The sequence below is a fragment of the Thermocatellispora tengchongensis genome (assembly GCF_014202315.1).
In the GTDB taxonomy this organism is placed as follows: Bacteria; Actinomycetota; Actinomycetes; order Streptosporangiales; family Streptosporangiaceae; genus Thermocatellispora; species Thermocatellispora tengchongensis.
Window position 1 is genome coordinate 56111 of sequence record NZ_JACHGN010000015.1, and the last position, 57671, is coordinate 113781.

The 57671-nt window shown below is 70.8% G+C and carries 42 protein-coding genes and 3 pseudogenes (1 of these 45 cut by a window edge); 22 read left to right on the forward strand and 23 right to left on the reverse strand.

Annotation, left to right across the window (positions count from 1 at the left end):
- Positions 1–373: 373 nt before the first annotated feature.
- Positions 374–808, reverse strand: coding sequence for a CBS domain-containing protein (locus HNP84_RS31255; RefSeq protein ID WP_185053543.1), 435 nt, complete (start codon positions 806–808; stop codon positions 374–376).
- Between the two features lie 306 nt (positions 809–1114).
- Here HNP84_RS31255 and HNP84_RS56310 point away from each other — a divergent pair, with 306 nt between their 5' ends.
- The 4 genes from HNP84_RS56310 to HNP84_RS31275 all read left to right on the forward strand — a co-directional run bounded on the left by HNP84_RS56310 (position 1115) and on the right by HNP84_RS31275 (position 6792).
- On the forward strand, positions 1115–2326 hold the full coding sequence (locus HNP84_RS56310) for a cytochrome P450 (protein ID WP_185053544.1): 1212 nt from the start codon (positions 1115–1117) through the stop codon (positions 2324–2326).
- A 44-nt stretch (positions 2327–2370) separates the two neighbouring features.
- On the forward strand, positions 2371–4059 hold the full coding sequence (locus HNP84_RS31265; RefSeq protein WP_185053545.1) for a cytochrome P450: 1689 nt from the start codon (positions 2371–2373) through the stop codon (positions 4057–4059).
- 325 nt (positions 4060–4384) lie between these two features.
- A complete protein-coding gene (locus tag HNP84_RS31270; RefSeq protein ID WP_185053546.1) occupies positions 4385–6103 on the forward strand; it encodes a glycosyl hydrolase family 18 protein in 1719 nt (572 codons plus the stop codon).
- A 233-nt stretch (positions 6104–6336) separates the two neighbouring features.
- Entirely contained in the window at positions 6337–6792 is a 456-nt protein-coding gene (locus HNP84_RS31275) for a GNAT family N-acetyltransferase (protein ID WP_185053547.1), read from the forward strand.
- Between the two features lie 24 nt (positions 6793–6816).
- On the opposite strand, the gene HNP84_RS31280 is transcribed toward HNP84_RS31275, so the two are convergent.
- From HNP84_RS31280 to HNP84_RS31295, 4 genes are all read right to left on the reverse strand, one after another.
- A complete protein-coding gene (locus HNP84_RS31280) occupies positions 6817–8511 on the reverse strand; it encodes an alpha/beta fold hydrolase (RefSeq protein ID WP_185053548.1) in 1695 nt (564 codons plus the stop codon).
- 70 nt (positions 8512–8581) lie between these two features.
- Positions 8582–9139, reverse strand: a complete 558-nt coding sequence (locus HNP84_RS31285; protein ID WP_185053549.1) for a TetR/AcrR family transcriptional regulator — start codon at positions 9137–9139, stop codon at positions 8582–8584.
- 49 nt (positions 9140–9188) lie between these two features.
- The gene (locus HNP84_RS56315) at positions 9189–9293 is read right to left on the reverse strand and encodes a zinc-binding dehydrogenase (RefSeq protein WP_221337024.1); all 105 of its coding nucleotides are present in this window, start codon (positions 9291–9293) and stop codon (positions 9189–9191) included.
- A 187-nt stretch (positions 9294–9480) separates the two neighbouring features.
- Positions 9481–9876 (reverse strand): VOC family protein, encoded by a 396-nt coding sequence (locus HNP84_RS31295; RefSeq protein ID WP_221336981.1) that lies wholly within the window; start codon positions 9874–9876, stop codon positions 9481–9483.
- 148 nt (positions 9877–10024) lie between these two features.
- Between HNP84_RS31295 and HNP84_RS31300 the strand changes: the two genes are divergently transcribed.
- The 3 genes from HNP84_RS31300 to HNP84_RS31310 all read left to right on the forward strand — a co-directional run bounded on the left by HNP84_RS31300 (position 10025) and on the right by HNP84_RS31310 (position 13695).
- Complete coding sequence (locus tag HNP84_RS31300) at positions 10025–11932, forward strand: protein kinase domain-containing protein (RefSeq protein ID WP_185053550.1); 1908 nt, start codon at positions 10025–10027, stop codon at positions 11930–11932.
- Positions 11933–12096: 164 nt separating this feature from the next.
- Positions 12097–12474: a hypothetical protein gene (locus HNP84_RS31305; protein WP_185053551.1), complete on the forward strand. Its 378-nt coding sequence runs from the start codon at positions 12097–12099 to the stop codon at positions 12472–12474.
- A 36-nt stretch (positions 12475–12510) separates the two neighbouring features.
- The gene (locus HNP84_RS31310; RefSeq protein ID WP_185053552.1) at positions 12511–13695 is read left to right on the forward strand and encodes a serine hydrolase domain-containing protein; all 1185 of its coding nucleotides are present in this window, start codon (positions 12511–12513) and stop codon (positions 13693–13695) included.
- A 27-nt stretch (positions 13696–13722) separates the two neighbouring features.
- On the opposite strand, the gene HNP84_RS31315 is transcribed toward HNP84_RS31310, so the two are convergent.
- Both HNP84_RS31315 and HNP84_RS31320 read right to left on the reverse strand, forming a co-directional pair.
- The gene (locus HNP84_RS31315; protein ID WP_185053553.1) at positions 13723–14127 is read right to left on the reverse strand and encodes a VOC family protein; all 405 of its coding nucleotides are present in this window, start codon (positions 14125–14127) and stop codon (positions 13723–13725) included.
- Between the two features lie 137 nt (positions 14128–14264).
- On the reverse strand, positions 14265–15890 hold the full coding sequence (locus HNP84_RS31320) for an outer membrane protein assembly factor BamB family protein (RefSeq protein ID WP_246518971.1): 1626 nt from the start codon (positions 15888–15890) through the stop codon (positions 14265–14267).
- Here HNP84_RS31320 and HNP84_RS31325 point away from each other — a divergent pair.
- The gene (locus HNP84_RS31325; protein ID WP_185053555.1) at positions 15889–18000 is read left to right on the forward strand and encodes a tetratricopeptide repeat protein; all 2112 of its coding nucleotides are present in this window, start codon (positions 15889–15891) and stop codon (positions 17998–18000) included. The two genes, HNP84_RS31320 and HNP84_RS31325, sit on opposite strands and share 2 nt — an antisense overlap.
- 28 nt (positions 18001–18028) lie before the next feature.
- On the opposite strand, the gene HNP84_RS31330 is transcribed toward HNP84_RS31325, so the two are convergent.
- Together HNP84_RS31330 and HNP84_RS31335 are read right to left on the reverse strand one after the other, a co-directional pair.
- Positions 18029–20446: a CaiB/BaiF CoA transferase family protein gene (locus tag HNP84_RS31330; RefSeq protein WP_185053556.1), complete on the reverse strand. Its 2418-nt coding sequence runs from the start codon at positions 20444–20446 to the stop codon at positions 18029–18031.
- A 145-nt stretch (positions 20447–20591) separates the two neighbouring features.
- Entirely contained in the window at positions 20592–20936 is a 345-nt protein-coding gene (locus HNP84_RS31335) for a hypothetical protein (RefSeq protein ID WP_185053557.1), read from the reverse strand.
- Between the two features lie 389 nt (positions 20937–21325).
- Between HNP84_RS31335 and HNP84_RS31340 the strand changes: the two genes are divergently transcribed.
- Positions 21326–22690 carry an amino acid permease gene (locus HNP84_RS31340; protein ID WP_312926153.1) on the forward strand — a complete coding sequence of 455 codons (1365 nt, stop codon included), beginning with the start codon at positions 21326–21328 and terminating at the stop codon, positions 22688–22690.
- 14 nt (positions 22691–22704) lie between these two features.
- On the opposite strand, the gene HNP84_RS31345 is transcribed toward HNP84_RS31340, so the two are convergent.
- Together HNP84_RS31345 and HNP84_RS31350 are read right to left on the reverse strand one after the other, a co-directional pair.
- Positions 22705–23016, reverse strand: coding sequence for a hypothetical protein (locus tag HNP84_RS31345; RefSeq protein WP_185053558.1), 312 nt, complete (start codon positions 23014–23016; stop codon positions 22705–22707).
- A gap of 81 nt (positions 23017–23097) precedes the next feature.
- Positions 23098–23736, reverse strand: a complete 639-nt coding sequence (locus tag HNP84_RS31350; protein ID WP_185053559.1) for a TetR/AcrR family transcriptional regulator — start codon at positions 23734–23736, stop codon at positions 23098–23100.
- A 678-nt stretch (positions 23737–24414) separates the two neighbouring features.
- Between HNP84_RS31350 and HNP84_RS31355 the strand changes: the two genes are divergently transcribed.
- On the forward strand, positions 24415–26856 hold the full coding sequence (locus HNP84_RS31355; RefSeq protein ID WP_185053560.1) for a hypothetical protein: 2442 nt from the start codon (positions 24415–24417) through the stop codon (positions 26854–26856).
- Between the two features lie 186 nt (positions 26857–27042).
- On the forward strand, positions 27043–28338 hold the full coding sequence (locus HNP84_RS31360; protein WP_185053561.1) for a hypothetical protein: 1296 nt from the start codon (positions 27043–27045) through the stop codon (positions 28336–28338).
- A 237-nt stretch (positions 28339–28575) separates the two neighbouring features.
- On the opposite strand, the gene HNP84_RS31365 is transcribed toward HNP84_RS31360, so the two are convergent.
- The 4 genes and pseudogenes from HNP84_RS31365 to HNP84_RS31375 form a co-directional block, all read right to left on the reverse strand.
- Positions 28576–29235 (reverse strand): NAD-dependent epimerase/dehydratase family protein, encoded by a 660-nt coding sequence (locus tag HNP84_RS31365; protein ID WP_221336983.1) that lies wholly within the window; start codon positions 29233–29235, stop codon positions 28576–28578.
- A gap of 85 nt (positions 29236–29320) precedes the next feature.
- Positions 29321–29551: pseudogene (locus HNP84_RS56830) on the reverse strand (NmrA family NAD(P)-binding protein); the annotation flags it as partial.
- Complete coding sequence (locus HNP84_RS31370; RefSeq protein ID WP_185053562.1) at positions 29548–29724, reverse strand: hypothetical protein; 177 nt, start codon at positions 29722–29724, stop codon at positions 29548–29550. The gene HNP84_RS31370 and the pseudogene HNP84_RS56830, both read right to left, overlap by 4 nt.
- Positions 29725–29938: 214 nt before the next feature.
- Positions 29939–30694: a GbsR/MarR family transcriptional regulator gene (locus HNP84_RS31375; protein ID WP_185053563.1), complete on the reverse strand. Its 756-nt coding sequence runs from the start codon at positions 30692–30694 to the stop codon at positions 29939–29941.
- A gap of 223 nt (positions 30695–30917) precedes the next feature.
- Here HNP84_RS31375 and HNP84_RS31380 point away from each other — a divergent pair.
- From HNP84_RS31380 to HNP84_RS31390, 3 genes and pseudogenes are all read left to right on the forward strand, one after another.
- Positions 30918–31583: pseudogene (locus HNP84_RS31380) on the forward strand (DUF4097 family beta strand repeat-containing protein); the annotation flags it as partial.
- A 153-nt stretch (positions 31584–31736) separates the two neighbouring features.
- Positions 31737–32768 (forward strand): annotated as a pseudogene (locus tag HNP84_RS31385) (serine hydrolase domain-containing protein); the annotation flags it as partial.
- Positions 32769–32802: 34 nt separating this feature from the next.
- A complete protein-coding gene (locus HNP84_RS31390) occupies positions 32803–33378 on the forward strand; it encodes an MOSC domain-containing protein (RefSeq protein ID WP_185053564.1) in 576 nt (191 codons plus the stop codon).
- A 68-nt stretch (positions 33379–33446) separates the two neighbouring features.
- Here HNP84_RS31390 and HNP84_RS31395 read toward each other — a convergent pair whose 3' ends face one another.
- Positions 33447–34748, reverse strand: a complete 1302-nt coding sequence (locus HNP84_RS31395) for a hypothetical protein (RefSeq protein ID WP_185053565.1) — start codon at positions 34746–34748, stop codon at positions 33447–33449.
- 347 nt (positions 34749–35095) lie between these two features.
- Here HNP84_RS31395 and HNP84_RS31400 point away from each other — a divergent pair, with 347 nt between their 5' ends.
- Positions 35096–36001, forward strand: coding sequence for an aldo/keto reductase (locus HNP84_RS31400; protein WP_185053566.1), 906 nt, complete (start codon positions 35096–35098; stop codon positions 35999–36001).
- Positions 36002–36164: 163 nt separating this feature from the next.
- On the forward strand, positions 36165–37043 hold the full coding sequence (locus HNP84_RS31405) for a helix-turn-helix transcriptional regulator (RefSeq protein ID WP_185053567.1): 879 nt from the start codon (positions 36165–36167) through the stop codon (positions 37041–37043).
- Here the strand turns inward: HNP84_RS31405 and HNP84_RS53725 are convergent, their stop codons facing one another.
- From HNP84_RS53725 to HNP84_RS31420, 3 genes are all read right to left on the reverse strand, one after another.
- On the reverse strand, positions 37044–38276 hold the full coding sequence (locus tag HNP84_RS53725) for a CE1 family esterase (RefSeq protein ID WP_185053568.1): 1233 nt from the start codon (positions 38274–38276) through the stop codon (positions 37044–37046).
- A gap of 20 nt (positions 38277–38296) precedes the next feature.
- The gene (locus HNP84_RS31415) at positions 38297–40087 is read right to left on the reverse strand and encodes a family 43 glycosylhydrolase (protein ID WP_312926159.1); all 1791 of its coding nucleotides are present in this window, start codon (positions 40085–40087) and stop codon (positions 38297–38299) included.
- Positions 40088–40248: 161 nt separating this feature from the next.
- On the reverse strand, positions 40249–41580 hold the full coding sequence (locus tag HNP84_RS31420; protein ID WP_185053570.1) for an extracellular catalytic domain type 1 short-chain-length polyhydroxyalkanoate depolymerase: 1332 nt from the start codon (positions 41578–41580) through the stop codon (positions 40249–40251).
- A 712-nt stretch (positions 41581–42292) separates the two neighbouring features.
- Between HNP84_RS31420 and HNP84_RS31425 the strand changes: the two genes are divergently transcribed.
- The 6 genes from HNP84_RS31425 (at position 42293) to HNP84_RS31450 (ending at position 53832) form a co-directional block, all read left to right on the forward strand.
- Positions 42293–43792, forward strand: a complete 1500-nt coding sequence (locus tag HNP84_RS31425; protein ID WP_185053571.1) for an endo-1,4-beta-xylanase — start codon at positions 42293–42295, stop codon at positions 43790–43792.
- A gap of 1062 nt (positions 43793–44854) precedes the next feature.
- Complete coding sequence (locus tag HNP84_RS31430) at positions 44855–47581, forward strand: beta-L-arabinofuranosidase domain-containing protein (RefSeq protein ID WP_185053572.1); 2727 nt, start codon at positions 44855–44857, stop codon at positions 47579–47581.
- A gap of 5 nt (positions 47582–47586) precedes the next feature.
- Positions 47587–49596, forward strand: a complete 2010-nt coding sequence (locus HNP84_RS31435; protein WP_221336984.1) for an RICIN domain-containing protein — start codon at positions 47587–47589, stop codon at positions 49594–49596.
- A 35-nt stretch (positions 49597–49631) separates the two neighbouring features.
- A complete protein-coding gene (locus HNP84_RS31440) occupies positions 49632–51068 on the forward strand; it encodes a glycoside hydrolase family 10 protein (RefSeq protein WP_185053573.1) in 1437 nt (478 codons plus the stop codon).
- Positions 51069–51159: 91 nt separating this feature from the next.
- Positions 51160–52545, forward strand: coding sequence for a non-reducing end alpha-L-arabinofuranosidase family hydrolase (locus tag HNP84_RS31445; RefSeq protein ID WP_221337027.1), 1386 nt, complete (start codon positions 51160–51162; stop codon positions 52543–52545).
- 264 nt (positions 52546–52809) lie between these two features.
- On the forward strand, positions 52810–53832 hold the full coding sequence (locus HNP84_RS31450; protein WP_185053575.1) for a LacI family DNA-binding transcriptional regulator: 1023 nt from the start codon (positions 52810–52812) through the stop codon (positions 53830–53832).
- 257 nt (positions 53833–54089) lie between these two features.
- On the opposite strand, the gene HNP84_RS31455 is transcribed toward HNP84_RS31450, so the two are convergent.
- The 4 genes from HNP84_RS31455 to HNP84_RS31470 all read right to left on the reverse strand — a co-directional run.
- A complete protein-coding gene (locus tag HNP84_RS31455) occupies positions 54090–54962 on the reverse strand; it encodes a carbohydrate ABC transporter permease (protein ID WP_185053576.1) in 873 nt (290 codons plus the stop codon).
- Positions 54962–55903 (reverse strand): carbohydrate ABC transporter permease, encoded by a 942-nt coding sequence (locus HNP84_RS31460; protein ID WP_185053577.1) that lies wholly within the window; start codon positions 55901–55903, stop codon positions 54962–54964. Before HNP84_RS31460 ends, HNP84_RS31455 begins: the two co-directional genes overlap by 1 nt.
- 77 nt (positions 55904–55980) lie before the next feature.
- On the reverse strand, positions 55981–57342 hold the full coding sequence (locus HNP84_RS31465) for an ABC transporter substrate-binding protein (RefSeq protein WP_185053578.1): 1362 nt from the start codon (positions 57340–57342) through the stop codon (positions 55981–55983).
- A 199-nt stretch (positions 57343–57541) separates the two neighbouring features.
- A protein-coding gene (locus tag HNP84_RS31470; RefSeq protein WP_185053579.1) for an alpha/beta hydrolase crosses the window boundary here: on the reverse strand, positions 57542–57671 show its 3' end. 2057 nt of this gene lie beyond the right edge of the window; 130 of the gene's 2187 nt are visible here — the last part of the coding sequence; the start codon falls outside the window, past its right edge; the stop codon is at positions 57542–57544.

The following is a 57671-nucleotide window of genomic DNA, read 5'->3' on the forward strand; positions in this document are numbered from 1 at the left end:
ATCACGGGGACCTATCGTCTGCGGATCGCCACTCATAGCACCCTTGTCTTGATATTTCAGACAACGTTCTGATATACATGACAATAGGAGACCGCTAGGCGCCCGCACAAGGGGTGACCGCCGATCGACTCTTCGCGCCCGCTCGGCCACGGCGACGAGACGTACCGGGAGGTGTGCCGGAATCCCGGCGGCGGGCCGCTCCCCGGCAGCCCGGGTTCTCCGCCCCGTCGGGCCACCCGGATCGCACGGCGGCCCGCACGCACGCGGCCGGCGCCGGATGCGTACCGGCAGCGACAGGTCCGCGGCGCACGGCCGCGGACCCGCATGAATCACGCCGAGACGGGCCGCTCGGGTGGCGGCCCGTGACCGGCGCTCAGGCCGGTGCGTAGACCCGGTGGACGAACTCGGCGAGCTTGTCGTCGGGCAGTTCCTTGGCCAGGTCGGCTTCGCTGACCATGCCGACGATCCGATGATTGTCGATCACGGGCAGGCGCTTGATCTGGTGCTGCTCCATCTTCTGCAGCGCCTCCTCGACACTGCTGTGGGCGTCCACCCACACCAGTCCCTTGGCCAGTTCGCCGGCCGTGGTCCGATCGAGATCCTTGCCCTCGGCGCAGCACTTGATCACGATGTCCCGGTCGGTGATGATGCCCTTGAGCCGGTCGTCGTCTCCGCAGATCGGCAGCGCGCCGACCGACAGGTCGCGCATCATCTGCGACGCCAGGCGCAGGGTGTCATGCTCGCCGATGCACACCGCCCCCTGGTGCATCACGTCCTGAACCGCCTTGCCGATTCCCGATGTGTCCATGATCGGCCTCCCCCGGCATCGATGAACGGTGTCTCACTGCCGCCCCTACCCAACGGACGCCGGATCAGCGGGGCACGGCCATTCGGACATCAACGCAGGTCGAATCAGGCGAATGAGCCCGGCACGGCCGTGACCGGGAACGCCGGGGAGAGCCGCGCTTCCCTCGGCTATCCGTCCGGCCGCCCGTGGGCAATACCCGGCCGGTCTTTCCTATCGCCGGATTCGACCTTTCGATGCGCCCGGCCGAGCCCGCGAATCCCGGATATAACAAACGAGGCAAGTCGGGCCGAGGAGAGGACCTTGGACGTGTCGGCTGAACCACAGGTCGTGTTCGACGCCTTCCACCCCGCTCACCGATCCAATCCCTACCCCCGTTACGCGGCCGTCCGCGAATACACCGCGCTGTATCCGCTGAAACCCGGTATCCACCTGGCCACGCGGTACGCCGAGGTCTCCGCCGTGCTCGCGGACCCGGAGTGGGGACATGGCTACGAGGACGGAATCAACCCGTTCCGGCCCGGAGTGGCCGCCGACGACGTGCCGGGCGGGATCGTGCGGATGGACCCGCCCCAGCACACGCGGGTGCGCGCCCTGGTCAACCGGCCCTTCACCCCGCGCAACACCGAAAAGCTCCGCTCCCGGGTCGAACGCCGGGTCAACGAGCTGCTGGACCAGGCCCTGGAGGCCGGTGAGGTCGACCTGATGGAGGCGTTCGCCCGGCCGGTCCCGTTCACCATCATCGCCGAGATGCTCGGCATTCCGCCCGAGGACTACCGCCAGGTCATGAAATGGTCGCTGGCGCTCGTTCACGGCACCGATCCCGACATTCTCCAGACGCCGGAACAACTGGCGCAGCGCGACAAGGCCAATGCCGAATTCGAGGCGTATTTCGCGGACCAGATCGAGCGGCGGCGGGAAACGCGGCGGGACGACATGTTCAGCGATATGGCCGAGGCGCTGGAATCCGGTGCCGCGACCGGGGCCGAGCTGCGCGGGCTCTGCGTCGCGCTGCTGATCGGAGGGTACGAGACCGCCGCCGACCTGATCGGCAAAGGCGTCGTGGCGCTGCTCCGCGACCCGGCCCAGATGACGCTGTGGCGGGAACGCCCGGAACTGGCCCCGTCCGGCACCGAGGAACTGCTCCGCTACGAGCCGCCCATCCAGCTCACGCACCGCGTGGCGCTCAGGGACAAGGAGCTGGCCGGGCACACCTTCGCCCGCGGCGACGGCGTGGTGATCGTCATGGCCGCCGCCAACCGCGACCCGGCCGTGTACGCCGACCCCGACCGCCTCGACATCACCCGGTTCGCCGGGACCGCGCCCCCGCCGCGCCCGCTCTCGTTCGGCGGCGGCGTCCACTTCTGCCTCGGCGCCCACCTCGGCAAGCTCGAAGTGCGACTGGCGGTGGACGCGCTGCTGCGCCGCGCACCGGCGCTGGCCCTGGCCGGCGAACCCGTCTGGCGCGACACCGTCGCCATCCACAGCCTCGACACCCTCCCGGTCCGCCTGCGGGCGTGAGCGGACCTCCCTGCGATCAGCCTTGCGACGAGAGTGAGGACGCGATGAGCGTGGACCAGACCGAGACGTCACGGCAGCGCCGGCTGCGCGAGCTGAGGTCCCTCGTGGAGCACGGGATCGACGCGGGCATCGGCGTCGGCCACTCGCTGGGCGTCCTGCTCGACACCCTGGAGGAGGGCCGCACCGTCTGGACGCTCACGCCCTCCCCGGCGGCGGCGGGCACGCCACGCACCGTGCACGGCGGAGTGATCGCCACGCTCCTGGACACCGCGATGGGCAGCGCCGTGTACACGGCGATCCCGGACGGGGCGCTCTACACGACGCTGGAGCTGAAGGTGAACTTCTTCCGCCCGGTCCCGCTCGACGGCGGCCCGCTCACCTGTGCCGCCACGGTCGTCCACCAGGGCGAGCGCACCGCGACCGCGGAAGGGCGCGTCACCGACGCCGGTGGTGAGCTCATCGCGCACGGCACGACGACCTGCATGGTGTTCCCGCCCACCGGTACGCCCGGCGCGGAGCCCGCCGCTCCGCCCAACCCGGGCGTCGCCCTCGACGCGTTCGACCCCGCGCACTGGCCGGACCCGTACCCCCGGTACGCCGCGGCGCGCGAGGCGGCGCCGCTGATCGCGACCCCGCTGGGCGTCCACCTGGTGACCCGCTACGACGACTGCGCGGCGATCTTGCAGGACAACGACTGGAGCCACGCCCACGAGGCCGAGCTGTTCCACCCCGGCGTCGAGCACGCCGACCTGCCGACCTCGTTCCTGTGGATGGACCCGCCCGACCACACCCGCCTGCGGGGGCTGGTCAGCAAGGCGTTCACCCCCCGTACGGTGGCCGCCCTGCGGCCCCGCATCGAGCAGCTCGTCAAGGAGCTGTTCGACGCGATCGTCGAGGCGGGCGAGGTCGATGTGATCACCGCGCTGGCCTACCCGCTGCCGCTGACCGTCATCGCCGAACTGCTCGGCGCGCCCGCCGAGGACCACCCCGACCTCCAGCGCTGGTCCCGGGCGCTGGCCCGCGGGTTCGACCCCGACCCGCTGCTGCTGCCGCGGGAGCGGGACGAGCGCACCCAGGCCGCGCGGGAGTTCGTGTCCTACTTCCGGGACCTGATCGCGAAGCGGCGGGCGCGGCCGGCCGGCGACCTGATCAGCGCGCTGGCCGCGGTCGAGGAGCGGGGCGACGTGCTTACCGAGGACGAGATGCTCGCCACCTGCGTCACGCTGCTGGTCGCCGGGCACGAGACCAGCGTCAACCTCGTCGCGAACGGCATCCTGGCGCTGATCCGCAACCCCGGCCAGTACGCGCTGCTGCTCGACGACCCGCGGCTCGCCGCCCCCGCCGTGGAGGAGATGCTGCGGTACGACTCGCCGGTGCACATGACCACCCGGCTGGCCCACAAGGAGACGCGGATCGCCGGCCACACCTTCCGGCCGGGCGACGGCGTGGTGCTGCTGTTCGGCTCGGCCAACCGCGACCCGGCGGCGTTCCCCGACCCCGACCGGTTCGACATCACCCGGTACGCCGGCTCCGCCCCCGTGAAGCGCCACCTCAGCTTCAGCCTGGGCATCCACTACTGCCTCGGGGCGCCCCTGGCCCGGCTCGAAATGGAGATCGTGCTGCAGGAGCTGATCCGGCGCCGGCTCACCATGACGATGACCACCGAGAACCTGCCCTACCGCCGCAACCTCGTCCTGCGCGGCATCGACACCTTCCCCGTGCGCTTCGCGTAGCCCCGGGCTCGGGCGCGGCCGCGACGGCTTCCCGCCGGCGCGGCCGCGCCGTTTCGCGCGCCAGTCCTCCCGCCGCATTGACGCCTCGTGACTTCCTGGGTACCGTCATACCTACTTTTAATAAACCTTCCTAATAATTAGGTGTCAACGCCCAGGTGGGAAGGGGTGAGTCCATGCCGCGCGCACCACCGACGGCGGTGGATGACGTGCCGTTGGGGGGCCATGAGTGAGCGGGGACCGCGCGGGCCCGGCTCACCACCACATCACCGATGTCCACACGTAACAGCCCATCTCGCATCGGCATATGGGACGTGGAGCAGCACACATGAAACTCAGGACAGTCACCCGACTACTGGCCGCGGCAGGAGCCCTGCTCCTCCCGCTGGGAACCGCGGTCGCCCTGGCGCCGGCCGCCTCGGCCGTACCCGGCGCCGCCGTGGCGGCCGTGTCGGCGGCCCCCGCCTGGCAGCCCTCGACCGCCTACACCGTGGGCACCGTGGTGAGCTACAACGGCGTCGAGTACGAGTGCCGTCAGAGCCACACCTCGCTCCCGGGCTGGGAGCCCCCGAACGTGCCCGCCCTGTGGAAGCCGGTCGGCTCCGGAGGCGGCGGCGGGGACGACACCAGCGCGCCCACCGTGCCGGGGAACCTGCGCAGCACCGCGGCCACGTCCAGCAGCGTGAGCCTGGCCTGGAACGCCTCGACGGACAACGTGGGCGTCACGGGCTACGAGGTCTACCGCGGCGGCACGCTGGTCACGACCACCGGCGGGACCGCGACGACCTACACCGACACCGGCCTGGCCGCCTCGACGACGTACACCTACACCGTCCGGGCCCGCGACGCCGCGGGCAACCGATCGGCCGCCAGTAACCAGATCAGCGTCACCACGTCGAACTCGGGTGGCGGCGGCGGGGACCCGGGCTCCGGCGACAAGCTGCTCGGGTACTTCGTGCAGTGGGGCGTCTACCAGCGCAACTACCACGTCAAGAACATCGACACCAGCGGCTCGGCGGCCAAGCTGACCCACATCAACTACGCCTTCGGCAACGTGCAGAACGGGCAGTGCACGCTCGGCGACACCCACGCCGACTACGACCGCTTCTACACGGCCGCCGAGAGCGTGGACGGCGTGGCCGACACCTGGGACAACGGGGCGCTGCGCGGCAACTTCAACCAGTTGCGCAAGCTCAAGGCCAAGTACCCCCACCTGAAGGTGCTGTTCTCCTTCGGCGGCTGGACCTGGTCGGGCGGCTTCGGGCAGGCGGCGGCCAACCCGGCGGCCTTCGCCGAGTCCTGCTACCGGCTGGTCGAGGACCCGCGCTGGGCCGACGTCTTCGACGGCATCGACATCGACTGGGAGTACCCCAACGCCTGCGGCCTGACCTGCGACAGCAGCGGCCCGGCGGCGTTCCGTGACCTGATGGCGGCGCTGCGGGCCCGCTTCGGCCAGAACTACCTGGTCACCGCCGCGATCACCGCGGACGGCACCTCGGGCGGCAAGATCGACGCGGCCGACTACGCGGGCGCCGCGCAGTACGTCGACTGGTACAACGTGATGACCTACGACTTCTTCGGCGCCTGGGCGGCGCAGGGCCCGACGGCGCCGCACTCCCCGCTCACCTCCTACGCCGGCATCCCGAACGCCGGGTTCTACTCCGACAACGCGATCCAGAAGCTGAAGAGCAAGGGCGTCCCGGCGAGCAAGCTGCTGCTCGGCATCGGCTTCTACGGCCGCGGCTGGACGGGCGTCACGCAGGCCGCGCCCGGCGGCACGGCCACCGGCCCCGCGCCCGGAACGTACGAGCAGGGCATCGAGGACTACAAGGTGCTCAAGACCCGCTGCCCGGCGAACGGCACCGTGGCGGGCACCGCGTACGCGCACTGCGGCAACCAGTGGTGGAGCTACGACACCCCCGCCACCATCGGCGGGAAGATGAGCTACGCCGAGGACCAGGGCCTGGGCGGCTCGTTCTTCTGGGAGCTCAGCGGCGACACCGCCAACGGCGAGCTGATCACGGCCATGAGGAACGGCCTCGGCTAGCCGGTGACCCGGCCGGGTTCCCCCGTCCCCGCGTGGGTACCGGGGAACCCGGCCCCCACGCACGAGATCGCGGAGAGGCGCGCGGTACTGGCGGATTCGGCACGCCCCGGTTACGGTGCTCCCATGCCGGGTTGACGCTAGAGGATCGGCGGCCCCACGTGGCCGCGCGCTCCGCCTTCCGCCGTTTCGGAACACCCGACCAGGAATCCGCAACGGAACGGAAGGCGACGCACATGGAGATCAGACGGATTCACGAGCACGAGGGCGAGACGGTCGGCGGTCTGTGGGACCGCATGTGCCGCGAGATCGAGGACGGCGGACCGCTTTCGGAGCAGGGGCTGAGGAACCTCTCGCGCCTGCTCGCCATGTCCGCATGGCACCGCGACGCGTTCTGCCTGGTGGCCGTGGACGACGACGAGATCATCGGGTTCGTCAACGGCTGCACCACCGCCGAGAACGGGCTGCTGCCCGGCCTCGGCGGCCAGATCGACTCCCTGTACGTCGTGCCCGGCAGGCGCGGCGGCGGGGTGAGCCGCGCCCTGGCGCGGGCCGCCGTCGCGTGGCTGCGGGAGCACGGGGCAGGCACGATCCGCTACCTGTCGTGCGCCGGCGCCCACGACGACCACCGGTTCTGGCAGGGCCTGGGCTTCGAGCCCGACATGGTGTGCCTGTCGCTGTACCGGGACTGACGACCGGGGACCCGGGTCAGCGGGTCAGCAGGTCAGCGGGTCAGCGGCGGCAGGTGCCCGGCCGAGGACCCGCGCCACCTGGGCCGGATGGGTGAGCTGCGGATAGTGCCCGGCACCGGCGATCTCGGTGACGGGGTGCGCGACGCCGAGGGTGAGCGGGTCGGCCGATCCCACGACGATCTCGACCGGCACGCTCACCCGGTCCAGCAGCGCCCGTGACCGCTCGCGCCCGGCGAGATCCGCGCGCAGCGCCGTGACCACCCGCCGTGCCACACCGGGACGGCGCAGGTCCGCCGCGGCGCCGGCCACCTCCGGCGTCTCCGGAAGGCCGAGCGTCGCGGCCAGGCGGGCCGCGGACATGCGGCGCAGCATCGGCACGGCCAGGCCGGAGCGGGCGAGCCGCGAGGCGGGGCGCTGCAGGAACGACGGCGAGATGAGCACCAGCCCGCTGACGCGCTCCGGATGCGCGGCGGCGAAGCGGAGCGCGGGCCCGCAGGCCAGCGAGTGCGCGACGAGCACGGGCCGGGTCCGCACCGGGCTCAGCAGGCCGGCCAGCCACACGTCCACCGGCCGGGCGGACGGGGCCGAACGTCCCAGGCCGGGCAGGTCGGGGGCCAGGACCGGGCCGGGGAGGCGGGCGGCGAGCGGTGTCCAGAGGCCGGCGTTCATCGGCAGCCCGTGCAGCAGCACATGCGCGGGCGTGCGCGCCTCACCGGTCACCCAGGTACGGCTGCCCGCCACGTCGCGGAAGCCGTACGGGGTCGGCCCCGGCGACGCGGCGCCGAAGCGGGTGGCCACCAGGTGGTCGGCCCACGCGCGCAGGGCGTCGGCGGCAGGGGGCATCTCCAGCCCGGCGGCCGCGGCGAGGGCGCGGGCGGAGGCCGTCGGGTACCTGTCGGCCGAGAGGAACGACAATGTCTCGGGCTCGGCGCCGGTGATCGCGCGCGGCAGCCGGCGCAGGAGGGCGGCGGGCACGGTACGGCGCGGCGCCCGCACGCCCATGTGCTCCGCGACCGTCCTGATCAGCTCGGGCAGGAGAGGGGTGTCGTCGTCGAGCACCCAGTGGTGCTCGCCCGGGGGCGCTGCGGGGATCTCCGCCAGGAACCGCGCCAGGTAGTCGATCGTGACGATCGGCACGAAGGTGCCGGGACCTCCGGGAACCGCCGGGAGCCGTCCCTGCCACAGGTCCCGGACCAGGGCGGCCAGGCCGATGTACTGGCCCGGCCCGATAACGGTGCTGGGGTTGGCGATGCTCAGCGGGACGCCCAGCTCGCCGGCGCGGGCGCGGACGGCCCGATCGCCCTCCAGCTTCGACGCCTCGTACGCGCCCAGCCGGGCGTAGTCGGGATCGCCCGCGGACGCGCTCACCCGGTATCCGCCGACGTGCACGAGCCGCCGCAGCCCGGGCAGCGTGGCGGCCCATTCGAGCACGTTGCGCGCCCCGGTCACGTTGACCGCCCGCGCCTCGGGCACGCTCAGGCCGAAGGCGTACCGCGCCGCGGCGTTGTAGACGTCGCGCGCGCCGGGCAGCCCGGTGAGCGGCCGGGTGATGTCGGCGGAGACGACGACCAGCCCGGCGGTGTCCACGCCCTGCGCGGCCAGCCAGGGGGTGAGGGTGTCCCGGCGTACGGCCGCCGCCACCCGCTGCCCCCGCCGGAGCAGCTCGGCGACCAGGGCGCGGCCGATGAAACCGGTCGCGCCGAAGACGATGGCGTCCATGAGGCTCCTCACTAGATCGGTCTACATATTTTTGGGCCGAGAAAAGAGCCCGCCCCGGGGGCGGGCCCGGTCAGCGCAGCAGGGCGCCGATCTGGCGGGCGACGCGGCTCAGCGGCTCCCGGCTGCGGTGCGCCCTGGCCAGCAGGAGCGCCCCTTCCACCAGGGCCAGGATCGTGACCGCGAGGTCGGCGGCGTCGGGACGGCCGGCCAGCCGGGCGCGCAGGGCGTCCTCCCACCCGGCGTAGACCTCCGAGCACGCCTCCTGCAGCGGATCGCTGACGGCGGCCATCTCCAGCGCCACCGTGGCCACGGGGCACCCCTTGCGCCAGCCCGACTCCTCCAGCCGGTCGCCGAGGTACCCCAGCACCGCCTCGACGAACTGGAGCGCCGACAGCCCGGAGCCGGCCAGGTCCTCGATGGCGGCGCCGACCTCCCGCCCGGCCCGCCGGACGGACTCGCCGACCAGTTGGTCCTTGCCCTCGGGAAAGTGGAAGTACAGCGAGCCACGGGGCGCGCCGCTGGCCGCGATCACCTGGTTGAGCCCCGCGCCGTAGTATCCCCCGGTCTCGATCAGCTCCTGCGTCGCGCGCAGCAGCCGGTCGCGCGTCTCGGCGCCCTTCTGTCCCATGCCATCAAAATAGACCGATCTATATATTCTCTCAAGCCCCGGCGAGCCCTCAGGGCCTGAGGACGATCTTGCCCCGGGTGTGCCGCCGCTCCAGCTCCCGGTACGCCTCGCGCACCTGAGCCGGCGGGTAGACCGCCGCGATCGGGATCTCCAGTCCTCAGCGACCTCGGCGACCTGCCGGCCCGGAACCGGATGGCCGAAGCCCTCGTCGCGCGCCTGCACTGGAGCTGCTGAACGTCCTCGGCCCGGACCACTCCCACCACACCCCGTCGGCCGCCGCCCGCACCGCGTCCTCAAGCCCTCGGCGGTAGCCGGCGGCGGGCGGGAGATCGGGGACGAGATCAGGGGAGGTTGAGCTGCCAGGAGACGCCGAACCTGTCGTTGATCCAGCCGAACCGTCTGCTGAAACCGTAGTCGCCGAGCGGCATCAGCTCCCCGCCCTTCTCCGACAGCGCCGCGTACAGGCGCTCGATCTCCTCCTCCGAGTCACACTGCACGTACAACGACGTGGACGGGGTGAATGTGAAGGCGTGCGGCACGCTGCTGTCCATGGCCATGTACTCCTTGCCGGCCAGGGTGAAGGTGGCGTGCTGCACGCTGCCCTCGGCCCCGGGGCCCTCCGGGCCGTAGCGGGCGATGAAGAGGATCTCCGCGTCGTCGAACAGCGAGGTGTAGAACGTCATCGCCTCCTCGGCGGCTCCTTGGAACATGAGGCAGGTGGTGATCTTCTGGGCCATGGACATCTCCTTCGGCGACTCGCGCGCTCGCATCGCGCGGCACAACAATTTCAGCATGTCCTTATATAAGTCAACATGGATGCATCTCAATGGCGGGTCGCGGCCCGGGGCGAATCCCCTATCGTCGTAGCGACACGACGGAGGTGACATGCCCGAGCCACACCCCTTACGGCCGGGTGAGCCCGAGCGGCTGGGCGAGTATCGGGTGCTCGGCCGGCTGGGCGAGGGCGGGCAGGGGAAGGTCTACCTGGCCGAGGCGCCCGGCGGCGGGCAGGTCGCGATCAAGGTGCTGCACGCGGCGAGCTCGGCGGACGAGACCGCCCACCGCAGGTTCGTCCGCGAGGTCGAGGCGGCGCGCCGGGTGGCCGCGTTCTCCACCGCCCGGGTGCTCGCCGTCAGCATGGTGGGCGACCGTCCGTACATCGTCAGCGAGTACGTCGAGGGCGTCTCGCTGGAGGCGCGCGTACGCGAGCGCGGCGTCCTCGGCGAGGACGAGCTGGTCCGCCTGGCACTGGGCACGGCGGGCGCGCTGGCGGCGATCCACCGCGCCGGCATCGTGCACCGCGATTTCAAGCCCAGCAACGTCCTGCTCGGCCCCGACGGCCCGCGCGTGATCGACTTCGGCATCGCCCGCGCGCTCGACTCGTTCACGGTCACGAGCAGCGGCGTCGTGGGCACCCCCGCCTACATGTCGCCGGAGCAGATCGCCAACGAGCCCGCCGGGGCGGCGGCCGACGTGTTCAGTTGGGCGATGACCATGGTCTTCGCCGCCACGGGCCGCCCGCCGTTCGCCGGCACAGGCGTGCCGGCCGTCCTGCACGCCATCCTCACCTCGGCCCCCGACCTCACCGGCGCGCCCGAGAGCCTGCGCCCCCTCCTCGAACGCTGCCTGGCCAAGGACCCGGCCGAGCGCCCATCCGCGGCCGACATCATGCTCCACCTGGTCGGCCACGAGTCCGCCACGCCGGGGACCACGCTCACGATCCGCCCGCAGCGCGGGAAGCGGCCGGTCGTCGTGGCCGCGCTGGCCGCCGCGTCCGCCGTCGCGATCGGCGCCGCCGTGTGGCTGTGGCCCACCGGGGGCGGGCGACCGGCCGCCGAGACGGAGCAGCCGCCGGCCGCGGCCGTCAGGCTGGGCAAGGTGGGCTTCGCCATGGACGTCGGCGGCCGCAACGACGGCTGGTTCAACGCCTCGGCGCTGCCCGGCATCGCCCGCGCCCAGGACGAGTTCGGCGCCTCGGTGAGCGAGGTGGAGGCGGTCGAGGGCGAGGAGGAGAAGGCGAAGGCGGAGCGGCTGCGCACCCTGGCGCGCAGTGGCCACGACCCGGTCATCGCGGTCGGCTATTCGTACTCCCCCGCCGTCGAGACCGTGGCGGCGGAGTTCCCCAAGGTCCGCTTCGCCATCGTGGAGAGCTGGGAGGACCTGGGGCCGAACGTCACCAACCTGGTCTTCGCCGAGCAGGAGCTCGGATACCTCGCGGGCGCGGCGGCGGCCCTGGCGTCGAGGAAGAAGAGCGTGGGGTTCATCGGCGCGGTCAAGGGCGAGCCCATCATCGACCGCGCCGCCGCGGGGTTCGCCGCCGGCGCCAGGGCGGCCGTCCCCGGCATCCGGGTCGCCACCGAGTACGTGTCCGCGGCGCCCGACTACAGCGGGTACGACGACCAGGGCAAGGCCCGGCGCATCGCGGCCCGCCTGTTCCAGGCCGGCGGCGACGTCGTCTTCCAGGACGCGGGCAGCTCGAACCCGGGGATCACCCGGGCCGCCGGCGCGGCGGGCGCCCTGGTCGTCGGCGCCGACGGCGACGAGTCCCAGGGCGCCGGCGAGGATCTGCGCGGCGTCTTCATCACCTCGGTCGTCAAGCGGGTCGACGTCATCGTCTTCGACTACCTCAGGTCCGCCGCGAGGGGCGCCGTCCCGGCCGGCGCGAGGGTGTACGGCGTGAAGGACGGCGCCTTCGACTTCGCCCCGGGCACCGCCCTGGCCGCCATCAGGCCGAGGCTGGAGGAGATCAAGCGGCGGATCGCGGCCGGCGAGGTCACGGTCCCCGGCACATAGCAGGGCGCATCAATCGTCGTCTCTGCCGTTGACGAAGTTAGGTGCACTCCCCTATCGTCGTCTACGCAAGAGACAATGTTCACCGCATCTCGGGGCGCACCCCGGGCGTGGTAGTAATGAGATCCGCAGAGGAGGAACGGGACGACAAGAGGGTGCTTGCTGCCATGACCGAGTACTACCTCGGCGTTCTCGGCATCGCCCAGGCACTCGGAGTGAGCCGGCACGCGGTGCACAAATGGCGTTCCCGCCATCCGGCCGATTCGAGTCACCCCTTTCCCGAACCTGACGTCGACATCGACGGAACCCCCGGCTGGCGCCGCGACCGGCTGGAGGAGATCACGCGGTGGCGTGACAGCCTGCCCGGCCGCGGCGCCGGCGGAGGCCGCCCCACCATTGCGCGTCAGGAATACCTCAAAGCGGCGGCGGCGCGCGGCATGGACCGCGACGAGGCGCTGCGGACCATCATCACGCTCACCGAGGAATTCCCCGAGATGACCGAGGCGGAGATCTGCGGCTGGCTCGTCGAGAGCTGGCGCAGGTAGCGATTCCGCACCACGGCCACCGAAAGGCGATGACGCATGCCCGAAATCGGCGGGGAAACCGCACCGGGATTCGAAGCGGTACGCGAGGCGTTCGCGGCCGTCCTGGCCGGCGACCGGCAGGGAGGCGCCGCGGTCAGCGCCTACCTGCACGGCCGGAAGGTCGTCGATCTGTGGGGCGGGATCGCCGACCCCGAGCACGACCGCCCCTGGCGGCGCGACACCTTGCAGGTCGTCTACTCCACCACCAAGGGCGTCACCGCCGCCTGCGCGCACCTGCTCGCGCAGCGCGGGGAACTGGACCTCGACGCGCCCGTCGCCGACTACTGGCCGGAGTTCGCGGCCAACGGCAAGGACCGCATCCCGGTGCGCTGGCTGCTCACCCACCAGGCCGGGCTGCCGGTGCTCGACCGGCCGATCACCCCGGCGCAGGCGGTCGCCTGGGAACCGGTGGTGACCGCGCTGGCCGCCCAGCGTCCCGTCTGGGAGCCGGGAACGGACCACGGCTACCACGCGCACACCTACGGCTGGCTGGTCGGAGAGGTCGTCCGCCGGGTGAGCGGCCGCAGCATCGGCGCCTTCCTCGCCGAGGAGATCGCCGAGCCCCTCGGCCTGGACCTGTGGATCGGGCTGCCCGAGGCCGAGCGGCACCGGGTCAGCAGGATCATCGCCACCCCGCCGGACATGGACGCACTGGCCGCGACCGACCTCGACGCCCTGCCCGAAGCCGCGCGCGACGTGATGGCGGCCTACGCCGATCCCACGTCGTTGACCGTACGGGCGATGATGCTCGTCCAGCCTCCCCTGGACCACAACGACCCCGCCGAGCAGTCCGCGGAGATGCCCTCGACCAACGGCATCTGCACGGCCCGTGCCCTGGCCCGCTTCTACGCCGCGCTCATCGGCGAGGTGGACGGGCACCGCATCCTCACCCCCGCCACCCTGGCCGCGGCGACCAGGGAACAGGTCAGCGGCATCGACCGCATCCTGCGCGTGCCCGTCCGCATCGGCACCGGCTTCGGCCTGCCGACACCCGACGCCTTCTGGTACGGCCCGGCCGCTTTCGGGTTCCCCGGTTACGGCGGGTCGCTCGGCTTCGCCGACCCGGCGACCGGCCTCGCGTTCGGCTATGTCCTCAACCATATCCGGGACGGCGCACCGGACCAGGGCGCCGCCGTCCTCCTCGACGCGGTCAGGAGCGCGATGAAGGGCCTGGGCGGCTGAGCGGGACGTCGCTCACCCCCGTGGAGCTCACCCCCGTGGATCGGAACCGGCCGGGTCGAGCTGGGCGGCGATGATGACGTTGCCGTACAGGTCGCGGAAGTGCAGGGACGCGCCGCCGGCGTCGCGCTGTTCGGCCCACATCTCCACCCCGGCCTCGGCCAGGCGCTCGCGGACCGCCGCCAGGTCGCCGGTGTAGAGGACCAGCAGCGGCTGCCCTCCGGTCTGGGCTCCGACGCGGGCCAGGTCCTCACCGCTCGCCGGCATCAGCCACAGACCGCCGTCCGTCCGGCCGGGCAGGCCGATGTGCAGGAAGCGGTAGCCGTCGGCGACCTGGTCGTGCAGCACGGTGAAGCCGAGGACGTCACGGTAGAACGCAAGCGCCTCGTCCTGGTCCTTCACCAGCAGGACGGTGCGGCCAACGGCGGTGAACACGGGCTCTCCTCTCCCCCGGCATACGGGCCGACGTCAATTATGTCGGGATATGTAGGGGCATGTCGGGAACGGCACGCCTGGAAACGGCTCACCCCTGGCAGACCGGTCACGGCCGTGCCAGGGGTGAGCGGGGTGGGTCAGTGATCGAGGGTGGCGAGCTTGGCCGCCCAGCCGGCGATGTTGGCGGTCACGTCACCGCCGGCCGCCGGGTAGTCGGTGATGTGGTACCACGTGATCGTCCGGGTCTGGCCGGCCGCGACGGAGGCGTCGAACCAGACGCCGAAGACGTAGCCGCGGGCGGTGAGCATGACGGGCTTGTCCTCCAGCCAGGCCAGGCCCTGGGCGGCGACGCCGCCGGCGGTCCTGGCGCCGTCGTAGACGTAGTTCTTGGTCCAGCCCTGGGAGATGAAGCCGGGGTTGGCGGCCGCGACTCCGGGGACGATGGACGTGTCGTCCGGGGTGTCCGGGTCCAGCAGGTACTGGAAGCTGCCGGCGAAGTCCGCCGCGCCGTTGTTGGTGAGCTCCAGGGTCATCTTGACCACCGGCGCGCCGGGCAGCGCCCGGTAGGTGAGCTTGGCGTCGAGGTCCGGCGCCATCTGGGGCTTGCCGGAGGCGATGATCCGGTCCCCCTCGACCTTGACGTCGGGCAGCGGCAGCCACTCGCCGGGACGGTTCCAGTCGGGCCCGCCGGGCGCCTTGGTGGTGAGGATCAGCTCCGACCAGTCCAGGTCCTCCCGGCCGGTCGCGTCGGACAGGGTCATGTCGGCGAGCCAGCCGGGCTGGGCGGTGCCGGGGTTGTTGTTGGCGGCCACCTTCGTCACCACGCTCGCGGTGAGCCGGTCGTTGGCGACGAAGTCGTACGGCTGCCCGAGTTCGGTGTCGGTGCGGGTGCTGCCCGCGCCGTAGTCGAGCGGCAGGTCGCTCCGGCCCGCCACCGGGCCGGTGAACGGGGTGAGCGTGAGGCCGGCCGGTACGGTCTCCCCGTCCTTGGCCACCTTCACCTCCACGGCGCCGGGCCGGTGGCCGCGGCGTACGGCCTCCACCCGGTACTCGCCCACCGGCAGCGCGACCGCGTACCCGCCGTTCGCGTCGGTGCGCACGTCGCCGCGGATGGCGCCCTCGCCGTCGCGGATGACGACGCGGGTGTCCGGGGCGGGGCCCTGCGCGGTGCTCACCACGCCCGTCACCTTCGACCAGCGCGGCACGCCCGGCTCGCCGCTCTCGGTGAAGGCGTACAGGTTGCCGTCGTAGGCGCCGACGACGAGCGCGTTGCCGGAGACGGCGGGGGACGACGCCACCCACGGCCCGATGGTGTGCCGCCACAGGGGCTGCCCGGTGGCGGCGTCGAAGCCGCGGATCGCGCCGTCGTTGCCGCCGACGTAGACGACGCCGCCGGAGACCGCCGGGGAGGAGATGACCCCGTGGCCGGTCCGCTGCGTCCACTTCGGCCGTCCGGTGGCCAGGTCGAGCGCCGTCACGCTGCCGTCGGCGAAGCCGGCGTACGCGACGCCGTCCGCGACCGCGGGCGCGGTGGCCGTGCCGCCGCCGAACAGGTACGACGTCCCGGTGCTGCGGTAGCGCCACTTCTCCACGCCGGTCGCCGGATCGACCGCCACGACGATGTCGCTCTGGAAGGTCATCAGCAGCAGGTCGCCCGCGTACACGGGCGAGGAGCGGGTCCAGCCTCCGGCGGGCGCGCGCGACCACACGACCTTGCCGGTCGCCGCCTCCACCGCGCTGATCCGGCCGCCCTGGGCGGCCATGAACACACGCGTCCTGGCGTCGTCACCCCTCAAGGAACCGGACGAAGCGGAGCTGGGCGGGGCGTTCTCGACCACACAGGCCCCGGTGGGCAGACTCCCCGCGCGGGTGCTCGGTCGTGACGAGCTGCTCGCCGAACTGGCCGCCTCGGCGCGTGACGGCGATCCGCGGGTTCATGTGCTGGCCGGCCTCGGCGGCTCCGGGAAGACCACGGTGGCGCTGCGCCTGGCCGCCGACCTCGCCGATGCGGGAAGCCGGGTGTGGTGGGTGGACGCGAACGACCAGGCGCAGCTCACCGTCCTGCTGCTGCGGGCCGCCCAGGACGACCTCGATGTGCCCGACGGAATGGTCAGAGAGGCGCTCGCAGGCAAGCGGAACGCCTGCGACGTGTTCTGGAAGGCCATCGAGCGCAAACGGCTGCCCGCTCGGCCGTTGCTCGTCTTCGACAACGCCGACGACCCGCAGCGGCTCCTGGCGCTCCCCACCGGACGGGTGGCCGACGGCAACGGCTGGGTGCGCGCCGCCCGCTCCTGCATGATCGTGATCACCTCGCGCGACCGCGACCCGTTCACATGGGGCCCCCTGTGCCGCATCCACGACATCGGCCGTCTCCCGCCCGGCGCCTCCGCCGACGTCCTGCGCGACCTCGCGCCGGACGCGCCCGACCCGCGGCACGCCGACGACCTGGCACGCGACCTGCACCATCTGCCTCTGGCACTGCATCTCGCGGGGAGCTACATCGGCTCCTCACATGCCCGCTACGACGGCTTCGCCTCATACCGGCAGGCGTTCGCGTCGGACCCGCTCAATACGCTGACCCGCCGCCTCGACGTCCGCAACGACCTGTCGGATCGGCAGCTCGTCACCAGGACCTGGGAGTTGTCCCTGGACACGCTGACCCGGCAGGGCGTCAGGGCGGCCAGGCCACTGGCCGGCGTCCTCGCCCAATTCGCCGGCCACATCATCCCCGAGGCGGTCATCACGCCGGAGTCGCTCTCGGCGTTCGTACCCCGGTGTGCCGTCGATGACGCCATCGCCGCCCGCGCGGCGCTGCGGCGGGTCAGCATCATCGATCTCGCGGAGGACGAGAACGTACGCGGCGTCCGGCTGCATCCTCTGGTCGCCGAAACCGTCCGAGCCTCGGCCCGCGATCCCGGCAGAGCGTGGAGCGCCGCGGTCGGACTGGTCCACGCCGCCTCGCAGCGCCTCGACCCGGAGCGGCCGGACCAGTGGCCGCTGTGGGCCCTGCTGGACCGGCATCTACGGACACTGCTCGAACGAGCCCACCGCCCGCGCCGCGAGCAACTCCGCCACCTGGGGGCCAGTGCGGCCGCGGTCACGCGCATGCTCAGGTTGAGCGGCTCGTTCCTCGGCGCGCATCAGCTCGCGGAAGCGGCCCTGGCCGTCACCGCCGCCCTCCCCCGGAACGACCCGGCGCTCCTGCGCCTGCTGCACAGTCACGCCACCATCCTGCACCGCCTGGGCGCGTACCAGCGTGCCGAGCGGCTCTACCGGACGGTGTCGGCCAGGCAGCGGAGAACACTGGGCCCCGAGCACCAGGCGACGTTGTGGACGTTGCGCAATCTGGCCTCGCTTCTGGCCGACCAGGGGGCGCACGCCGATTCCGAGCGCATCTACCGGCAGGTGCTCACGGCGCAACAGCGCGCGCTGGGCGCCGACGACCCCGACACGCTGTGGACCCAGCACAGTCTCGCCGTTCTGCAGACCGACCGAGGAGAGTACGCCGGCGCACGCCGGCTGCTGGAATACGTCCTGGCCATCCGCGGCAGCGCACTGCCTCCCGATCATCCTGACACCCTGTGGACCCGGCACAGCCTCGCGGTCGCCCTGGCGCGTCAGGGCGACCACGAGTCGGCGTATCGCATCTGCGAGGAGGTGCTGGACGTACAGCGGCGCCTGCTCGGCCCCTGCCACCCCGCCACGCTCAGGACGCGGCACACCCTGGCCGAGCTGTGGTGCCACCGGGGCGATCTCGCCCGGCGCAGGCGGGAGTTCGGGGAAACGCTCGCGGGCAGGCTTCGTACGCTCGGGCCGACGCACCCCGAGACCATGCGGACCCAGCGCGCCCTGGACGATCTCGACAGGCCCTGACCCGACGCCGCACTCCCGCCGAGACGGATCACACCTCCGCCTTCGTGTCCGTCTCCTCCAGGACGCCGGCCTCGATGAGCCTGTCCACCTCCGGTTCCGCCAGGCCGAGCAGCTTCGCGGCCACCAGCCGGGTGTGCTCCCCCATCAGCGGCGCCGGGCGCAGTTCGGGGTCGGCGATGCCGCGGAAGGCGGCCGGGCCGTTCTCGGTGGGCAGCGTGTGCCCGATGTGCGGCTGGCGCATCTCGCGCAGGAAACCGCGGGCCCTGAGCTGGGGGTCGTCGAGGTACTCGGTGACGCGCTGCATCATCCCGGCGGGCACGCCGGCCTCCTGGAGCCGTCGCATGCATTCGCGTGGTGGGGTGGCCGCCGTCCAGGCCGTCACGGCGGCGTCGATGAGGCCGCGGTGCGCCCGGCGGCCCGCGGAGGTGGCGAGTCGCGGGTCGGCGAGCAGGTCGTCACGGCCGATGACGCGGCACAGGCTCCGCCACCGCTCCTCCCCCTCGACGCTCACCACGCACCATTCGTCCTCGCCCGCGCACGGGTAGAGGCCCTGAGGCGCGTCCCACTCGCCGGTGTTGCCGTGCGGGGTGAGGGTGCCGGGCCGCAGCGACTCGCGCAGGAGGCCGGTGGACATCTGGGTGAGGATGGTCTCGGCCTGGGCCACGCTGACCGTGCCGCCCCGGCCCGTACGCCGCCGCTCGATCAGCGCGGCGAGCACGGCCACGGCGGCGACGCGGGCGGCGATGTGGTCGGGGTAGATCGTGATGGCGTCGCAGAACCCGCCCTCCACGCCGGTGTCGCGCCACAGCCCGGTCAGCCCGGTCGAGGCGCGGACCAGGGGGCCGTACCCCATGCGCCTGCTCCACGGCCCGCTCGCGCCCAGGGCGCTGCTGTCGGCCATGATGATCCGCGGGTTCAGCTCGCCGATGACGTCGTAGCCGAGCCCCAGCGACTCCAGGGTGCCGGGCTTGAAGTTGGACAGGATGACGTCCGACCGCGCGGCGAGCCGCTTGAAGATATCCAGGCCCTCGGGCGAGCGCAGGTTGATCCCCGCGCTGAGCTTGTTGCGGTGCCCCCTGGCGAAGCTCGCGGTGATGACCTGTCCGGTCAGCGACTGGCGGCTGCCGTCCGGGTACGCCCGGCTCTCGACCTTGATGACCTCGGCGCCCTGGTCCGCCAGCAGCCGCCCGAGCTCCGCGCCGGCGACGATGACGCCCAGGTCCAGCACCCGCAGCCCTTCCAGCGGCCGGCGCGGGGCCGGGGCGGCGGGCGCGGGCCCGGCCGGCGGGGTGCGCGCCGCCTCGGCGAACACCTCGTCGTTGTGCTCGCCGACCTCGGGGGCACGGTGCCGGAACCCGGCCCGTACGCCGTTCACCTCGACGTACCCCGAGGGCAGCCGGCCGGTCAGTCCGGGCGCGACCTCCGCGTCCACCAGGCTCCCGCGTGCCAGGAAGTGGGGCCCCGCCAGCACCTCGCCCGGGTCGAGCAGCGCCGCGATCGGCACCCCGCGCTCCTGCCCCCGGGCCACCAGCTCGTCCCTGGTCCTGTCCCGGAACAGCTCCCCGATCAGGACGTGCAGCCGCTCGGACGCGCCGAACCTGCCCGCCAGGGTGTCGTACTTCGGGTCGGCGAACTCCTCCGGCTCGCCCAGCCAGGCGAACATGCCGCGCCACTGCCGTCTGGCCAGCAGGCAGATCCGTACGTACCCGTCCGCGCAGCGGAAGATCGGGTACAGTCTGCCCGCGTCGGGTCGGCCGCGCGGCAGTTCGGTGGCCGGCACGCCGCCGGTGGCCGAGCCGCCGATGCCGAAGCCGGGGTCCAGGGTCTGCGCGGTCATCTCGTACACCGAGCAGTCCACGTGGTCGCCCCGCCCGGTGTCGAGCCGGTTCAGGTAGGCGAGCAGGCCCGCGAACGCGGCCTGGACCGCCGCCGACTCGTACGCCGGCGGCCCCGGCGGCAGCACCGGCTCGCGCCCGGGGATGCCCGAGCGCGACAGCACTCCGCCGAGCGCCAGGTGCGTCCAGTCGGTGCCGATCCAGTCGCGGTACGGTCCCGTCTGGCCGAAGTCGGTGATCGAGACGACCACCAGCGCCGGGTTGCGCGCCAGCAGCGCGTCCGCGCCGATGCCGAGCCGGTCCAGGGCGCCGGGCCGCTCGGTCTCGATGAGGATGTCCGCCCCCGCGGCCAGATCGAGGAGCCTGCCGCGGTCGGCGGAGTCGCGCAGGTCGAGGGTGATGCCGCGCTTGTTGGCGTTGTGGGTGGCGAAGTACAGGCTCACCCCTTCGTGCAGGGGCTCACGACGCCGGGTCGGCGCGCCGCCGGGCGGCTCGACCCGGATGACGTCGGCCCCGAGGTCGGCGAGGAACCGGCCGCACATCTCGGCCTTGCCGTCGGCCAGGTCGATCACCCGCAGGCCGGCGAGGGGAAGTCCCCTGGCTGCGTGCATGCCACCGAGGATGCCACGACGGTTGCGGCCGGAAAACGTCCGAATCGGCAACGTGCCGCGCGTCCCGATCCGCAACGCCGGCCGCGATGCGCCCGTCCCCGGCGTCGCCTCCGCGCACGACGCCGGGAGGGGCAGAGGGGTGGGGTCAGACCGAGTACCTGCAGATCAGCGCCTGGCTGCCGCCCTGGGCGTAGCCGAGGTAGGTGTAGGTGGGGTTGAAGTAGGCGCACGCGGCGGAGGCGCTGCCGGTGCCGGTGTAGGTCAGGCCGGTGCCGCCGGTGCTCCACCGGTAGCAGCCGAGGCTGCCGTTGTAGAAGCCGATGGTGGAGGAGGAGTTGACCTTGGCGGAGCAGTAGTCGCCGAGCGAGAGCGGGCTGTAGACGATCTCGACGACGCTCGCCGAGGCGGCCTGCGCGGGGGCGGTGGAGACGGCGAGCGCGCCCAGGCAGGCGAGCACGGCGGTGACGAGGGCGAGGACACGACGAGTCACGAGGACCTCCGGATCCGGTACGGCGTGGGGTCGGCGGGGCATGGCTGTGACGCGCACCAGCGGCGAGGCGGGGCACTGCGCACCGCGACACGCTGGACTGATCGCAGTATTAAATAGGAAACCTTCTTGTGCAATGGCTGCCGCGCACCCTGGTCGCCGCCGCCCGCGAGAACCGGAACGCCCCGTCCCGCCCGCGAACGGCCGCCCGCCCATCCTGATGGCCGGGGATCGTCCGGATAAAGACTTGCCCAGCCGTTCATCGCGAGGGCATGGAGCCGCCCAGAAGTGGCACAGGTGACATCAGCGGGCTCAACCGGAGTCAGGGGAGTCACATGATGTCAACTCGCGATGCGGGCGGTGCGGGGTCGGGGCTCCTGCGCCGTAAGCCGGTGGAGCAGATCGCAACCGAGCACGAGGGCGAACTGTCCCGCTCCCTCGGCCTGTGGCAACTGACCGCCATCGGCATCGGCGGCATCATCGGCGCCGGCATCTTCGCGCTGGCCGGGGCCGTCGCGAACCAGACGGCGGGTCCGGCCGTGCTCGTCTCCTTCCTGATCGCCGGGGTTGCCAGCGCCGCCGCGGCCCTGTCCTACGCCGAGTTCGCGGGCATGATCCCCAAGGCCGGCTCGGCGTACACCTACAGCTACGCGGTGCTCGGCGAGATCGTCGGCTGGATGGTCGGGTGGGACCTGCTGCTGGAGTACACCGCGATCGTCGCGGTGGTGGCGATCGGCATCTCCGGCTACTTCGGCTTCCTCGTCGCCGAGCTGGGCTTCCAGCTTCCGGCGTGGATGCTGGGCGCGCCCGGCACGGGGCCCGGCCGCGTCGTCGATCTGTTCGCGGTGCTGCTGTGCCTGCTCATCGCGTATCTGCTCAACCGCGGCATCAAGGTCGCGGCCCGCTTCGAGACCACCGTCGTCCTGGTGAAGGTCGCCGTGGTGGTGCTCGTGATCGTGGTCGGCTTCTTCCACATCACGACCGCCAACTACACGCCGTTCTTCCCCTACGGCATCGGCGGGGCGATCACCGGTGCCGCCACGGTCTTCTTCGCCGTGTTCGGCTACGACGCGATGAGCACCGCGGCGGAGGAGTCGCGGGACTCGATGCGGCACATGCCCAAGGCCATCATCTACTCGCTGCTCATCTCGATGGTGCTGTACGTGCTGGCCACCCTGGTGCTCACGGGCATGCAGAACTATCGGGAGATCGACCCGGAGAGCGGCTTCTCCTCGGCCTTCGCCTCGGTCGGGCTGTCCGGCCTGGCCGGCGTCATCGCGGCCGGCGCCATCGTGGGCATCCTCACCGTGATGTTCACCTTCATGCTCGGCGTCACCCGGGTGTGGTTCGCGATGAGCCGGGACGGGCTGCTGCCCCAGTGGTTCGCCAAGCTCCACCCCGTACGCCGGGTGCCGAGCAGGGTCACCTGGATCGTCGGCGTGGGCTCCGCCCTCATCGCCGGCTTCCTCCCGATCCGCGAGGCGGCCGAACTGACCAACATCGGCATCCTGCTGGCGTTCGTCGTGGTCTGCCTGGCCGTCATCGTCCTGCGTTACCGCCGGCCCGACCTGCCGCGCGGGTTCCGCACTCCCGGCATGCCGGTGGTGCCGGCCATCGGCGTGGTCTTCTCCCTCTGGCTGGTCACGTTCCTCGCCCCGCAGACCTGGCTCCGCTTCCTGTTCTGGTTCCTCCTCGGCCTGGTCATCTACTTCGTCTACAGCCGCCGCCACTCCATGCTGGCGAGCGCGGGCGGTTGACCCTGCCGCCCCGGCTAAGGCCGCTCCACATGGGCCCTCACCCGCCGCCCGTCCGCGGTGAGCCAGCCCTTGCGCCCGGCGTAGGCCAGCATCGCCGCGAACCTGTCCGCCCAGTCGCCGCCCACGCCGCCGGCGCCGACCGCGGCCGAGCGCACCCAGCCGATGTCGATCTCGGCATCGGTCTCAGCATCGGTCGCGGACCCGGCCCCGGCGCCGGCCAGAGCCGCGTCCAGGGCGGCCCGGTCCAGGGCGGTCAGGACATGGAACCGGCGGCAGTCGTCCGGCTCGCGAAGTTCGACGTGGTCCGCAGTGACATACACGTACATGCGCAGGCTCGCTTCCAGCCGGTGCGCGCCTCAGGGGCACGCGGCGTCGTCGGCTCGGGGAGTGTCGTCGGGCTCGGGGAGTCAGGATCGCGGGGTGGTCAGGTAGAGGGTGACCGTCTCGGCCAGGTCGTCCAGCAGTTCGTCCCAGTCGCCCTCGCCCGCGGACTCGGGGCTGCTGCCCAGGCCGAGGTAGCGGGCGAGCACGCTGTAGACCATGGTGAAGCACCATCGGACGGCGCGATCGGGCTGCGCGTGCCTGATGGCGTCGGGACGGCCGAGCAGCCGCGCCCGGAACAGCCCGGCCAGGACCTGGGACGATTGCTTGCCGAGGCGGGCGACCTCGGGGTCGGTGTTGGCGCGGAGCATGAACGGGCGCATGATCCCGGCGTTGGAGCGCAGGAGCTCCCCGGTGCTGACCACCAGGCCGCGGACCACTTCGGGGAAGGGGACGTCCGCGGACGGCGGCCCGTCGAGCGCCCGGCGGGTCTCCTCCTCGATCCGCGCCATCTCGCGCTGCTGCACCGCGAGGATGAGATCGTCCTTGCTGGCCACGCGGGTGTACATGGACCCGATGGACACCCCGGCCCGTTCGGCGACCTCGGCCAGCGTGAAGGAGTCGGAGCCGTGCTCGACCAGCAGGGCCACCACCGCGTCCTGCGCACGCTCGAACGACAGACGGCTGCGCTCCTGCTTGGGGGCGCGGGCCACCTCACGGGTCATGGTCCGATCTTATGGCGGCAGGGAGTGCCGAGGGACGGAGCGCCCACCCGGACGGTGTGACCGCCAGGAGGCATGCCCAACGGCACCGCCGGCGCACGCCCGGGAACGGCGGTGCCGACAGCCGGTCGCCTCGGAGGTACGCGTCTTCATGATGCCTCTCGATCTGGGGGACGCCGCGCCGGGACCACCGGCGGAATGACAGGGCCGTGCGCCAGTGTCCCACCCGCATTTATCAGAATCAAGATTCTAATTATGAAGCTCCCGTCATCGGCCATCGCACGGCGAGGCCGTGGCGCCAGCCGGCGCACGCTTCGGCGGGGCCGCCGCTCACAGCGACCGGCCCGAACGGACGTCGCCGCCGTCGTGCCCTGGCGCAGCGGTAGCGGGCCCGGTCCGCCGCCCGCCTCGAACCGCCAGGCCCACGACACCTCGGCCGCAGTGCCCCGCGTGCGGCCACGACCGTCACCCTGCTCCACGAAGTCCTCCGTGGTGACCAGAGCCCGCACCCCGGGCCGTCCCTGGTGGTCGAAGTCGCCCACCTCACTGAGCGCGGGTCCGCGCGCCCACGCCTCGGTTACCACTGTGACGCCGAGCCCGCAGGTCACTGCGCGTGCCCGGCACAGGCCCGTCACGTCCTGGCCCGGCCGGAGACGCGCGCGTACGCACGGCGACCCGGTCATGAGAGGCCGCGCAGCGGCCAGCGCCCTGCTGGGCGCCGAACAGCTCGAACGCCTCCTTCACATGGGCGCCGTCCCCGAGGACGCGGCCGAGGCCGGGCCCACCGTCGCTCCGGAGCCGCACGCCATGCCCTCCGCCATGGCCGCCCACCTCGGCCGGGTGCTCGCCCCGTACCCCTCCCCGCGCCGGCTCGACCTGCTCCTCGACCTGTGGAACCAGGTGGCCGCCCGGCAGGAGGAGGCCAGGCGCGAAGAACGGATCCGGGCCACCCAGGCCAGGCGCAGCCGCCTGGAGGAGCTGACCGGCCGCTACAACGCCTACGAGGACGAGGTCGCGCTCGACTACATCCGCCGGGCATTGGGCCGGGAGCCGACCTTGGGCGAGGCGGTCCGCTGGGTTCCGGAACAGTGGCACTGGATGCAGATCCTGAACCGGGCGATGCACAACGCCATGGCCGCGACCGTCCTGCTCCGGACCGCCGTGGCCGTGGCCGACCACGGGGTGGCCGGCGGCCTCGCGCGCTGCGCCGACGGGCTCCGCGCGGCCGCCGCCCTGCTGAACCCGCACGAGGCGAGTCAGGCCGCGCGCCGCGTCCCGGGGCTCGCGGGCCTGCCCGCCCGCCCCGGCTGCTACGTCCGCGACCTGGCCGCGCGAATCGACGCCCCCGCCGAGCCGTACGTCCGGCAGCGCCTGGCCAGGGCCGCAGACTACGCCCGGGTCGTCCTGGACGCCGTCCCCGATCTCGTCCGCAACGGGTACGATCGCCTGGAGCCGTGGGCGGCGAGCGGGATGAGCCGATGGCGCGCCGCCGTCGGCTACACCCGCGAACGTCCCCCGGCCGCCTGGGCGCAGCCGCCGGTCGGCGAGGACCGGCCACCCCTCACCGTCCGGCTCGCCGAACGCCCCGACGCCGCCCCCGAGGAGGTCGAGACCGCCGGCGACCTGCTCTGGTATGGCGAGCTCGGCGACGCCCTGGCCCAGCTCAACGGCCATGCGCACGCGACCGTCGGCTTCCAGGTCATCCACCCGTACGTCGACTGGGACCCCGTCCCTGAGCACGACCTGACGCCGAGCCTGGACACCGTCTCCTCCGCCCTCGCCGGCGCCGCCCAGCTCGTCTCGCTCGGTGCCCGGCCGCCCCGCCGCTGCCGCGGCTGGCGGGAGCTGATCTCGGGGCTGACCGGCAGCCTGGAGCTCACCCAGGCGCTCGTCGAGCCCTTCCGCCTGCCGGAGCCGCTGGCCGCCGTGGACGGCACCACCATCCCCGGCACCGACGTACGCATCGAGTGGGCGCGCAATCCGCGGGCGCTCGCCGAGTGGGCGTCGTACATGGGCAACTGCATCGCCCATCCGTACTACGTGGAGGAGGCCGTGAAGGGCGCATGCGTCCTAGCGGCGCTGCGCGGCCCGGACGGCACGATCCAGGCGAACGCCGAGATCCGGCACCACCGCTCCGGCTGGCACCTCGTCGAGATACAGGCCCGGTTCAACGCCGACCCGCCCTCCGCTCTGCAGGAGCGGCTGTCCCGCTGGCTGGCCACCCTCGCGCCGCCTCCTCGCGCCGAGCGCCCGCCCGCCCGTGAGCCGCTTCCGCCCTCCGTCCGCGAACGTCCCCCCGCCGCCCGCGCACGCCGTGCCGACCGCCTGTTCACCGAGGTGAGCGGCCCCCTGGCTAAGCTCGCCGAACACGCGCTCGCCCACCCTTCGACGAAGGCGGCGCTGCTCACCCTGGACGCGCTGAACCGGCCCCGGACTGCGGCGCCCGCGACGGACGCCCAGGTCCCCGCCCCGGCCGCGGACGTGCTCACGGCCCTGCGCAGGCTGCCCGCCGACCGGATGGACCGCGCCTGTCTCGACGCCCTGCCCGTGATCGGGCTGTCCCGGCTGTGGCACGCCACCGCGGTCCGCCCGCTCGCCCGCGCGCTGTCCGACCTCGACCCCGGCCTGCGCGCCCGCTTCGACAACCTCGACCTGCTCCTGGCCGACGCACCGCTGCCCGCCTCGCTGCGCAAGCCGGCCCGTCACGGCCCGATCGCACCCGCCCGTTCGATGGAGCTGGTGAACCGCAGGCTCCGCGCCTCCCTCGGCCGCCTCGCCCGCACCGCGAACCCGCTCCTGGCCGAGCACATCCCCCACCACGCCGACGCGGCCGTCCTGTGCCCGCTGATCATCGCCGTCACCACCTGGCCCCCGGCCCAACCGACGATCCCGATCACCGCGCCCGGCCAGGCGACCGTGCCCGGCTTCCCCCGCTCCGACCTGGAGGACCCCACCGGCCCCTGGCGCCGCGCCCTGCCGGACGCCGCGGAACTGGGCGCCGACCTGGACGTCTTCTGGGACCGCGTCGCCAGTGACGGACTCCGCGTCCCCACCGCCTGGCTGGGTCACGGCGGCTGGCCCGCCCTGTGGCAGCGCGCCACCCGCCCCTCTCGCACCCGCTGACGGCCTCACGGCGCACGCCGGCGCCGCACACGACGTCCGCCACCGGCCCGAACCGGCCCCCCTGCGAGGTCCGATCCCCGGCCTTCTGCGGCATCGTCGGGGGATCTGACGCTTCAGGGCCGTTACCGGACGTCCAAGATTCGGTATGTTGCTACCGTGGGTGGCGAGCGGAGACGCGGAGCGCACATGAACACGCGGGTGGGTACCGGTGTCGTCATTCTGGCCGCGGCGGTCCTGGCGACCCTGGGCGCATGCAGCGGCGAGGCGGGCGAGGACGGCAGCGGTCCGAAGCCGACGACCACACCCCAGGCCAGGCGTGAGAACATCGTCGATCTCCGTGGTGATCCGGCCGTTCCGGACCCGCTCAAGTTCGATCCCCGGGCGGCTCACGTCCTGCCGACGGGTGTGATGAAGTTCCCGCCCATCGCCCTGCACGGCAGGGCGGCCTGGCTCTCGCACGCGGCGGGCCTGACCGTGTACGACCTCGGCACGGGCAAGGTCGTCAGCGACATCGAGACCGAGAACACCCCCACCTACGACGTCCCGGCGCCGGCGAAGCTCAGCAAGAAGCAGGCGGAGAAGCTCGGCAACCGCGTGCCGGTGCCTGAGCCGGTCCAGATCAACGGAGTACCGGCCGTCGTCACGGTCGTGCCGGTGAAGCTCGCCGCGAAGGACGGTGGAGAGGAACACGCCGGGTTCGAGGTGATCGCGGCTCGGGCCGACAACGGCAAGCTGATCTGGCGCTTGCCCGTCGATGTCTACGGCGACCCGGCCGGCGAGCTCGGGGCGCTGCAGATGTCGTCCTCCGGCGACACGGTGGCCGTCGCGTGGACCGTGAACGGCTCCTTGACAGGCACCTTCGCCTTCACCCTGGACAAGCCGCGTATGGTGTGGCAGCGGAGCGACTTCCTGTTGATCGGCGGGTACGGCGAGGCCCTGATCGGATTCCGGATCGAAGCCGGCCAGGACTATTCGCTAGCCGGTGCCGCCATCGCCGACGGCCGCGACCTGTGGCACAAGCGGGTGCCCGACGGCACCACCTGGGCCATCAGGGAAGGCGGTGGGCCGCTGGTCAAGCTCGACGACGACACCGACCAGGCGCAACTGATCGAGATCGCGACCGGCGATGTCGCCGTGCCGAAGAAGGCCGGCCTCGTCAAGGCGATGGCGTGCGATCGCGGTGAGGGGGGCACCGTGATGCTGTGCGCGTCGAAGGAGGAGGGCGCGATCGGGGTGGACGACACCGGGAAGATCCTTTGGCGGCGGCCGGCGGGTGACGGCGCGAATGAGTGGAACGCTGCCACGGAAGCCGATTTCAAGGACCTGTCCTATGTCAAGGGCGAGGACGGCCCGTTCGTCGTCGACGCCCGCACCGGACGAACGGTCGGCACCGACCCGGGCATCGTCCCGGACCGGGTCAACGCCTACGCGGCACTGGTCTTCACCGGCAAGGGCACCGAAGTACACCACGCCAGTCGCTGACACATCGCGCCGCCACGCCGCCGGAGGCCGCCGAAAGGCCCCCCGGCGGATCGCGCCGCGTCGTCAGGCGAGTCTGCGGGCGAAGCAGACGGCCATGAGGTTGCCGGCGTAGGGACCGTAACCGCCGGTTCGTTCGTAGCCCTCGCGCTCGTAGAACCGGATCGCGTCGGGCTGCTTGTCGCCGGTCGCCGGTCGCGGGCGATCAGGTACACATCGACGTTCTCCGCGGTGGGCTTGTCAGTCTCCTGCCTCCAACAGGCCGAGGTCGCGCAGGCTCTCCGCCGTCTGCACGATCGTGGTCACGCGGTCGCGCGGACGCCATCCGAGCTCGTCACGGGCCCTGTCGTTGTGGATGACCGGCCGGGGCGGTTCATCACCGGGCGCCTCCCGCGTGGGCACCCGGGCCGCGAGCGGGCCGAGCCGCTCGCGCAGGATCTCGGCCACCTCCAAGAAGCTCAGCGACGGCCCGTCGGCGACGGCCAGGAAACGCTTGCCCGCGGCGGCGGGTGCGGCCATGGCGCGCATGTGCAGATCCGCCACATCGCGCACGTCCACGACGCCGAAGCGCAGGCGGGGCGCGACCTCCATCGTCCCGTCGAGCATCGCCTTGATCAGCTGCATCGAGGAGCCCAGGCCCGTGGTGAGGGTGGGCCCGAGGATGAAGGTGGGGTTGACCACGACGAGCTCGGTGTCGCCGCCTTCGCGTTCCATCAGGTCCCACGCGGCCCGCTCGGCGATCACCTTGGAACGCGGGTAGGGCGCCAGTCCCGGCGTGCCGGGATCGGTCCAGTCGGCCTCGGTGAACTCCGCGCCCGGCTTGGGCGTGTAGCCGATCGCGGCGAACGACGAGGTGAGCACGACGCGCCGGGCCCCGGCGTCGCGCGCGGCCCGCAACACCCGCAGCGCCGTCGCGGGCCGGGACGATGAAGTCGTCGGGGTGCTCGGTCTGGGGAGGCGCGATGGGCGAGGCGACGTGGTGGACCTCCTCACAGCCGGCCACCGCGGCGGCCCAGCCGTCGTCCTTCGTCAGGTCCGCGGCGACGACCTTCAGCCCGGTGTCGTCGGCGCCACCCCGGCGCACCGCCGCGCGCAGCTCATCCTCACGGGCAAGCGATCGGACCGTGGCGCGCACCGGGCGCCCCGCCCGCAGCAGCGCGGCGATCAACCGCGTCGCCAGGTAGCCGGACCCACCGGTGACCAGAACCGGGCTCATCCCAGCACCTCCATCCGAGCGACCACGCCGACGAGCCGCTGAACCGCCTCGGCCTCCGCGGCGACACCGCCGCGCTCACGGGCATCCCACAACGCCTGCTGGGCCAGGACCTCGATCCGGTGGCGACGGTGCCCGCTGCGCCGGGCCACGTCCTGAATGGTGAACGATGGCATGAAGGCAGCACAGCAGACCTCAAGCGCTTGAAGTCAAGCAAGGACGACCAGCGGGCGCGCGGGCGGCCACGCCGGTGCCCGTGCGACCACGGACGTGTCGGCCGATCCCGCCGGCCGGGGCGACAAGCGCACACGCCCGTCACGACACGGAGCCTGACGGGCCGGTGCCCGGCCAGGGCCGTCGCCCCGGAGTTGCCCCCATCGAGACGGCCGTCTATCCGCGATCCGGGCCTGGCGTGACGGTGTCGTCTGAGGTGGCCCCGGGTTTGGTGTGGAGGATCTCGCGGGCTTGGTCCGCAGCGCGGGCGATGCTCTCGGAGACGAAGTCGACGAAGCGGGCGATGTTCTCCAGACGGGTGGCGGCCGGAGTGCCGGGGCCGAGGACGCCGACGCCCGCCCGTGCGGTCTCGCCGAGATGGGCGGTGGCGCGGGCGCTGGCCATCATCGACTGGTACCAGACGTCGTCATCGATGACGTAGCGGTCGCGGCGGTGTTCGTCGCGTTCCCGGCGGACCTGGCTCTGGCTCTCCAGGAGTGTGATCGCTTTGGAGACCGACGCCGGGCTGACCTGGAGGCGCCGCACGAGCTCGGACGCGGTGAGGCTGCCGGTGTCGGAGGTGTAGAGGCAGGCCAGCACCCGGGACGCCATCTTGGGCAGGCCCGCTTGCATGAAGACGGCGGCGAACATCTCCTCGTACTCGCGCACGGCCTCGGCGTCGCGCCCGTAGGGCTGCGAAGGCGCCCCCCGGCCTCGGAGGGTGGCCTTCCTGCGCCGGTGCGTGCGGCGCTGGGTGGCGTGGTGGGCCAGGCCGGCGCGGTAGGCGGTGGGGCCGCCGTTGCGCATCACCTCACGCGTGATGGTCGAGGTCGGACGATCGAGGCGTCTGGCGATCTCCGCGTAGGCCAGGCCGTCGGCCAGCCCCGACTCGATCTGCTGACGTTCCTGCTGGCTGAGCCTGCCTCCCGGCATCGCCCTCTCCTTCACGCTCCTCGATGTCCCCACCATAGCGTTCACTCTCGACCCATTGCAAAGATCGCTTGCACCGCCATTGCAGTGAATTCTCAACCATTGCAACGATTTCCGCCTCGCTAGCTGCGGGAATGCATGATAGAGGCAACGATCGCCTTGAAGAGGCCCAGAAAGGCAACGTAGCGTTTCCAGCGTTCGAAACAACGAGCCGCAGGAGAGCACGATGCACACGTTCGACACCCCCGCGCCGATCGCCACCGTCCTGGACATCCCCGCGGGACGCGTCCGGCTCATCGCCGCCGACCGGGCCGACACCGCGGTCGAGGTCCTGCCCGCAAACGCCGCCAAGGACCGCGACGTGAAGGCGGCCGGGCAGACCAAGGTCGAATACGATGACGGCGTCCTGCGGATCCAGGCCCCGGCGAACAACCAGGCATTCGGCCCCTCCGGCTCCATCGAGGTGACGGTGCGGCTGCCCGCCGGCTCCCGAGTCGAGGGGACGGCGGCCAGCGCCGACTTCCGGGCCGTCGGACGGTTCGGCGAGGTCGCCTTCGACAGCGCGCACGGCCAGATCAAGATCGACGAGGCCGCGAGCGTCCGCCTCACCACCGAAGCCGGTGACGTCTCGGTCGGCCGTCTGGGCGGCCCCGCGCAGATCAGCACCGGCAAGGGCGACATCCGCATCGCCGAGGCCGTCCGCGGCACGGTCGTGCTGCGCACCCAGGCCGGCCAGGTGTCGGTGGGCACCGCCGCCGGAGTCTCCGCCTCCCTGGACGCCGGCACCGCCCACGGCCGGATCCACAACGCGCTCAGGAACACCGAGGGCGCCGCCGCCCAGCTCGAAATCCACGCCACCACCGCGTACGGCGACATCACCGCCCGCAGCCTCGACGCCGCGACCGCACCCGGGGTGGTCACCGCCGGCAGCGCGGACGGCACGGCCGCGCCGCAGGCCGGTGCGGGACCGGATCGCCCGGAGCTGCGGAAGGCCATCCAGGAGGCCGTCGATGCCGGTTTCGCCGGCGTGCAGCTGCGCGTGCACGACGAGCTGGGCGAGTGGGCCGGCAGCGCCGGCGTGCGCAAGCTGGGCGAGAGCGACAAGCCACCGACGAACGGGCGGTTCTGGGCGGGCAGCGTCGCCAAGACCTTCACCGCGACCCTGGTGCTGCAACTGGTGGCCGACGGCAGGATCGGGCTGGACGACCCGGTGGCCGGCTACCTGCCCCAGTTCGAGCTGGACCGGCGGATCACCGTGCGGATGCTGCTGCAGCACACCAGCGGGCTGTACAACTACACCGGCGAGCCCGGCCCCGACGGGACGTTCGTCCAGGGGATCCCCTCGATGGGCAAGGACTGGGTGGACAACCGGTTCACGACCTATCAGCCGGAAGAGCTGGTGCGGTTCGCGTTGTCCAAGCCTGCGCGGTTCGAGCCGGGGACCGGCTTCAGCTACTCCAACACCAACTACACGCTGGCCGCGCTGCTGACCGAGACGGTCACCGGCCGCTCGTATGCCGAGGAGATGCGGCGGCGGATCCTGCGCCCGCTCGGGCTGTCGGGCACCGTGGTGGCGAGCACGTCGCCGGAGCTCCCCGGGCCGCACGCCCACGGTTACTGCCGCTACCAGGACGGCGACCAGTGGAAGGTGGCCGACGTCACCCGCCAGAACCCCTCCATGCTGCACGCCGCCGGTGACCTGATCTCGACAACGCAGGACCTCCACACGTTCATCTCCGCGCTGATGAGCGGCAGGCTGCTGCCCGCCGGGCTCCTGGCCGAGATGCGCACTCCGCACGGCGAGCTCGGCTACGGCCTCGGGCTGTTCGTGCAGGACCTGGGCCCGGAGTTCGGCACCGTCTTCCACCACAACGGCGGCGCTCCGGGGGGCTACGGGGCGCTGATGTACAGCACGCCCGACGGCGGCAAGACCCTCACCGCCTCGCTGACCATGGGCGACGCCGCGATCAACGTGGCGGAGGTGTTCCCGAAGGTGCTGGACATGCTCATCAAGGCGGTGTTCTGCGCCGCGCCTGCCGACAAGGAGGGCCAGCCTGCCGTCCGCAGCACCGGATGACTCGGGGCGTCCGCCGCGCGATAGGGTCGCTCCTGTGAACGGTCCCGTCACCGGACCCCGGCCCGTGGAGATCGTGGCCCTTCATGTCTCGCCGGCGCACGCGTACGAGGGCCGCCCCGGTGACGGGCCGCGGCCCGACCCGGTTCCGGTCGCGCGCGACCACGTCCTCGTACGGGCGGGGCTCGGGCTCGTGGGCGACCGCTACTTCAACCATCGCGCCCATCGCCAGGCGGCGGTCACCGTGTTCGCCGCCGAGGCCCTGGACGATCTCGCGCAGCGCCTGGGCCTGGCCTCGCCACCCGATCCGCTGCTCGTGCGCCGCAACATCGTCCTGCGCGGCTTCCCCATCGACGAACTGGCCGCCGGCCGCGACGAGAACGGCACCCGGCTGGACGGCGCGGTGTTCGGCCTCGACTCCGGCGACGGCGAGGTGCGCTTCCAGGCGTACCGCCCGGCGAATCCATGCGCCTGGATGGACGTCGTCCTGGCCCCCGGGGCGTTCCGCGCGCTACGTGGCCACGGCGGAGTGCGTTGCGTGCCGCTCGACGACGGCCGGCTACGCCTGGGCCCGGCGACCCTGACCGTCCACACCGCCAGAGGCCCATCGTGATTCCCCGTCTTCGATTGCGCGCGACGCTCGCCGCCCCGGGCGGCCGGCCGGGCCAAGCGACCTCGCGCTCATGAGGGAGCCCGTTTCAGGTCGATGACCTGGTCACCCCGCCCGGGATAGATCATGATCAGCAGGTGTTGCGGGGTGAACGCGTCCCAATCGGGTTCGCGGTAGTGCACCCGTACACGGTAGTGGCCCTTCCCGGCGACGGCCAGGTTCGGCAGTTCGGGCTCGGCCATCGGATCCCGGAGCACGAAGTCCCCGGTGGGGCTGTGGTAGCCGACCTCGATCACCTGGTCCCAGCCCTTGACCTCCACCGGTGGACGGCGCCGGTAGACCTCGGTGGTGACACACGCCTCGTATTCCGGGGAGAAAGAGATCGACAGGTGGCCCGGCGCACTGCCCACCAGGTCTCCGTGCATGACGGACACCTCCTGTGCGGAGTCCTCATGGTCCTCATAGGCTTCCATGCCGATCTCGGAGAATTCGCGAACGTGCGCCACGAGGACGGGCTTGATCCGGGGCCGGTGACGGGAGCGGTCGCAGATGGCCTGGGCGGCGGCCTCGCGGCGGGCGTACGCGGCCTCTTGGGCGGTGATCTCGCGCAGCACGTCGGCCGCGGCGGGAGGGCAGATCGACGCGATGGCATGCACGTAGTGAGTCACGCGCGGGTAGGCGGCGCACTGCGCCCGGCCGTAGGCGAGCAGGGCGTGGTCCGGGACGGCGTCGAAACCGTGACCTTGGCGGGCGGCGCACAGGAACGCCTGTTCACCGATCGGCACCCGGGGAGTGCCGGGGGTGGTGGGCGGACATGAGCCGGGGGCGGCGATGGGGCCCGAGCCCAGGTCGGCCGTCGGCACCAGCCCCAGCACGGCCAGTGCCGCCGCGACCGCACCCGTCCGCCGGAACCAGCGTGCCCGCGCCAGTCTCCGCAGCATGGTGCGCAACCGATGGCGTGGCCGCCGCACGGCTGAGAACACGCACAGAGCGGCCGCCGTGGCCGCCAGGTTCGGCCCGACGAGGAGCGAGGCCCCCTCGGGCCCGCCCCACTCCGAGAAGAGGCATCGGCTGTCGCCGGCCACGTCCACGAGGAAGGCCAGGGGGCCGACGCCGTGCGCCACGAGCGCGGTGGCGGCAATGGTTCGCGCACTCACCCGCCCGATCCGGGGACGGCCGATGCGCGTGCTCAGCCAATGGGCGGTGAAGGCGAGGGCCACCGCCGGCACGGCCCCGTAGAACAGGAGCGGCACGAACGCGACCACGTCCCACAGGGGATTGTCCTCCCCCATGTAGAACTCCCCGCCGGGACAGAATCCGCCGGGACCGAAGTACGACCAACCGAATTCCGGCACCAACAGACCGGGGGCCATCCCACCGACGGCGATGGTCAGGGCCGCGGCCCACCATGTCCACGATCTCCGTGACATGAATCGCCAACCTACCGCCCGATCCGTGCGGCGCGAGCCCGCCTGGCCCAGGAGGTGACGCGGATCGAGACCGCGTCCGCGCCGATGCCCGGCCGACCGGCCGTGTCGCCGAGAAGGTGCGATTGCGCCGGTGCCGGCGTCTGACCGTCATCGACGCGGCGTCGGGGTGGACTCGCAGTACCTGTATAGGCCGGACCTCGTGCGGCGTCAGGACGCGGTGCTTGTCTGGGCACGTGGGCCCCGCATCTGTCCTGAGGGCCCGACTCCGAGATGAGAGAAGAAGGATCGTCATGACCGCTGCACCTCTGCTCACCCTCAACAACGGCGTCACCCTGCCGGCGCTTGGGTTCGGTGTGTTCCAGAGCGCGCCGGAGGAGACCACCGCGGCAGTGGAGGCCGCGCTGGCCACCGGTTACCGCCACATCGACACCGCGGCCGTCTACTTCAACGAGCGCGAGGTCGGAGAGGGCATCCGGCGTTCGGGCGTCGAGCGCTCCGAGGTCTTCGTCGAGACGAAGGTGTGGATCACCGACTACGGCTACGAGCAGACCCTGCGCGCGTTCGACAAGAGCGCGCGGAAGCTGGGCGTGGACCAGATCGACCTGCTGATCCTGCACCAGCCGCTGCCCTCGGCCTTCGACATGACCGTCGCCTCCTACCAGGCGCTGGAGAAGCTCCTCGCCGACGGCGGGGTGCGCGCGATCGGCGTCTCGAACTTCACCGCCGACCACCTCAAGACACTCCTGGAACGCACCGAGATCGTGCCCGCCGTCAACCAGATCGAACTGCACCCGTACTTCACTCAGCGCGACATGCGGCAGGCGCACGTGGAACACGGCATCCTCACCCAGGCATGGTCGCCCATCGGCGGCGTCACCTTCTACCCGGACAACTTCGGCTGGAGCCCCGAGAACCGCACGAGCACGCTCACCGATCCGGTGATCCGTGGCATCGCCGAAGCGCACGGCAAGACCGCCGCGCAGGTGATGCTCGCCTGGCACCTGCAGCAGGGGCGCTCGGCGATCCCGAAGTCGGTCAAGCCCGAGCGCATCGCCGAGAACTTCGACGTGTTCGACATCGTGCTCGGCCCCGACGAGCTGGCGGCGCTCGACGCACTGGACAAGGGCGTGCGCAACGGCCCCGGCCCGGAGGCCATCACGCTGGAGACCGGCGACTGGCCGATCCCGGAGGCGTGACAAGCGCCGTCCACCGGCCGCAGCCGCTGAGCGGCGGCTCGCGTCCCCTGCTCAGCGCTGCGGAGACGGCCGGACGGCGGTGTCCTACGACGCGACGGCGACCGAGGTTCCGTGTAATGCCAGTGCCTCCCTCACCCGGTTGGCCCTGAACTAGCCTTGCGGCATGAGTCTGCAGAACGACGTGCGTGACTTCCTGAGATCCCGTCGTGCCAGGATCACACCGGAGGAGGCGGGGCTTCCCGCGTACGGTGGGATACGCCGTGTGGCGGGACTGCGCCGCGAAGAGGTCGCGCTGCTGGCGGGCATGAGCGTCGACTACTACAACCGCCTTGAGCGCGGGAACCTCCGGGGCGTGTCGGAGGGCGTTCTGGACTCGGTCGCACGTGTCCTGCGGCTCGACGAGGCCGAGCACGCGCACCTGCGGGATCTCGCTCGTGCCTGCAACGCCGCGCCGGCCAAGCGGCGTCTCGCCGGCCCGCGGAGTGTCCGCCCGAGCCTCCAGCGGCTGCTGGACGCGATGACCGAGGCCGCGGCCGCGATCTTGAACAGCCGGCTGGACGTCCTGGCGGCCAACCGGCTCGGACGCGCCCTGTACCTCGACGCGCTCGACCAGCCGGAGCAGCCGGGCAACCTGGCGCGCTTCGCGTTCCTCGACCCCCGCAGCAAGGACTTCTACACCGACTGGGAAACGACCGCCGCCGACACGGTCGCGATCCTGCGCTCCGCCGCCGGCGGCAATCCCTACGACCGTGACCTCTCGAATCTCATCGGCGAGCTGACCACGCGCAGCGAGGACTTCCGATCCAGATGGGCGGCGCACAACGTCCGCTTTCATCGCACCGGCACCAAGAGGCTGCACCACCCGGTCGTCGGCGATCTCGTCCTGTCGTTCGAGGCCATGGACCTCAGCTCGGATCCAGGTCTCGTGCTCCTGGCCTACACCGCCGAAGCCGGCTCCACCTCCGAGGACGCCCTGCGGATGCTCGCGAGCTGGGCCGCGACGCACCAACAGCACGGGAGCGCGCATGTGAGCCCCTCCTGATCAGGAGGCGTCGCACGACAGGGCCGGTGTGGCGGGGACGCCGCCGGCGGTGAAGCCGAACGTGGTGGTGCCGTTGGCCGCGATGGAGCCGTTGTAGGACTCGTTGCGGACGGTCACGGCGGCCCCGGAGCCGGAGCGGACGCCGTTCCACAGGCTGCTGATCGTCTGCCCGCCCGGCCAGGTCCAGCTCACCGTCCAGCCGTTGACGGCGCTGTCGCCGGCACGGACGGTGACGGTGGACTGGAAACCACCGGACCAGGAGTTCACGGTCTGCATCGTGGCCGTGCATCCGCCGCCGGGTGACGGGGTGCTGCCGAACTGGGAGAAGAACTTCCACACCTCGGTCTTGGTCCAGGTGGTGACGCCGTTATCGGTGTAGGTCCCGTCCACCGGGGCCGGCGTGTGACCGTTGTCGTACGCGGCCCAGACGACCGGATATCCGTCCCGGCACCCCGAGTAGGCGGTGACGATGTGGCTCCGGCTGCCCGGACTCGGCTCGGGCGGGTTCTGCGCGGTGCAGCCGTTGTTACGGACGAACCTGTCACGCAGCGACCGTCCCAGCGAGATGTCGAGCACCGTGTCCCCGATGCCGTGCAGCCCCAGGTACGCGATGGGCTGGGTTCCGCCGCTGCACCCGCTGAGCTGCGCGCCCGAGAAGACCGCGACCGCCCGGAAGACGGTCGCCCGCGAGCACGCGAGTGAGAAGCTCATCCCGCCGCCGTAGCTGAAGCCGGTGGCGAAGCGCTGCGAGGTGTCGACGCAGAGATCCGCCTCGATGAGCCGGATCATGTCATCGACGAAGGTGACGTCCTCGCCGTTGGTGTTCGCCCAGCCGTTGTTGAGGCCCTGCGGCGCGACGAAGATCGCGCCATTGTTCGACAACTGCCTGAGGCCGTAGAAGGACCAGGGATATCCGCTGCTTCCGCCGGAGTCGACGTCGGCGGCGGTGCCGCCCCGCCAGTGGAAGCCGAAGATCAACCGGTAGGGGGTGTCGCTGCGGTAGTTGTCGGGAAGCCGGAGGATGAAGGAGCGGTTCTTGCCGCTGCTCTGAATCGAGTGCGTACCGCTCCTCAGCGTCGGGGTCTTGCCGCATCCGGCGGTGGTCGCGCGAGTGCCGAGCTCCGCGGAGGCCGTGGCGCCGCCCGCGTCGCCGCTCAGCGCCGGACGAGCTGTGGTCAGAACGAGAAGTGCCGCGACCGCGAGTGCTGCGAGAAGCGAGCTGTGCCGTGACATCAGTCGACTCCGATTCGGGATCACTGGAATGAGGCGTCGTCGATGGAGAAGCCATCGATGCCCGCCGTCGTCTCGACGTAGAAGGTGGCCCGGGTCAGCGTCCCGCTCCATGACACGGTCGCCGTGCCGGTGAGCTCGGTCCAGCCGCCGGAGTTCACCGTCGTCGCCGGCGTGAGCGGGAGGTAACCGGTCGTGCCGTCGGCGGTGACGGCCAGGGTCGCCTTCGCGCTGGGCGTTCCGCTCTGTGACCGCACCCAGACGCTGGTGGTGTAGCTCTTGCCGTTGGTGAGCTTGGCGGTCACGTCCTGGGTGGTGCCGTTCCATGACGCCGTGCGCCCGGTTATGGTCAGCGCCCGCGCGCCGCCGTGCACCGGGCTGGTGACGGACGACAGGGTTCCGCCGGACGCGCCCCAGCCGGTCGTGCCGCTCTCCATGTCGCCGTTGGTGAGCAGGTTCCCGCCGGTGCCGGTGCCGCCGGTGAACTGCCACCAGTTGACGTTGAACAGGTTGCCGCCGCCGCCGGTGTACTTGAAGTACAGGTCATGGGTGCCCGTCGCGCCGGTCACCGGGCAGGTGACCGTGGTCCACGTCTGCCAGCCGCCGGTGCCCGGCACGGTGCAGGTGCCCACCAGCGTGCCGTTGACGCCGCCGAGGCGGAGCTCGATGCGGCCGCCGCCGGTCGCCGAGGCGACCCGAGCGCTGAAGGACGTGGCACCGGCGCCGAAGGCGACGCCCTTGACCTTGATGTAGTCGCCGTTCTCGATCCACCCGACGTTCATGCCGCCCTCGCTGGAGGGTTCGGTCTCCACGCCGGACTCCCAGGCGATCGTCTCGGCCTCCTGGCGGACGTAGGGGTTCAACGTGCCCACCTGCGGAGCCCCGGTCGTGGTCATGTTGATCGTGGGGATGGTTCCGTCGGCGTTGTAGGCGAACTTCTCCACGGCCACCGAGCGGGTGAAGCCGCCACCGCCCGGCAGGGCGCCGTTGTGGTAGAAGAAGTAGGACCCGCCGTTGAAGTCGATGATGCCGGGGTGGTTGGTGAAGCTGCTGCCCTGCGTGGGCATGACCGTGCCGCGGTAGGTCCACGGGCCGGTGGGGCCGGGGGCGGTCGAGTAGGCGATGAACTCCGAGCAGCACCTCGCCGCGAAGACGTTGTAGTAGAGGCCGTTGCGCTTGTAGACCCAGGGCCCCTCTTCGTACAGGGTCGGACGGCTCGGGTTGCCGGTGCGGGTGCCGAAGCCCGCGGTGGTGAGCGGGATCTGGGTGGGGCTGCCCGAGTACGAGATCATGTCGGCGTTGAGCCTGACGTACCACAGGTTGGGGTTGCCCCAGTACAGGTAGGCCTGCCCGTCGTCGTCGATGAAGACCGTGGGGTCGATCTCGCCGTTCCTGACCAGGGGGCGGCCGATGGCGTCGGTGAAGGGCCCGGTGGGACTGTTCGAGACCCCGACGCCGATGGCCATCTGGCCGCTCGCCCGGTCTTTCACAGGTACGTACCAGTAGAACCTGCCGTTCCTGTAGACGGCCTGGCCCGCCCAGGCGTCCGCGCTCGCCCAGCTGAAGGTGGCGACGCTCATCGGCGAGCCGTGGTCGGTCCAGTTCACCATGTCCGCGGACGACCAGACCCGCCACTCCTTCATGGTGAAGTACGTCGAGCCGTCCTCGTCGTGCCCGGTGTAGAGGTACACCCGGCCGTTGTGCACCAGCGGGGCGGGGTCGGCGGTGTAGATCGTCTGGACGATCGGATTGTCCGCCCTGGCCGTGCCCGGGATCATCGCCACGGCGCAGAGCAGCGCCACGATCACAAGCACACCGCGCCTCGATATGACGCCGAGCCGGAGGGGGGATGCGGCTTTCATGATCACCTTCTCTGATGGAGCGGGCACATGCCCGGCCGCGGTCGCAGCGGGTCCGTCGGCCTCGGCTCCTCGCCCAGGGCCGCCGGCGTCGTCGGGCGAGAGGCCGCGGTGCGTCAGGTGCGGGTCCAGCGTTGGCCGGCACCGCCGCCGCAGGACCAGAGCTGCAATCTGGTGCCGTTGGCGGTGCCCTGGCCCACGGCGTCCAGGCACAGCCCGGACTGCACCCCCGTGATGGTGCCGTCGGAGTTCAGGCGCCACTTCTGGTTGTCGCCACCCCAGCAGGAGTAGATCTGGATCCTGGCGCCGTTGCCGTTCCCTCCCGCGTCGAGGCACTTGTTGCCGTAAACCCTGATCTCGCCGGCCGGGGTGACGGTCCACTGCTGGTTGCTCTGCCCGTGGCAGTCCCACAACTGCACCGGCGTGCCGTCGGCGGTGGCCGCGTTGGGCACGTCCAGGCAGCGGCCGGAGCCCACTCCCCTGATCTGCCCGGCGCCGTCACCGGGCGTGACGGTCGGCGTCGCGGTGGGCGAGCCGGCGTCCAGACCGAAGAAGCGGATGGCGTGAGCGGCCATCCCGGTGCGCGGCAGATCGTGGCCGGCGCCGGTGATGGTGTACGCCTCGACCTGCCCGGAACCGAAGACCCGCCGGGTCCACCCGGATTGCGGGCTGTCGGTGGAGGTGGGGGTCTGGCTGAGTCCGTGCACGTTGGTCCACTGATCGACCTCTTCCTGCAGCATGGTGTAGGGCAGCACGGAGTCGGCGGTGCCGTGCCAGGCCATCAGGCGCGGCCGGGGCCCGGTGTAGCCGGGGTAGGCGTTCCTGACCAGGTCACCCCACTGCTGCGGCGTCTTGTCCCCGCACCCGGCGGGCCCGAGGCAACCGAAAGGAACACCCGCGAACGGCGCGCCGGCCTTGAACACGTCCGGGTACGTCGCGAGCAGGTTGATGGTCTCCATCGCTCCGGAGGAGAAACCGGTGGCGAACACCCGCTGCGGGTCACCGTTGTAGCGTTGCAGCACGTAGTTCGTCATGGAGACGATCGACACCGGATCACTGCCGCCGCCGTGGCGCAGGGCCTCGCTGGACCACACGTCGAAGCAGTTCGACATGCCGTTGACGCTCTTGTTCGCCTGTGGGTAGATGACGATGAAGCCGTACCGGTCGGCCAGTGAGGCGAACTCGGTCCCTTGGTGGAAACCGGGAGCCCAGCCGTTGCACCCGTGCATCGCGACCAAGACGCCCGGCCGGGATGCCACTCTGTCGGGGACGTAGAGGTACATCCGCAGACCGCCGGGGTTGGCTCCGAAGCTCGTCACTTCGGTCAGCACCGCCGCCGAGGCCCGCGGAGCGGCCGTGAGGAACATGGACAGAGCGGTGGCCACCGCCGCGATCAGGGCCACCATGCCGACTCCGATGCCGGTGTACCTTCCAGCACGCGTTCTCATTGGCTGCGCTCCTTCTCGTTGTTCCGCCTCACTCCGGGGACGCCGTCACAGCGGAGACGCGTTGCAGCGGGGCGTGCGCCTGCGCGGGACGGGCGGCCTGGCGTAGCCGGTGGCGGTGAGCTGCTGCGGGCCGGGGCCTGCGACGCGCAACGAGGCGAGGACCCGCGGGATGTGGCGCCTGTACGGGTCTCGCGGGGCCGCGGTCGTCACCGGGGGTCGGGCGACGCGGCTGTTAACGCTAACAGGCAATTCTCTGATCGAACGTCCTCCTCCTCTGGGGGCGGGAGGTGGTGGCGGAACGGAGCAAATACGAGGCGGAAACGTACTGTCAAGAAGTCCCGGGCCGACGGCGGACCGGACGTGAGCCGCGGCCGGGCACGCTCACCTCGTGTTACCGGGTCCGGCCGCGGTCGATGGGCGCCAGCATCGCCGTGAAACTTTCAGCCGGGACCCCGGGCGGCGAGGCTGGCCGAAACATTTTCGAGAATAAGGCCACTACAACACGGTAAGCGCGAGCGAGCGACGCCGAAAGTTTCTACATCTCCCTTGACAATTTTCGGGGAGATTCCCACACTGAGTCCCCGAGGCGATCTCCCCTGCCAGATCGGTGGTGCGCGGCAGGGGCTGCCCTCACGACGCCCATCTGGGCATCGATCCTGCGGGTGTTTCCCGCACGCTCCCTTCCCATGATTCGCCTTATGGAGGCTCAGGCATGAGCGTCAACGCCATGTCCCCACCTACCGCCCGACGCTCCCTCGGCGGGCGCCGACGGGCGCTGATCGCCGGCGCACTCGGCCTGATCACGGCGCTGGCGGTGCCCATGATCCCCGCCGATGCCGCCGAGAGCACGCTGGGCGCGGCGGCCCAGCAGAGCGGCCGCTACTTCGGCACCGCCATCGCCGCGGGCAGGCTCGGCGACTCCACCTACACGACGATCGCCAACCGCGAGTTCGACATGGTGACGGCCGAGAACGAGATGAAGATCGACGCCACCCAACCCCAGCCGGGCCAGTTCAACTTCAGCCAGGGCGACCGCGTCTACAACTGGGCCGTCCAGAACGGCAAGCGGGTCCGCGGGCACACCCTGGCCTGGCACTCGCAGCAGCCCGAGTGGATGCGGAACATGTCCGGCGGCGCCCTGCGGCAGGCGATGATCAACCACATCAACGGCGTCATGGCCCACTACAAGGGCAAGATCTACGCCTGGGACGTGGTCAACGAGGCCTTCGCCGACGGCAACTCCGGCGGCCGGCGCGACTCCAACCTGCAGCGGACCGGCAACGACTGGATCGAGGTCGCCTTCCGCACCGCGCGGAACGCCGACCCGGCGGCCAAGCTCTGCTACAACGACTACAACATCGAGAACTGGACGTGGGCCAAGACGCAGGGCGTCTACAACATGGTCAGGGACTTCAAGGCCCGTGGCGTGCCGATCGACTGCGTCGGCTTCCAGGCCCACTTCAACAGCGGGAGCCCGTACCACAGCAACTTCCGCACCACGCTGCAGAACTTCGCCGCCCTCGGCGTCGATGTGGCCATCACCGAACTGGACATCCAGGGCGCGTCGCCCACCACGTACGCCAACGTGATCAACGACTGCCTGGCCGTGCCCCGCTGTGTCGGCATCACGGTGTGGGGCGTGCGCGACAGCGACTCCTGGCGCCCCGGCGACACCCCGCTGCTGTTCGACGGCAACGGCAACAAGAAGCCCGCCTACACCGCGGTGCTCAACGCCCTCAACGGCGGCACCTCCACGCCGCCGCCGGACGCGGGGCAGCTCAGGAGCACGGCCTCGGGCCGCTGCGTGGACGTGCCCAACTCCAGCACCACCGACGGCACCGCGGTGCAGCTGTGGGACTGCCACGGTCAGGCCAACCAGCAGTGGACGCTGACCGCTGCCGGGGAGCTGAAGGTGTACGGCGACAAGTGTCTCGACGCCGGGGGCACGGGCAACGGCGCCAGGATCCAGATCTACTCCTGCTGGGGCGGCGACAACCAGAAGTGGCGCATCAACTCGGACGGCTCCATCGTGGGCGTGCAGTCCGGGCTGTGCCTCGACGCCGTCGGCGGCGGCACCGGCAACGGTACGGGGCTGCAGCTCTACACCTGCTGGGGCGGCAGCAACCAGAAGTGGACCTACAACGCGGGCACCACATCCCGCACCTCCACCTCCACCACGACCGCGCTCGGAGCCGCACTGGCCTCGAACTGAGGCACGGCCTGGACCCGGGACATCAGTCACGGGGAGCCCCTGCCGGATGCAGCACCTCTAGCAGGGGATGGATCCCAACGCCGGGGGCGACCACAACTCCCTCCCCCGGCGCCTGGGCCTGCCGACCCGGACCGACTCCACCTGCTGATCCTCCCCGCGTGACGATCCGTCCTCGGGCGCGACCCGGTAGCCGGGACGCGCCCGAGGCGTCTCGCGTTGGGCCGAGGGAGCGCACGCCGGTTCCTGCGGCCCGTCAACCGCGCCCAGGGCAGAAACTTAATCAAGATCAAGTACGGCCTCGGCCACGCCCACGGAGCAGCCGTGGCCCGGCCGGCGGCGAAGTCCGGCACCACCCCCGCGCCGCCCTCTTCTGATCAGGCGGCTCCCCTTGAGCCGAGCCGCGCAGCGTGTCGCGGCCGTGGCCCTCATCTCGCGCGGGATCACGCCAGAACCGAAGGCGATCACGCCACGTCGCATGGCCACGACTCGTCGCATGGACACGACTCCGACGACGGCAATTTAACCCCGCACACTCCGCAACTTACCGGGTTGCCACCCGGTAACTTCAATGAAACTTTCAGATGTGCGAGCCGTGCGACGCGATCTTCTTCCGAGGCGAAACCCTAGGCGGGAAGGCGTTCCGACGGCGGCGCCCGAGTCGGCGCGGAAGATCCCTCGTTGACGCCGGACCGGACCGTCGGATGTACTCCGCGACAACGCCTCAACGGAGTGGGCCACACAGCTCTCCGCAGGAGCTAGATGTTAGCGCTAACACCCGTGGCCATCTCTACGACCCAGTGAAGGAGCCCTGGATGTCCTCCCTCATCCCCGGCGACGGCACAGGACCCACCGTTCGCCGGCATGCCGCGCCCGCCACAGCTCCACATCGGCCCCAGATGGGCATCGATTCGAACGGCCATGCGTGTTAGCGCTAACAGCAGCACCGGGAGCGGTGTCTACGCACCGGCGAGCAGGGACGACCTATCCGAGGCCGAGGGCCTGACCCGGTGAAACGTGACCGGCGACGGCCGGTCACCACCCCCCATCTCCAAGGAGTTCCGCATGTCCTTGAGCCGTCGTCAGCTCTTACAGGCCGCAGGGGCGGCCGCCGCGCTCTCGGTCGCCGGCCAGGTGGCCGGCGCATCTCCCGCTCTGGCCGCAGTCCCCTGGGCCAGAGCCGACATCGGCGTCTCGGCCTACGAGTTCGAGCTCGGCCAGGTCCGGCTGACCTCCGGCCGTTGGCTGGAGAACCAGAACCGCACCCTCAACTACCTGCGTTTCGTCGATGTCGACCGGCTGCTGTACGTCTTCCGGGCCAACCACCGGCTGTCCACCAACGGGGCGGCGGCCAACGGCGGCTGGGACGCGCCCACCTTCCCGTTCCGGTCCCACATGCAGGGCCATTTCCTGACGGCGTGGGCGCAGGCGTACGCCGTGCTCGGCGACACCACCTGCCGGGACAAGGCCGAGTACATGGTGGCCGAACTGGCCAGATGCCAGGCGAACAACGGCGCCGCCGGATTCAGCAGCGGCTACCTGTCCGGTTTCCCGGAGTCGGACATCACGGCCGTGGAGAACCGCACCCTGAGCAACGGCAACGTGCCGTACTACTGCATCCACAAGACCATGGCCGGGCTGCTGGACGTCTGGCGGCTGATCGGCAACACCCAGGCCCGGACCGTGCTGCTGGCCCTGGCGGGATGGGTGGACGCCCGCACGTCGCGACTCGGCTGGAGCCAGATGCAGGCCATGCTCGGCACCGAGTTCGGCGGCATGAACGCCGTGCTGACGGACCTGTACCAGATGACCGGCGACTCCCGGTGGCTGTCCACGGCCCAGCGGTTCGACCACGCGGCCGTGTTCGACCCGTTGGCCGCGGGCCAGGACCGGCTCAACGGGTTGCACGCCAACACGCAGGTGCCCAAGTGGATCGGAGCGGCCCGCGAGTTCAAGGCGACGGGCACGACCCGCTACCGCGACATCGCCGTCAACGCCTGGGCCATCACCGTCGGCGCGCACACCTATGTGAACGGCTCCAACAGTCAGGCCGAGCACTTCCGCGCCCCCAACGCCATCGCCGCCTACCTGACCAGAGACACCGGCGAGGCGTGCAACACCTACAACATGCTCAAGCTGACCCGGGAGCTGTGGCTGCTGTCGCCGACCCGGGCCGACTACTTCGACTACTACGAGAACGCCCTGCTCAACCACCTGATCGGGCAGCAGAACCCGGCCGACGCGCGCGGGCACGTCACCTACTTCACCCCGCTCAACCCCGGCGGGCGGCGAGGTGTCGGCCCGGCCTGGGGCGGAGGCACCTGGAGCACGGACTACAACTCCTTCTGGTGCTGCCAGGGCACCGGGATCGAGACCAACACCAAGCTGATGGACTCGATCTACTTCCACAACGGCACCACGCTGTTCGTGAACCTGTTCGTGCCCTCCACCCTCAACTGGAGCCAACGCGGAATCACGGTCACCCAGACGACCTCCTACCCGGTCGGCGACACCACGTCGCTCCAGGTCACCGGCAACGTGGGCGGATCGTGGACGATGCGCATCCGCATCCCGGCCTGGACCCAGGGCGCGACGATCAGCGTCAACGGAGTCCAGCAGAACATCGCCACCACGCCGGGCACCTACGCCGACCTCACCCGCTCGTGGGCGTCGGGCGACACCGTGACCGTGCGGCTGCCCATGCGGGTGGTCATGAAGGCCGCCAACGACAACCCCAACGTGCAAGCCGTCACCTACGGCCCGGTCGTGCTGTCCGGCGACTACGGCAACAGCAGCCTGTCGTCGGCCCCTGCCCTGAACACCTCCTCGATCACCCGGACCAGCACCTCCTCCCTGGCCTTCACGGCCACGGCCAACGGGGCGTCGGTGCGGCTGGGCCCGTTCTACGAGGCTCACGACCACAACTACGTCGTCTACTGGAACACCGGTGGCCAGGGCGGCGCCGGCTCGGCCGGCTTCCGGCTGGTCAACGTGGCCAGCGGGCTGGTCCTCGGCATCCAGAACATGTCCACGGCCGACGGCGGCCTGGCCCTGCAGTGGACCGACAACGGCACGGCCGACCACGACTGGGTTCCCGTCGTGGACGGCAGTGCCCTGCGGTTCCGCAACGTCCACAGCGGCAAGGTGCTCGGCGTCGAGAACATGTCGACCGCCGACAATGCCCGGGTGCTCCAGTGGGGAGACACCGGCACCGCCGACCACCGCTGGACGATCACCGACGTGGGCGACGGCTCCGTCAAGATCCGCAACGTCCACAGCTCCAAGCTGCTCGCCATCCAGAACGGCTCGACCGCCAACGGCGCCCAGGTGGTCCAGGACTCCGACAACGGCAGCCCCGACAACCAGTGGCGATTCATACCGAACGGCGCGCGGCGTATTCAGAACGTGGGCACCGGGATGGTGCTCGGCGTCACCGGCATGTCCACGGCCGACGGTGCGCTCGTCATCCAGTGGGGCGACACCGGCACCGCCGACCACCTGTGGACGGCGATCATCGACACCGGCGGCTACCTGCGGCTGCGCAACTCCAGCAGCCAGAAGGTGCTGGGCGTGGAGAACATGGGCACCGCTGCCGGGTCGCGCGTCGTGCAGTGGGCCGACAACGGCACCGCCGACCATCGCTGGCGGCTGCGCTACGGGTCGGGCGCCGCTTTCCGCATCCAGTGCGCCAACGGCGGACGGGTCCTCGGCCTCGGCGGCACCTCGCAGGGCGCGCAGGTGGTGCTCGCCGACGACAACGGCGCGACGAACAACCTCTGGAGGTTCCTGTGAGGCGCGTGCTCGCGGTTCTCTCGTCCCTGCTTCTCCTGGGCGTCTTCCTCACGCCGCAGGCGTCGGCCGCGACGGTCGACACGAACACGTGGTACGTGCTGGTGAACCGCAACAGCGGCAAGGCGCTGGACGTGTACAACCTGTCCACCGCCGACGGCGGCCGGATCACCCAGTGGTCCAGGAACAACCAGAACCAGCAGCAGTGGCGGTTCGTCGACTCCGGCGGCGGCTACTACCGGCTCAAGTCCCGCCACTCCGGCAAGGTGCTCGACGTCTACAACTGGTCCACCGCCAACGGCGCCGCCATCGTCCAATGGGCCGACCACAACGGCGCCAACCAGCAGTGGCGCCTGGCCGACTCCGCGGACGGCCACGTACGGCTGATCAACCGCAACAGCAACAAGGCCCTCGAAGTGCAGGGAGCCTCCACGGCCGACGGCGCGAACATCGTCCAGTACGACGACTGGGGCGGCGCCAACCAGCAGTGGCAACTCGTCCCAGTGGGCAGCGACAATCCAGGCGGCACCTACACCAACCCGGTGGTCTGGCAGGACTTCGCCGACGGCGACATCATCCGGGTCGGCGACACCTACTACTACTCGGCCTCGACGATGCACTACTCGCCGGGCGCGCCGATCCTGCGCTCCTACAACCTGGTCGACTGGGAGTACGCCGGGCACTCGGTCCCGAGGCTCGACTTCAACTCCGCCGCCTACGACCTCAACGGCGGGCGGGCGTACGTGAAGGGCATCTGGGCCTCGACCCTGAACTACCGGCCCAGCAACAGCACCTACTACTGGATCGGCTGCGTCGAGTTCAACCGGACCTACGTCTACACCGCCTCCGCCGTGGACGGCACCTGGACCAAGCGCTCGCAGATCAACAACTGCTACTACGACGCGGGCCTGCTGATCGACACCGACGACACCATGTACGTCGCCTACGGCAACGGCACCATCAGCGTGGCCCAGCTCTCCCCCGACGGGCTCAGCCAGGTGCGCGCCCAGCAGGTGTTCCAGACCCCGAGCAGCGTCGGCACCCTGGAGGGCGCCCGCTTCTACAAACGGGGCGGCTACTACTACATCTGGCTGACCCGCCCCGCCAACGGCCAGTACGTGCTCCGCTCCACCTCGCCGTGGGGCCCGTACGAGATGCGCCAGGTCCTGCTCGACATGCCCGGCCCCATCTCCGGCGGCGGCGTGCCGCACCAGGGCGGGCTCGTCCAGACCCAGAACGGCGACTGGTACTACATGTCGTTCGTGGACGCCTACCCCGGTGGCCGCGTCCCGGCGCTCGCCCCGATCACCTGGACCGGTGACTGGCCGGTCGTGCAGACCGTCAACGGCGGCTGGGGAGTCAGCTACCCGAGGCCGAACATCCAGACCAACCGGACCGTCGCGTCCATGATCGGCCCCGACACCTTCTCCACGGGCAGCCTCGGGCACCGCTGGGAGTGGAACCACAACCCCGACACCAGCCGCTACTCCACCGGCAACGGCCTGCGCCTGCAGACCGCGACCGTCACCGGCGACCTCTACAGCGCCCGTAACACGCTGACCCACCGCATCCAGGGCCCGTCCTCGACGGCGACGATCGAGCTCGACTATTCGCAGATGTCCAACGGGGACCGCGCAGGGCTGGCGATGCTGCGCGACCAGTCCGCCTGGATCGGCGTCAAACGCGACAACGGCGTCACCCGGGTCGTGATGACCAACGGCCTGACCATGAACAGCTCGTGGCAGACCACCGGCACCGGCACCGAGGCGGCGAGCGCGAACATCTCGGGCGGCCGGATCTGGTTGCGGGTCAGCGCCGACATCCGGCCGGGTTCCGGCAGGCAGGCGCGCTTCTCCTACAGCACCGACGGCACCACCTTCGTCAGCCTCGGCCCGGCCTTCACGCTGAACAACGCATGGCAGTTCTTCATGGGCTACCGCTTCGGGATCTTCAACTACGCCACTCAGTCGCTCGGCGGCGCGGTGACCGTGCGCCGCTTCGACCTCACCACCCCCTGACCCAGCACGACGACAAAGGAAGGCTCCGACCGTTCATGAGACGACTGCTGTCCCTGCTCACCACCGGGCTGGTCGCCCTCGGCCTCTCGGTCGCGCTCTCCGGGCCGGCCGAGGCCGCCTCGACCCTGGGCGCATCCGCAGCCGAGCGAGGCGGCCGCTACTTCGGCGCGGCCGTGGCCGCCGGCAGGCTCGGCGACTCGACGTACGTGAACATCCTGAACCGGGAGTTCACCTCGGTCACCCCCGAGAACGAGATGAAGTGGGACGCCACCGAGCCGTCCCGGAACTTCTTCACCTACACCGGCGCCGACCGGATCGTGAACCACGCGCTCGGGCGCGGCATGAAGATCCGCGGGCACGCCCTGCTGTGGCACGCGCAAATGCCGGACTGGGCGGAGGCCCTGTCCGGCTCGACCCTGCGCAGCGCCATGATCAACCACGTCACGCAGGTCGCCGCCCACTACCGAGGCAAGATCCACTCCTGGGACGTCGTCAACGAGGCCTTCGCCGACGGCGGCAGCGGCGGCCGGCGCGACTCGATCCTCCAGCGCACCGGCAACGACTGGATCGAGGCGGCCTTCCGGGCCGCTCGCGCCGCCGACCCGGGCGCCAAGCTCTGCTACAACGACTACAACACCGACGGGATCAACCCCAAGAGCACCGCCATCTACAACATGGTCCGCGACTTCAAGGCGCGCGGGGTGCCGATCGACTGCGTCGGTTTCCAGTCCCACCTGGGCACCTCGCTGTCCGGCGACTACCAGGCCAATCTGCAGCGCTTCGCCGACCTCGGCGTGGACGTCCAGATCACCGAGCTCGACGTCGCCTCCGGCCCCAACCAGGCCGCCATCTACGCCTCGGTGACCCGCGCCTGCCTGGCGGTCTCCCGCTGCACCGGCATCACCGTCTGGGGCATCCGCGACAGCGACTCCTGGCGAACCGGGGAGAACCCGCTGCTGTTCGACTCCTGGGGCAACAAGAAGGCCGCCTACACCGCCACCCTGGACGCGCTCAACGGCGGCTCGTCCAACCCGGGGCCGATCGACACCAACGCCTGGTACGTGCTGGTCAACCGCAACAGCGGCAAGGCCCTGGACGTCTACAACCTCGCCACCAACGACGGCGCCCGCATCACCCAGTGGACCCGCAACAACGGCAACCAGCAGCAGTGGCAGTTCGTCGCTTCCGAGAGCGGCTGGTACCGGCTGAAGTCGCGGCTGTCCGGCAAGGTCCTGGACGTCTCCAACTGGTCCACCGCCAACGGCGCCGCCATCGTCCAGTGGAGCGACCACAACGGCGCCAACCAGCAGTGGCGTGTGGCCGACAGCGGCGGCTACGTCCGCCTCATCAGCAGGCACAGCGGCAAGGCCCTGGAGGTCCAGGGAGCCTCCACCGCCGACGGCGCCAACATCGTCCAGTACGACGACTGGAACGGCGCCAACCAGCAGTGGCAACTCGTCCGAGTCGGATGAACAGTCGGATGAACAGGAGCACATCATGAAACTCAGATCACTGGCCGTCCTCGGGACGGTGGCCGCCTTACTGGCGAGCCTGTTCGTCGCCATGCAGGTCCGGTCCGCCCACGCGGCCACCGTGGACACCAACGCCTGGTACGTCCTGGTCAACCGCAACAGCGGCAAGGCCCTGGACGTCTACAACCTCGCCACCAACGACGGCGCCCGCATCACCCAGTGGTCCAGGAACAACCAGAACCAGCAGCAGTGGCAGTTCGTCGACTCCGGCGGCGGCTACTACCGCATCAAGTCCCGCCACTCCGGCAAGGTGCTCGACGTCTACAACTGGTCCACCGCCAACGGCGCCGGCATCGTGCAATGGACCGACCACAACGGCGCCAACCAGCAGTGGCGGCTGGCCGACAGCCCGGACGGCTATGTGAGGTTCATCTCGCGCCACAGCAACAAGGCCCTGGAGGTCCAGGGCGGCTCCACCGCCGACGGCGCGAACATCGTCCAGTACGACGACTGGGGCGGCACCAACCAGCAGTGGCAGCTCGTCCGGGTCGACGGGGGCACCCCCGGCACGTGCGATCTTCCGTCCACGTACCGCTGGACATCGACGGGCCCGCTGGCGACACCGAAGCCGGGCTGGGTCTCGCTCAAGGACTTCACCGTAGCCCCCTACAACGGCAGGCATCTCGTCTACGCCACGACGCACGACACGGGGACGAGGTGGGGTTCGATGAACTTCAGCCTCTTCAGCAACTGGTCCGAGATGGCCTCGGCCAGCCAGAACACGATGTCGTCCGCCACCGTCGCGCCCACACTCCTCTACTTCGCCCCGAAGAACATCTGGGTGCTCGCCTACCAGTGGGGCGGGACCGCCTTCTCCTACAGGACCTCCAGCGACCCCACCAATCCGAACGGCTGGTCCTCCCAGCAGGTGCTCTTCTCAGGAAGCATCTCCGGCTCCAGCACAGGGCCCATCGACCAGACGCTCATCGGTGACAGCACGAACATGTACCTGTTCTTCGCCGGGGACAACGGCAAGATCTACCGGGCCAGCATGCCCATCGGGAACTTCCCCGGCAGTTTCGGCACCACATCGACGGTGATCATGAGCGACACGACGAACAACCTGTTCGAAGCCGTTCAGGTCTACAAGCTCCAGGGCCAGAACAAGTACCTCATGATCGTCGAAGCGATCGGCGCACAGGGCCGCTACTTCCGCTCGTTCACCGCCACCAGTCTGAACGGTTCGTGGACCCCCCAGGCCGCCACCGAGAGCAACCCCTTCGCCGGCAAGGCCAACAGCGGCGCCACCTGGACCAACGACATCAGCCACGGCGAACTGGTCCGCACCAGCGCCGACCAGACCATGACCGTCGATCCCTGCAACCTGCAGTTGCTCTACCAGGGGCGCGACCCCAACTCCGGCGGCGACTACGGCCTCCTGCCCTACCGGCCGGGCCTGCTGACACTGCAGCGCTGACGGCGTGACACGGCTCCGGCTCGGATGTCCGTGACGTTCGCGGCGAAGGCGTACGCCCGATCGGGCGAGCGCCGTCACGGCACGCGATCAGGTCCGGTGGAGCCGGCGTGGCGGGCTCGGCCTTGTGCCGAGCCCGCCCGGGTCACGCCCCATCCCCTGCTGACCGGCTTGCCATGCGCTCACGCGGTCACGTGTGCGGCCCTGTTCGATCTTGGTGAGCCGTCGCCGCCCCGGCTGCCGGCACTCCGTGGCTAGACTGCGGCCATGACCGCGGAGTCGTCCCCCCTCACCATCGCCCAGCTCGCCAAGCTGGCCGGAGTCTCCACCGCGACGGTCTCCAAGGTCGTGAACGGCCGTTCCCAGGTGTCGTCCGAAACCCGCGCCGCCGTGGAGGAGCTCATCCGGCGGCACGGCTACCGGCGGCAGCGCCGCCGGTCCACGCCGACGGCCCTGGTGGAGCTGGTCTTCCACGCGCTGGAGGGCGACTATCCCGTCGAGATCACCAAAGGGGTGGCGGAGGTCGCGCGCGAGCACGAGCTCACGGTGGGGATCTCGGACCTGCGCTGTGACCACGCCGCCGGCGACGCCTGGCTGGAGGGGGTGCTGCGGCGCCGCCCGAGCGGCGTGATCGCGGTGTTCTCCGGCCTGACCGAAACCCAGCACGAACAGCTCGCCCGCCGCGAGATCCCGCTGGTCCTGCTGGACCCGGCCGACGTCCCCGCGAGGAACATCCCGTCGGTCGGCGCCGGCAACTGGAACGGCGGGCTCACGGCCACCCGCCACCTCCTGGAGCTCGGGCATCGCCGCATCGCCATCATCACCGGGCCCGACTCCGCGCTGTCCAGCCGGGCCCGTCTCGACGGCTACCGGACCGCCCTCGACATGGCCGGCGTGCCCATCGACCCAGAGCTGATCGGCCGGGGCGACTTCCTCATCGAGGGCGGCCTGGACGAGGCCCGCCGCCTGCTGCGCCTCCCCGACCGGCCGACCGCGATCTTCGCCACGAACGACGGCCAGGCCATCGGCGTCTACCACGCGGCCCACCAGCTCGGCCTGCGCATCCCGGACGACCTCAGCGTGATCGGCTTCGACGACCTGCCTTCGGTGCGGTGGGCCATTCCGCCGCTGACCACCATCCGCCAGCCCCTCGCCGAGATGGCCGCGGCGGCGACCTCGATGCTGCTGAAGCTGGCCAACGGCGAGCAACTGCCGCAGAGCCGCGTCGAGCTGGCCACCGAACTCGTCGTACGCGAGAGCACCGCGCCGCCCGCACTCCCGCCCGCCTGAGCCGAAGGGGTTCGGCGAGGGGAGCATGGGCCGTCCCCTACCGGCGTCCGATTCAGTGCGAGTGACGGGGCGGGGCGCTGCCGCTGCACGCCGATCACCGGCCGGCCGTCGAAGACGTCGTCGGCGAACCCCTGGTTGCGCATCCACGAGCGATGGATGAACCCGTTGCGGACCGCCGCGCCGAACCACTGACGGCTGCGCGGCGTGCGATCCGTCATCGGCATCGGCAGCCTCTCTGTCATCTATCCGGCCGCGTCCTACCTCAGGCCCCCGACGGACAGTCCGCCGCGCCAGTGTCGCTGGAGGGTGAAGAAGGCGATGATGAGCGGGATCACCGACACCAGCGCGCCCAAGATGATGAGGCTCCACAGGGAGGTGGTGCCCGCGTTGTTCGCCGAGGCGATTCCCTGCCAGAGGCCGAGTCCGACGGTGACGGGGAAGAGGCGGTTGTCGGAGAGCATGGCGAGGGGCAGGAAGTAGTTGTTCCACGACGCCACGGCGGACAGCAGCAGCACGGTGACCACCGCGGGCCGCATCAGCGGGAACGCGACCTGTAGGAACGTGCGCAGTTCACCCGCGCCGTCGGCCCGCGCCGCGTCCAGGATCTCGTCGGGAACGGCGTCGCGCGCGTATACGTGCATCAGATAGACGCCGAACGGGTTGAGAAGCGATGGGAGGATCACCGCCCAGATCGTGTTGGTGAGGCCGAGCCCGGAGAACATGATGAAGGTGGGAATCACCAGGGCCGTCGCGGGGACCATCAACGCGCCGAGCACGAGCGCGAAGCTGAAGCGTCTGGCGGCGAACCGGTATTTGGCGAATCCGTAGCCGGCCATGACGGCCAGGATCGTGGCGCCGACCCCGCCCGCGATGGCGTACAGCGTGGAGTTGAGTATCCACCTGCCGTAGATGCCGTTGTCGTAGGTGAACAGTTGCTGGAGGTTCCCGAGGTAGTCGATCCGGTCGGCGAACCACAGCGTGTTGCCGCCGCCGAACAGGCCGGAGGCGTCCTTGGAGCTGTTGACGATGACCCACCAGAACGGCACGAGGAAGTACACGACCAGAAAGCCGAGGAGCACCTGCAGAGGGAGGTGGCGTTGCGGCCGGCGGGCGCGGGAGCGGGCACTCATCACAAGAAGCTCCTCCGCTTGCGAGTGAAGAACAGGAAGGCGTAGACGCCGATGAACACGATCCCGCCGAGGGCGAAGGAGATCGCCGATCCGTAGTTGAAGTTCGCGAGCGCGAACGCCTGCTGGTATGCGTACATGTTGGGAGTGAAGTCCGGTCCGATCGTGCCGGCCGCGAGGGATCGCAGGATCTGCGGTTCGTTGAAGAACTGCAGGGTGCCGATGAGCGAGAAGACCAGGATCAGGAGCAGCGCGGGGGCGATCAGCGGGATCTTGATCCGGAGCGCGATCTGCCATCTTCCGGCGCCGTCCATGCGCGCGGCCTCGTAGAGCGTCGGGTCGATGCCCTGCAGCGCCGCGTACAGGATGATCATGTAGTAGCCGGCCCACTGCCAGGTGACGATGTTGACCAGTCCGTAGAAGATCAGGTTACTGCTGAGGAAATCGGGCGGGGTCGCGCCGAACAATCCGAAGATGTCGGTGAGCGGCCCGAAGCTCTTGCTGTACAGGAATCCCCACATGACGGCCCCGATGACCGTGGGAATCGCATAGGGGAGGAAGATCATCAGGCGCGAGAAGCGGGTGAACAGAGAGGTCACGGCGTCCAGGATGAGGGCCATCGCGAGCGCGGCGATGATCTGCAGCGGTATGGAGACCAGCGAGAAGCGGATGACGAACCACGACCCGGAGAGGAAGCTCGGATCGGTGAACGCCTTCACGTAATTGTCCAGCAGGACGAAGCTGGTGCCGCCGATCAGCTTTTTCTGGAAGAGGCTGAGGTACAGCGCGTACGCGAGCGGCGCGATGAGGAACGCCAGGAAGACGATCCCGAATGGCCCGACGAAGAGCCACCCCATCAGATGCTCACGGAGGCGCACCTTGCCACGGACCTTGTGCGGTTTCTCTTGGGTGCGTGGCGCACTCTTCTCGATCAGGAGGGTCATCTTGGGCTCCGGGATGTCGATGCTGGGAAATCGCGGGTGGGCCGGCCGGCCGAAGACGGCGTGACCCACCCTCGTCGTCACTGAACGGTGAAACCTTGCTCCTTGGCGTAGCTCACTACGTCCTCTTGAAGCCGGTCGGCGGCCTGCGCGCCGGTGACGGAGCCCTCGATGATCGCGCTGACCTGCTTCGTCATGGCGTCGAAGTAGTACTGGCCGAACGGGCTGTAGGTGACGCCCTTGTAGGCGTTCGCCGCAGGGACGTACACCTCCTTGTTCGCCTGCTGGCCGCCGAAGAACTCCACCTTCAGGTTCACGAACTCGGGGTCGTTGAGCGCCTTGAGGTTCAGCGGGAAGATGATCTGGTTGGTCCAGCCGTGGGTGAGCGACTCCTTGTCGGCGTAGAGTCCGTACGCCACCTTCGCCGCGAGTTCGGGGTTCTTCGCCTGGCTCGTCACCGAGAAGGCCGACCCGCCCCAGTTCACCTGCACCGGGTTGCCGGCATCCCACTGCGGGAGCGGCGCCACCGCGAACTTGCCGCTGTCCTCGCCCTTGCCGACGCCGGCGCCGGTGAGGTACCCGGGCGCCCAGGCCGCCGAGATGTACGTCGCGTACTTACCGTTGATCACACCCGAGATGTACTCCGGCGTGAACTGGTCCTGCGTCCCGACCAGACCCTTCTTCGCCAGGCGCGCCCAGTAGTCGAGCACGTCCTTGGACGCCTGGTCGTTCAGCTTGACACCGATCGAGGTCGGCTGCGCCGGGTCGTAGGTGAAGGGCGAGGCGCCCTTCTGGATCTGCAGCGCCATCGTGAGGGCCGACACGTTCGCCGCGAAGTCGCCGAACAGCGGGCCACCCGCGTCCTTCACCTTCTGCGCCGCCTGCTCGTACTCGTCCCACGTCTTCGGCGGCGTGATGTCGTACTTGTCGAAGATGTCCTTCCGGTAGATCATCGCCAGCGGGCCGCCGTCCACCGGCACGCCGTAGACCGCGTCACCGACCGAGACGTCCTTCCACGCGCCCTCGCTGTAGTCGCCCTTGACGGTGTCAAAGCCGTACTTCTTGATGTCCACGAGCGCGTTCTGGATCTGGAAGGTCGGGATCCGGTCCATCTCGATCATGATCACGTCGGGCGCACCGGTGCCGGCCGAGATGGCCGTCTGGAACTTGTCGTACTCGTCACTGCCCTGGCCGACGTTGGTCCAGCAGACCTGCACCTCGTTGTTCTGCTTGTTGAAGTTGTCGACGACGAGCTGCATGTTGGGGTACCAGCCCCACATCGTCACGACCGGCAGATTCTTCTTGGGAATCGTGTTCGTGCAGTTGCTGGCGTTGTTCCCGCCCGCGTTGTTTCCGCTCGCTCCCCCGTCGGAGGCGCAGGCGGTGAGCGCGGTCGCGGCGGCGAGCACGACTGCCGCGGCAAGTACTCTTCTGTTCTTCATTGACATGTCTCCCCTTCGGGATCGCGGCGCCGGGGGTCCATGCGCCGCGGCTGAGCCGAGCGACCGGCCCGGACGGGGCACGGGTGACGCCACCCGCACCCCGCCCTTGGCGCCGATCCTCGTGTGAGCGCTCACATTCCCGTAGCGATATCAGGCGCAGGCCCGATGCCTGCGGTGGTATCGCCTCGGACGGGCTTGCCTAGCGCTTGAACAGGCGCGGTGCCAGGTCGATGAGGTTCTTCTGCCACACGTCCCAGCCGTGGGGGCCGGGGGTGACTCCATCGAACTCGTAGCGGATACCGAGGTTGGTCATGGTGGTCAGGGACGCC

Coding starts and splice junctions, on each gene's coding strand:
- HNP84_RS31255 (WP_185053543.1), bottom strand. CDS start 808: ATGGACACATCGGGAATCGGCAAGGCGGTTCAGGACGTGATGCACCAG.
- HNP84_RS31265 (WP_185053545.1), top strand. CDS start 2,371: ATGAGCGTGGACCAGACCGAGACGTCACGGCAGCGCCGGCTGCGCGAG.
- HNP84_RS31270 (WP_185053546.1), top strand. CDS start 4,385: ATGAAACTCAGGACAGTCACCCGACTACTGGCCGCGGCAGGAGCCCTG.
- HNP84_RS31275 (WP_185053547.1), top strand. CDS start 6,337: ATGGAGATCAGACGGATTCACGAGCACGAGGGCGAGACGGTCGGCGGT.
- HNP84_RS31280 (WP_185053548.1), bottom strand. CDS start 8,511: ATGGACGCCATCGTCTTCGGCGCGACCGGTTTCATCGGCCGCGCCCTG.
- HNP84_RS31285 (WP_185053549.1), bottom strand. CDS start 9,139: ATGGGACAGAAGGGCGCCGAGACGCGCGACCGGCTGCTGCGCGCGACG.
- HNP84_RS31295 (WP_221336981.1), bottom strand. CDS start 9,876: ATGGCCCAGAAGATCACCACCTGCCTCATGTTCCAAGGAGCCGCCGAG.
- HNP84_RS31300 (WP_185053550.1), top strand. CDS start 10,025: ATGCCCGAGCCACACCCCTTACGGCCGGGTGAGCCCGAGCGGCTGGGC.
- HNP84_RS31305 (WP_185053551.1), top strand. CDS start 12,097: ATGACCGAGTACTACCTCGGCGTTCTCGGCATCGCCCAGGCACTCGGA.
- HNP84_RS31310 (WP_185053552.1), top strand. CDS start 12,511: ATGCCCGAAATCGGCGGGGAAACCGCACCGGGATTCGAAGCGGTACGC.
- HNP84_RS31325 (WP_185053555.1), top strand. CDS start 15,889: ATGAACACACGCGTCCTGGCGTCGTCACCCCTCAAGGAACCGGACGAA.
- HNP84_RS31320 (WP_246518971.1), bottom strand. CDS start 15,890: ATGGCCGCCCAGGGCGGCCGGATCAGCGCGGTGGAGGCGGCGACCGGC.
- HNP84_RS31330 (WP_185053556.1), bottom strand. CDS start 20,446: ATGCACGCAGCCAGGGGACTTCCCCTCGCCGGCCTGCGGGTGATCGAC.
- HNP84_RS31345 (WP_185053558.1), bottom strand. CDS start 23,016: ATGTACGTGTATGTCACTGCGGACCACGTCGAACTTCGCGAGCCGGAC.
- HNP84_RS31350 (WP_185053559.1), bottom strand. CDS start 23,736: ATGACCCGTGAGGTGGCCCGCGCCCCCAAGCAGGAGCGCAGCCGTCTG.
- HNP84_RS31355 (WP_185053560.1), top strand. CDS start 24,415: ATGAGAGGCCGCGCAGCGGCCAGCGCCCTGCTGGGCGCCGAACAGCTC.
- HNP84_RS31360 (WP_185053561.1), top strand. CDS start 27,043: ATGAACACGCGGGTGGGTACCGGTGTCGTCATTCTGGCCGCGGCGGTC.
- HNP84_RS31370 (WP_185053562.1), bottom strand. CDS start 29,724: ATGCCATCGTTCACCATTCAGGACGTGGCCCGGCGCAGCGGGCACCGT.
- HNP84_RS31375 (WP_185053563.1), bottom strand. CDS start 30,694: ATGCCGGGAGGCAGGCTCAGCCAGCAGGAACGTCAGCAGATCGAGTCG.
- HNP84_RS31395 (WP_185053565.1), bottom strand. CDS start 34,748: ATGGCCCCCGGTCTGTTGGTGCCGGAATTCGGTTGGTCGTACTTCGGT.
- HNP84_RS31400 (WP_185053566.1), top strand. CDS start 35,096: ATGACCGCTGCACCTCTGCTCACCCTCAACAACGGCGTCACCCTGCCG.
- HNP84_RS31405 (WP_185053567.1), top strand. CDS start 36,165: ATGAGTCTGCAGAACGACGTGCGTGACTTCCTGAGATCCCGTCGTGCC.
- HNP84_RS53725 (WP_185053568.1), bottom strand. CDS start 38,276: ATGTCACGGCACAGCTCGCTTCTCGCAGCACTCGCGGTCGCGGCACTT.
- HNP84_RS31420 (WP_185053570.1), bottom strand. CDS start 41,580: ATGAGAACGCGTGCTGGAAGGTACACCGGCATCGGAGTCGGCATGGTG.
- HNP84_RS31425 (WP_185053571.1), top strand. CDS start 42,293: ATGAGCGTCAACGCCATGTCCCCACCTACCGCCCGACGCTCCCTCGGC.
- HNP84_RS31430 (WP_185053572.1), top strand. CDS start 44,855: ATGTCCTTGAGCCGTCGTCAGCTCTTACAGGCCGCAGGGGCGGCCGCC.
- HNP84_RS31440 (WP_185053573.1), top strand. CDS start 49,632: ATGAGACGACTGCTGTCCCTGCTCACCACCGGGCTGGTCGCCCTCGGC.
- HNP84_RS31445 (WP_221337027.1), top strand. CDS start 51,160: ATGCAGGTCCGGTCCGCCCACGCGGCCACCGTGGACACCAACGCCTGG.
- HNP84_RS31450 (WP_185053575.1), top strand. CDS start 52,810: ATGACCGCGGAGTCGTCCCCCCTCACCATCGCCCAGCTCGCCAAGCTG.
- HNP84_RS31455 (WP_185053576.1), bottom strand. CDS start 54,962: ATGAGTGCCCGCTCCCGCGCCCGCCGGCCGCAACGCCACCTCCCTCTG.
- HNP84_RS31460 (WP_185053577.1), bottom strand. CDS start 55,903: ATGACCCTCCTGATCGAGAAGAGTGCGCCACGCACCCAAGAGAAACCG.
- HNP84_RS31465 (WP_185053578.1), bottom strand. CDS start 57,342: ATGAAGAACAGAAGAGTACTTGCCGCGGCAGTCGTGCTCGCCGCCGCG.